At 38.4% G+C, this 57,671-nt stretch carries 44 protein-coding genes (1 of these 44 running past the window's edge); 28 read left to right on the top strand and 16 right to left on the bottom strand.

Translation table 11 applies throughout. From position 1 onward, the window contains the following. The 4 genes in view from MM239_RS10470 to MM239_RS10455 are tightly spaced (at most 26 nt apart) and all read left to right on the top strand, a layout consistent with a single transcriptional unit that may run on beyond the window. Window positions 1–4,534, top strand: the end of a protein-coding gene (locus tag MM239_RS10470) for an Ig-like domain-containing protein (protein ID WP_241348178.1). It extends 5,720 nt beyond the left edge of the window; the window shows 4,534 of its 10,254 coding nt (coding positions 5,721–10,254); the start codon falls outside the window, past its left edge; the stop codon is at window positions 4,532–4,534. Window positions 4,535–4,540: 6 nt separating this feature from the next. Continuing rightward, window positions 4,541–5,509 carry a PorP/SprF family type IX secretion system membrane protein gene (locus tag MM239_RS10465; RefSeq protein WP_241348177.1) on the top strand — a complete coding sequence of 323 codons (969 nt, stop codon included), beginning with the start codon at window positions 4,541–4,543 and terminating at the stop codon, window positions 5,507–5,509. A gap of 11 nt (window positions 5,510–5,520) precedes the next feature. Further along, window positions 5,521–7,482 (top strand): OmpA family protein, encoded by a 1,962-nt coding sequence (locus tag MM239_RS10460; RefSeq protein ID WP_241348175.1) that lies wholly within the window; start codon window positions 5,521–5,523, stop codon window positions 7,480–7,482. A 26-nt stretch (window positions 7,483–7,508) separates the two neighbouring features. Further along, on the top strand, window positions 7,509–8,066 hold the full coding sequence (locus MM239_RS10455) for a Crp/Fnr family transcriptional regulator (protein WP_241348173.1): 558 nt from the start codon (window positions 7,509–7,511) through the stop codon (window positions 8,064–8,066). On the opposite strand, the gene MM239_RS10450 is transcribed toward MM239_RS10455, so the two are convergent. The 6 genes from MM239_RS10450 to MM239_RS10425 are packed head-to-tail and all read right to left on the bottom strand — an operon-like array spanning window position 8,063 to window position 18,582. Continuing rightward, entirely contained in the window at window positions 8,063–9,985 is a 1,923-nt protein-coding gene (locus tag MM239_RS10450) for an OmpA family protein (protein WP_241348170.1), read from the bottom strand. The two genes, MM239_RS10455 and MM239_RS10450, sit on opposite strands and share 4 nt — an antisense overlap. Before the next feature lie 5 nt (window positions 9,986–9,990). Further along, window positions 9,991–10,977 (bottom strand): PorP/SprF family type IX secretion system membrane protein, encoded by a 987-nt coding sequence (locus tag MM239_RS10445; RefSeq protein WP_241348168.1) that lies wholly within the window; start codon window positions 10,975–10,977, stop codon window positions 9,991–9,993. A gap of 2 nt (window positions 10,978–10,979) precedes the next feature. Further along, window positions 10,980–14,876 (bottom strand): T9SS type B sorting domain-containing protein, encoded by a 3,897-nt coding sequence (locus MM239_RS10440; RefSeq protein WP_241348166.1) that lies wholly within the window; start codon window positions 14,874–14,876, stop codon window positions 10,980–10,982. A 26-nt stretch (window positions 14,877–14,902) separates the two neighbouring features. After that, window positions 14,903–17,107 carry a peptidase domain-containing ABC transporter gene (locus tag MM239_RS10435; RefSeq protein WP_241348165.1) on the bottom strand — a complete coding sequence of 735 codons (2,205 nt, stop codon included), beginning with the start codon at window positions 17,105–17,107 and terminating at the stop codon, window positions 14,903–14,905. Window positions 17,108–17,111: 4 nt separating this feature from the next. Next, entirely contained in the window at window positions 17,112–18,293 is a 1,182-nt protein-coding gene (locus MM239_RS10430) for an HlyD family secretion protein (RefSeq protein WP_241348163.1), read from the bottom strand. Window positions 18,294–18,348: 55 nt separating this feature from the next. Beyond that, on the bottom strand, window positions 18,349–18,582 hold the full coding sequence (locus tag MM239_RS10425; protein ID WP_241348161.1) for a bacteriocin: 234 nt from the start codon (window positions 18,580–18,582) through the stop codon (window positions 18,349–18,351). 259 nt (window positions 18,583–18,841) lie between these two features. Between MM239_RS10425 and MM239_RS10420 the strand changes: the two genes are divergently transcribed. From MM239_RS10420 to MM239_RS10405, 4 genes are all read left to right on the top strand, one after another. Then, complete coding sequence (locus MM239_RS10420) at window positions 18,842–20,707, top strand: tetratricopeptide repeat-containing sensor histidine kinase (RefSeq protein ID WP_241348158.1); 1,866 nt, start codon at window positions 18,842–18,844, stop codon at window positions 20,705–20,707. Between the two features lie 205 nt (window positions 20,708–20,912). Next, window positions 20,913–21,860, top strand: a complete 948-nt coding sequence (locus MM239_RS10415) for an NAD(P)-dependent oxidoreductase (RefSeq protein WP_241348156.1) — start codon at window positions 20,913–20,915, stop codon at window positions 21,858–21,860. A gap of 190 nt (window positions 21,861–22,050) precedes the next feature. Further along, window positions 22,051–22,524, top strand: a complete 474-nt coding sequence (greA, locus tag MM239_RS10410) for a transcription elongation factor GreA (protein ID WP_241292667.1) — start codon at window positions 22,051–22,053, stop codon at window positions 22,522–22,524. Between the two features lie 50 nt (window positions 22,525–22,574). Continuing rightward, the gene (locus MM239_RS10405; protein ID WP_241348155.1) at window positions 22,575–22,967 is read left to right on the top strand and encodes an HIT family protein; all 393 of its coding nucleotides are present in this window, start codon (window positions 22,575–22,577) and stop codon (window positions 22,965–22,967) included. A 268-nt stretch (window positions 22,968–23,235) separates the two neighbouring features. Here MM239_RS10405 and MM239_RS10400 read toward each other — a convergent pair whose 3' ends face one another. Further along, the gene (locus MM239_RS10400) at window positions 23,236–24,417 is read right to left on the bottom strand and encodes an IS4 family transposase (protein ID WP_394801502.1); all 1,182 of its coding nucleotides are present in this window, start codon (window positions 24,415–24,417) and stop codon (window positions 23,236–23,238) included. A gap of 308 nt (window positions 24,418–24,725) precedes the next feature. Here MM239_RS10400 and MM239_RS10395 point away from each other — a divergent pair, with 308 nt between their 5' ends. From MM239_RS10395 to MM239_RS21195, 3 genes are read left to right on the top strand one after another with little or no spacing between them, the layout of a single operon-like run. Beyond that, window positions 24,726–24,983, top strand: a complete 258-nt coding sequence (locus tag MM239_RS10395; RefSeq protein WP_241348151.1) for a FeoA family protein — start codon at window positions 24,726–24,728, stop codon at window positions 24,981–24,983. A 54-nt stretch (window positions 24,984–25,037) separates the two neighbouring features. Beyond that, the gene (feoB, locus tag MM239_RS10390; protein ID WP_241348148.1) at window positions 25,038–27,164 is read left to right on the top strand and encodes a ferrous iron transport protein B; all 2,127 of its coding nucleotides are present in this window, start codon (window positions 25,038–25,040) and stop codon (window positions 27,162–27,164) included. Further along, a complete protein-coding gene (locus MM239_RS21195) occupies window positions 27,086–27,286 on the top strand; it encodes a FeoB-associated Cys-rich membrane protein (RefSeq protein ID WP_394801501.1) in 201 nt (66 codons plus the stop codon). The genes feoB and MM239_RS21195 overlap by 79 nt, the downstream gene beginning before the upstream one ends. Before the next feature lie 290 nt (window positions 27,287–27,576). Here the strand turns inward: MM239_RS21195 and MM239_RS10385 are convergent, their stop codons facing one another. Genes MM239_RS10385 through MM239_RS10375 form a run of 3 tightly spaced genes read right to left on the bottom strand, consistent with a single transcriptional unit; the run spans window position 27,577 to window position 30,389 of the window. Beyond that, the gene (locus MM239_RS10385; protein WP_241348147.1) at window positions 27,577–28,533 is read right to left on the bottom strand and encodes a hypothetical protein; all 957 of its coding nucleotides are present in this window, start codon (window positions 28,531–28,533) and stop codon (window positions 27,577–27,579) included. After that, window positions 28,523–29,581 (bottom strand): cytochrome-c peroxidase, encoded by a 1,059-nt coding sequence (locus MM239_RS10380; protein ID WP_241348144.1) that lies wholly within the window; start codon window positions 29,579–29,581, stop codon window positions 28,523–28,525. Before MM239_RS10380 ends, MM239_RS10385 begins: the two co-directional genes overlap by 11 nt. A gap of 13 nt (window positions 29,582–29,594) precedes the next feature. Continuing rightward, window positions 29,595–30,389 carry an MbnP family protein gene (locus MM239_RS10375; RefSeq protein WP_241348143.1) on the bottom strand — a complete coding sequence of 265 codons (795 nt, stop codon included), beginning with the start codon at window positions 30,387–30,389 and terminating at the stop codon, window positions 29,595–29,597. Window positions 30,390–30,557: 168 nt separating this feature from the next. Between MM239_RS10375 and MM239_RS20995 the strand changes: the two genes are divergently transcribed. Together MM239_RS20995 and MM239_RS10370 are read left to right on the top strand one after the other, a co-directional pair. Continuing rightward, on the top strand, window positions 30,558–30,689 hold the full coding sequence (locus MM239_RS20995) for a hypothetical protein (RefSeq protein WP_262918612.1): 132 nt from the start codon (window positions 30,558–30,560) through the stop codon (window positions 30,687–30,689). A 92-nt stretch (window positions 30,690–30,781) separates the two neighbouring features. Then, entirely contained in the window at window positions 30,782–31,042 is a 261-nt protein-coding gene (locus MM239_RS10370; protein ID WP_241348140.1) for a hypothetical protein, read from the top strand. 253 nt (window positions 31,043–31,295) lie between these two features. Here the strand turns inward: MM239_RS10370 and MM239_RS10365 are convergent, their stop codons facing one another. Next, window positions 31,296–31,670 carry a hypothetical protein gene (locus MM239_RS10365; protein ID WP_241348138.1) on the bottom strand — a complete coding sequence of 125 codons (375 nt, stop codon included), beginning with the start codon at window positions 31,668–31,670 and terminating at the stop codon, window positions 31,296–31,298. A 224-nt stretch (window positions 31,671–31,894) separates the two neighbouring features. On the opposite strand from MM239_RS10365, the gene MM239_RS10360 reads away from it, so the two are divergent. Further along, window positions 31,895–33,181 (top strand): metal-dependent hydrolase family protein, encoded by a 1,287-nt coding sequence (locus tag MM239_RS10360; RefSeq protein ID WP_241348136.1) that lies wholly within the window; start codon window positions 31,895–31,897, stop codon window positions 33,179–33,181. Here the strand turns inward: MM239_RS10360 and MM239_RS10355 are convergent. Beyond that, window positions 33,175–33,726, bottom strand: a complete 552-nt coding sequence (locus tag MM239_RS10355; RefSeq protein ID WP_241348134.1) for a hypothetical protein — start codon at window positions 33,724–33,726, stop codon at window positions 33,175–33,177. The two genes, MM239_RS10360 and MM239_RS10355, sit on opposite strands and share 7 nt — an antisense overlap. A 248-nt stretch (window positions 33,727–33,974) precedes the next feature. On the opposite strand from MM239_RS10355, the gene MM239_RS21090 reads away from it, so the two are divergent. Further along, window positions 33,975–37,007, top strand: a complete 3,033-nt coding sequence (locus MM239_RS21090; RefSeq protein ID WP_241348132.1) for a CHAT domain-containing protein — start codon at window positions 33,975–33,977, stop codon at window positions 37,005–37,007. On the opposite strand, the gene MM239_RS10345 is transcribed toward MM239_RS21090, so the two are convergent. Continuing rightward, a complete protein-coding gene (locus tag MM239_RS10345) occupies window positions 36,987–37,715 on the bottom strand; it encodes a tetratricopeptide repeat protein (RefSeq protein WP_241348131.1) in 729 nt (242 codons plus the stop codon). The genes MM239_RS21090 and MM239_RS10345 overlap by 21 nt on opposite strands. Beyond that, window positions 37,696–38,244, bottom strand: coding sequence for an RNA polymerase sigma factor (locus tag MM239_RS10340; protein WP_241348129.1), 549 nt, complete (start codon window positions 38,242–38,244; stop codon window positions 37,696–37,698). The genes MM239_RS10345 and MM239_RS10340 overlap by 20 nt, the downstream gene beginning before the upstream one ends. A gap of 123 nt (window positions 38,245–38,367) precedes the next feature. On the opposite strand from MM239_RS10340, the gene MM239_RS10335 reads away from it, so the two are divergent. From MM239_RS10335 to MM239_RS10325, 3 genes are all read left to right on the top strand, one after another. After that, entirely contained in the window at window positions 38,368–39,699 is a 1,332-nt protein-coding gene (locus tag MM239_RS10335; RefSeq protein WP_241348127.1) for an OmpA family protein, read from the top strand. Window positions 39,700–39,793: 94 nt separating this feature from the next. After that, the gene (locus tag MM239_RS10330; protein ID WP_241348125.1) at window positions 39,794–40,432 is read left to right on the top strand and encodes a hypothetical protein; all 639 of its coding nucleotides are present in this window, start codon (window positions 39,794–39,796) and stop codon (window positions 40,430–40,432) included. Window positions 40,433–40,453: 21 nt separating this feature from the next. Further along, on the top strand, window positions 40,454–41,011 hold the full coding sequence (locus MM239_RS10325; RefSeq protein ID WP_241348124.1) for a hypothetical protein: 558 nt from the start codon (window positions 40,454–40,456) through the stop codon (window positions 41,009–41,011). Window positions 41,012–41,140: 129 nt separating this feature from the next. Here MM239_RS10325 and MM239_RS10320 read toward each other — a convergent pair whose 3' ends face one another. Both MM239_RS10320 and MM239_RS10315 read right to left on the bottom strand, forming a co-directional pair. Next, a complete protein-coding gene (locus MM239_RS10320; protein ID WP_241348122.1) occupies window positions 41,141–41,533 on the bottom strand; it encodes a VOC family protein in 393 nt (130 codons plus the stop codon). A 3-nt stretch (window positions 41,534–41,536) separates the two neighbouring features. Continuing rightward, complete coding sequence (locus tag MM239_RS10315; RefSeq protein WP_241348121.1) at window positions 41,537–41,947, bottom strand: DUF1801 domain-containing protein; 411 nt, start codon at window positions 41,945–41,947, stop codon at window positions 41,537–41,539. A gap of 408 nt (window positions 41,948–42,355) precedes the next feature. Here MM239_RS10315 and MM239_RS10310 point away from each other — a divergent pair, with 408 nt between their 5' ends. The 10 genes from MM239_RS10310 to dinB all read left to right on the top strand — a co-directional run bounded on the left by MM239_RS10310 (window position 42,356) and on the right by dinB (window position 57,237). Then, window positions 42,356–43,060 (top strand): RNA polymerase sigma factor, encoded by a 705-nt coding sequence (locus MM239_RS10310; RefSeq protein ID WP_241348119.1) that lies wholly within the window; start codon window positions 42,356–42,358, stop codon window positions 43,058–43,060. A 118-nt stretch (window positions 43,061–43,178) separates the two neighbouring features. Next, on the top strand, window positions 43,179–44,222 hold the full coding sequence (locus MM239_RS10305; protein WP_241348118.1) for a FecR family protein: 1,044 nt from the start codon (window positions 43,179–43,181) through the stop codon (window positions 44,220–44,222). Between the two features lie 27 nt (window positions 44,223–44,249). Continuing rightward, complete coding sequence (locus tag MM239_RS10300) at window positions 44,250–47,627, top strand: SusC/RagA family TonB-linked outer membrane protein (protein WP_241348117.1); 3,378 nt, start codon at window positions 44,250–44,252, stop codon at window positions 47,625–47,627. 10 nt (window positions 47,628–47,637) lie between these two features. After that, on the top strand, window positions 47,638–49,272 hold the full coding sequence (locus MM239_RS10295) for a RagB/SusD family nutrient uptake outer membrane protein (protein WP_241348115.1): 1,635 nt from the start codon (window positions 47,638–47,640) through the stop codon (window positions 49,270–49,272). A 33-nt stretch (window positions 49,273–49,305) separates the two neighbouring features. Further along, window positions 49,306–50,439, top strand: a complete 1,134-nt coding sequence (locus MM239_RS10290) for a SusE domain-containing protein (RefSeq protein ID WP_241348114.1) — start codon at window positions 49,306–49,308, stop codon at window positions 50,437–50,439. Window positions 50,440–50,493: 54 nt separating this feature from the next. Next, complete coding sequence (locus MM239_RS10285) at window positions 50,494–51,648, top strand: glycoside hydrolase family 76 protein (protein WP_241348113.1); 1,155 nt, start codon at window positions 50,494–50,496, stop codon at window positions 51,646–51,648. After that, complete coding sequence (locus MM239_RS10280) at window positions 51,645–53,804, top strand: GH92 family glycosyl hydrolase (protein WP_241348112.1); 2,160 nt, start codon at window positions 51,645–51,647, stop codon at window positions 53,802–53,804. Before MM239_RS10285 ends, MM239_RS10280 begins: the two co-directional genes overlap by 4 nt. 269 nt (window positions 53,805–54,073) lie before the next feature. Beyond that, window positions 54,074–54,796: a YceI family protein gene (locus MM239_RS10275; protein ID WP_241348110.1), complete on the top strand. Its 723-nt coding sequence runs from the start codon at window positions 54,074–54,076 to the stop codon at window positions 54,794–54,796. 93 nt (window positions 54,797–54,889) lie between these two features. Next, window positions 54,890–56,149, top strand: coding sequence for an anthranilate synthase component I family protein (locus MM239_RS10270; protein ID WP_241348109.1), 1,260 nt, complete (start codon window positions 54,890–54,892; stop codon window positions 56,147–56,149). Between the two features lie 2 nt (window positions 56,150–56,151). Next, the gene (gene dinB / locus MM239_RS10265; protein ID WP_241348108.1) at window positions 56,152–57,237 is read left to right on the top strand and encodes a DNA polymerase IV; all 1,086 of its coding nucleotides are present in this window, start codon (window positions 56,152–56,154) and stop codon (window positions 57,235–57,237) included. The last annotated feature ends 434 nt before the right edge of the window (window positions 57,238–57,671 follow it).

The raw sequence follows: 57,671 nt of genomic DNA, 5'->3' as shown, positions 1-57,671 counted from the left end.
TGTAGTAGTCACAGATGCGATTCCAGGTATGACAGGTTTTGTGTCAGCAAACAATGGGGGAATGTTCGCAGAAGGTGTAGTGACTTGGGATTTGGGTACTATTGGAGCAGGAGAGAATGTGGCCTTGACATTGATTCTTTCAACAATGCCAGATCTGGCATCAGGCACAGTGATCAGCAATGTAGCAATAGTGGATTGCATGACTGATCCAAACTCACCAATAACTTCAGATCCATCATTGGTTACCGTAGAGGCGGATGCCGATTTGATGATTACCAAAATAGCAGCTTCTCCGACAGTTGTTGCCGGAGAGGATATCACCTATACCATTACTGTATCGAATGCAGGTCCAAGTGATGCGCTAAATGTAGTAGTCACAGATGCGATTCCTGCATCTACAGGTTTTGTGTCAGCAGACAATGGAGGCATGTTCGAAGAGGGTGTAGTGAATTGGGATCTGGGTACTATTGCATCAGGGTCTAGTGTAGCATTGACCTTGATACTGTCTACTCCAAGTGAATTGGTTGCAGGCACAATAATCAGCAACATTGCGATAGTAGATAGTCCAACAGATGAGGACGGGCCAAAAGAATCTGATCCAGAGGATGTGGAAGTAGAGACAGAGGCGAGCCTAATGATCACCAAGATGGCTTCATCAAGTACAGTCGTTGCAGGAGAAGATATCACCTACACCATTACCGTATCGAATGCAGGCCCAAGTGATGCACAAGATGTAGTAGTCACAGATGCGATTCCAGGTATGACAGGTTTTGTGTCAGCAGACAATGGGGGCATGTTCTCAGAAGGCGTAGTGACTTGGGATTTGGGTACTATTGCATCAGGGTCTAGTGTAACATTGACCCTGATACTCTCTACCCCAAGTGATCTCACATCAGGAACTACGATCAGCAATATCGCGATAGTAGATAGTCCAACAGATGAAGACGGGCCAAAAGAATCTGATCCAGAGGATGTGGAAGTAGAGACAGCGGCGAGTCTAATGATTACCAAGATGGCAACTTCTGCAACAGTCTTGGCAGGAGAAGATATCACCTATACCATTACCGTATCCAATGCAGGCCCAAGCGATGCGATAGATGTAGTAGTCACAGATGCGATTCCAGGTATGACAGGTTTTGTGTCAGCAAACAATGGAGGCATGTTCTCAGAAGGCGTAGTAACTTGGGATTTGGGTACTATTGGAGCAGGAGAGAATGTAGCCTTGACATTGATTCTTTCAACAATGCCAGATCTGGCATCAGGCACAGTGATCAGCAATGTAGCAATAGTGGATTGCATGACTGATCCAAACTCACCAGTAACTTCAGATCCATCATTGGTTACCGTAGAGGCGGATGCCGATTTGATGATTACCAAAATAGCAGCTTCTCCAACAGTTGTTGCCGGAGAGGATATCACCTATACCATTACTGTATCGAATGCAGGTCCAAGTGATGCGTTAAATGTAGTAGTCACAGATGCGATTCCAGGTATGACAGGTTTTGTGTCAGCAGACAATGGAGGCATGTTCGCAGAAGGTGTAGTGAATTGGGATCTGGGTACAGTGGCATCTGGGGAGAGTATTGCTTTGACTTTGGTGCTTTCTACTCCAAGTGATCTGACAGTAGGAACGACAATCAGCAACATTGCGATAGTAGATAGTCCAACAGATGAGGACGGGCCAAAAGAATCTGATCCAGAGGATGTGGAAGTAGAGACAGCGGCGAGCCTAATGATAACCAAGATGGCTTCATCAAGTACAGTCTTGGCTGGAGAGGATATCACCTACACCATTACCGTATCCAATGCAGGCCCAAGTGATGCACAAGATGTAGTAGTCACAGATGCGATTCCAGGTATGACAGGTTTTGTGTCAGCAGACAATGGGGGCATGTTCTCAGAAGGCGTAGTGACTTGGGATTTAGGAACTATTGCATCAGGGTCTAGTGTAGCATTGACCTTGATACTGTCTACCCCAAGTGATCTCACATCAGGAACTACGATCAGCAATATCGCGATAGTAGATAGTCCAACAGATGAAGACGGGCCAAAAGAATCTGATCCAGAGGATGTGGAAGTAGAGACAGAGGCGAGTCTAATGATTACCAAAGTAGCTACTTCTGCTACAGTCATTGCTGGAGAGGATATCACCTATACCATTACCGTATCGAATGCAGGTCCAAGCGATGCATTGAATGTAGTTGTTACAGATGCGATTCCAGGTATGACAGGTTTTGTGTCAGCAGACAATGGGGGCATGTTCTCAGAAGGCGTAGTAACTTGGGATTTGGGAACTATTGGAGCAGGAGAGAATGTGGCCTTGACATTGATTCTTTCAACAATGCCAGATCTGGCATCAGGCACAGTGATCAGCAATGTAGCAATAGTGGATTGCATAACTGATCCAAACTCACCAATAACTTCAGATCCATCATTGGTTACCGTAGAGGCGAATACCGATTTGATGATTACCAAAATAGCAGCTTCTCCAACAGTTGTTGCCGGAGAGGATATCACCTATACCATTACTGTATCGAATGCAGGTCCAAGTGATGCGTTAAATGTAGTAGTCACAGATGCGATTCCTGCATCTACAGGTTTTGTGTCAGCAGACAATGGGGGCATGTTCGCAGAAGGTGTAGTGAATTGGGATCTGGGTACAGTCACATCTGGGGAGAGTATTGCTTTGACTTTGGTGCTTTCTACTCCAAGTGATCTGACAGTAGGAACGACAATCAGCAACATTGCCATAGTAGATAGTCCAACAGATGAAGACGGGCCAAAAGAGTCTGATCCAGAGGATGTGGAAGTAGAGACAGCGGCGAGCCTAATGATCACCAAGATGGCTTCATCAAGTACAGTCGTTGCAGGAGAAGATATCACCTACACCATTACCGTATCTAATGCAGGCCCAAGTGATGCACAAGATGTAGTAGTCACAGATGCGATTCCAGGTATGACAGGTTTTGTGTCAGCAGACAATGGGGGCATGTTCTCAGAAGGCGTAGTGACTTGGGATTTGGGTACTATTGAATCAGGGTCTAGTGTAGCAGTGACCTTGATACTCTCTACCCCAAGTGATCTCACATCAGGAACTACGATCAGCAATATCGCGATAGTAGATAGTCCAACAGATGAAGACGGGCCAAAAGAGTCTGACCCAGAGGATGTGGATGTAGGGACAGAAGCGAGTCTAATGATTACCAAAGTAGCTACTTCTGCTACAGTCATTGCTGGAGAGGATATCACCTATACCATTACCGTATCGAATGCAGGTCCAAGCGATGCATTGAATGTAGTTGTTACAGATGCGATTCCTGCATCTACAGGTTTTGTGTCTACAAATCAGGGAGGCACATTTGCCAATGGAGTGGTCACTTGGAATCTAGGAACAATTTCTGGAGGAGCTGATGTGGTAATAACTTTAGTATTGTCTACTCCAAGTACAATTCCAATAGGTACAATCATCACTAATGTCGCTGTGGTTAATAGTCCAACGGATGAGGATGGGCCAAAAGAGTCTGATCCAGAGGATGTAGAAGTAGCTGATAATACTACACAACTTAGATTGATAAAAACATCTGATGTGATGACGGTATCTCCAGGAGATATGGTGACTTACAGTATTTCATTACTAAACATTGGAGAATTTGATGCTATGAATTTAGCAGTGGTAGATAGTTTACCGGATGGTTTTGAACCAATAGATGCTAGTCATGGAGGCGTTATGGAAGGCAATACTGTACAATGGCAAATAGATGGCCTCGCCGCAGGAGCTTCTATGACAATGGAGATAACTGGCTTTGTGTCAATCGATGAAGGTCAATTGGTAAACAAAGTAAACGCCTCAAGCCAAAATGCTGATGATGTTGAATTTATAGCTGAAGCGATTTTGATCAATGTAGTAGATCTTGAAATACAGAAAGCTGTAAGCTCAGCGATGGTTAGAATAGGAGCCACATTCCAATACAGGTTGACTGTTAGAAATCTATCACAGATGGATGCATCTGAAATCCTTGTATCTGATTTTATTCCACTTGGAGTAATATACCAAAATGCAACTACACCAGTAGGTGAAGTGACATATGATGTCAATTCCAGAGTATTGACATGGGAGATCGAGAGCCTCGCTCCTGGCGTCGAGCGAACATTGACCATCAATGTAGAAGCACAGAATCATGGTACAATTAGAAATACTGCAACAGTAATTTCTCGAGAATTGGATACAGATGAATCTAATAATGAAGATACCATATCTCATGAGCAGCGATCATTTGAAATTCCAAATGTCTTCACACCAAATGGAGATGGGATCAATGATACTTGGGAATTGGTAGGTGTTGAACACTTCTATACAAGAGCAAAATTGATAGTGGTCAATAGGCTAGGAGTCGAAGTCTATAGAGCTGAAGCCTATGATAATTCTTGGGACGGTGGCAACCTTGCAGAAGGAACTTATTTCTACCAGTTGACTACGGTTGACTTAGATAATAACGAACAAATATTTACTGGCTATGTGACAATTTTAAGATAAGGAAAAATGAGAAAGTTTAAGTTTTTAATATTAATAGGATTGATTTGCTCTTTGAGTATGGAGAGTAAAGGACAGCAAGTCCCACAGTTCAGTCAATATATGTTCAACCCATTGTTTATCAATCCTGCATACACTGGATACAAAGAACAACTCTATGTCCAGTCTTATTATAGAAAGCAATGGGCAGGTGTGGAAGGAAGTCCAGAAACATTTGCACTTGGTGCAGATGGCTTCCTTCCCAATCAAAGATTGGGAGTAGGTTTGGTTGGATTGACGGATCGATTAGGAGCACAGCGGACCAATGCTATCTATGGCAATATAGCATATCACCTTAGGTTAGGAGAGGAGAATTATTTGAGCTTTGGCATGGGGATAGGCTTTGTCAATTCTATGCTAGATGGTGCACAGCTAATTCCTGGAACTGATAATGATCCTTCCGTTCCTGGAGCAAAGAACACTGTAAACTATCCGGATTTGAAGCTGGGGATGTTTTATTATGCTAGTAAGTTTTATGCAGGACTTGCAGTTGATAATGTGACTTCTCCGCTTTTTGACCTGGATAATGGAGAAGTAATTATCGAACCTAGATCACACTTGAATGTAACGGCGGGCTATTGGATTGATTTTAGCTATGCGGTGGCATTCAAGCCTTCGGTAATGTACATGGATGATTTCAAAGCTCCAGCTCGTTTAGATGTCAATGCTTCGTTTATATTTTTTGATAAATTTTGGTTAGGAGCATCTTATAGGACAGCTGTAAATTATAAAGATCAAGCTTTCAATGAAGCCATGCGAAATAATACAGCAGTGGTCGGATTGTTTGAGGTATTTATAGGAGAAGGATTGAGGGTTGGTTATGCTTATGATCATCAGATCAATGGGTTTAACCCAAGAGGGTTTTCAACCCATGATATCTCAATTGGATATCTTTTCCCTCCAAAGCGAATCAAATCAATATCACCACGAAACTTTTAAAACAGGACTCCATGAATAGAATATTATACAACTTTGTTTTGATTTTGATCATTTTGGCAAGTGGTTGTAAGGCACTTTCCAACAAGGATCTCAAATTAGCCAAGCAAAATGAACAAATGCTAAACTATGCCTTAGCAAAAGAAAACTATCAAAGTGCTTGGGATAGAATTGAGAGTGCTGAAGCAGCAAGAGGCTTAGCTTTTACTAACATGAAAACAAGGGATTTTGCAAATGCAGAACCTTGGTTTAGAAAACTTGAGCAGCTAGCCGCTTTATCAGGTGATGATTACTTCTATTTTGCAAAAACTCTTGGTGCAAATGGAAAGTTTGAAGAAGGGAAGCAGTACTTGGAATCTTTTGAATCAGAAAAATATCCTGAAATCCCAACTTTTTTTGTAGAACAGCTGTATGCTTCACTTGATAAAGGAAAGGCGATGGTGAATGCTGAAACAAGGAGTATAATTGAACCTATTAAGGGTGTAAATACTGAATACTCGGAGTTTGGATTGAGTTTTTTTGATGATCAAATTTATTTTGCTTCAGATCGAATTCATAGTGAAAGTACCAAAATCAATCGTTTCAATACTTTTGAAGGAAATACCTATGGTTGGACTGGGAATGGGTTCGTTTCTATATATGGAGCTAAATTTCATGAAGAAGAAAACAAAGTAAATGCAATTCATTTGGTTGATGAATTTAGCTACCCCTTTCATATTGGCCCATTGATGAAGTCTAAGGATATGGTTTTTTATACCAAAGTGCCGAGACCTAAGGAATCCAAGAAGTTTTCTATCAAAAAAATTGATATCACGGTTTTTCCTGGGATATATTACAAAGCAGTAGCTGCTGATAGTGCCATGCGAGAAGAAATGGCGTTACCTTTCAATGATCACAAAACTCACATGCTTTTAGATCCATTTTGGGATCAAGAAACTAGAACACTTTATTTTGCCTCGGACATGTCAGGAGGATATGGAGGTACTGATTTATATAAGGTTCATCTGGGTGATGACGGGGAATGGGGGGATGCTATCAATCTTGGAGATGAGATAAATACTCCGGGAGACGAGAGATCCCCCTTTCTTGATCAATTGAGAGATTTTTACTTTGCTTCAGATGGGCATGTCGGACTGGGTGGATTGGATGTTTTTAAGTTAACAAATTTTGAGTCGGCTGGTGGTAGTTTAGAAAATTTAGGAGTTCCTATAAACTCCAATAGGGATGATTTTTCTTTTATTAGATTGACAGAAGATCATGCATACTTAAGCTCTGATCGAACTGGAGGCAAAGGTTCAGATGATCTTTATAGGGTATTGTACAATTATGAGGAATTTTTCAGTTTGACTGGAAAAGTTCTGAATCGTGATGATGAGAGTCCAATAGCTAATGCCGTAGTGACAGCTATCAGTAAAGAAACTGGACTCAATACAAGATATATCACAGAGGATGACGGGTCTTTCAAATTCAAGCTTCCAGTGCTTCAAGCTCACAACTTGGATGCCTCAGCTTCGGGATTTTTCACTAAACATTTGGAGGATGTTGTTCTAGGAACTCAGGAAGAACGTCTGAAAAAGGAAGAATTTGTTACTGTCTATTTGGAAAAAATGGAAGTCAACAAGACCTATAAAATTGAAAATATATTTTATGATTTTGATAAATGGGACATCAGACCTGATGCGGAAGTTCCACTGTTGGAATTAGTGAAAATCATGGAAGAAAACCCCACAATGGTCATTGAACTTCACTCTCACACGGACTCAAGAGGAAATAAGAAGTACAATCAAAATCTATCTGAAAAGCGAGCACAATCAGCAGTTGACTACATTGTCTCACAGGGGATTGATGCTAGAAGGATTACTGCCAAAGGATTTGGGATGGATAAATTAATCAATCATTGTGGTCCTGGAGTGACGTGTACAGATGAAGAGCATCAGCTCAATAGGAGAACTGAGTTTATTATCACCAAGTTGTAAATTGATCCAATCATAAGTCCCTTTAGATGAGTAAAAATTTTGAATTGTACTTGACCGAAGAAGTATTGGTTAGCATTTCGCATCTTCCAATGCTAATGCAGACCATCTCTACAGATACCAAACAAAAAAATGAAATCATAGTCAGCAAAGATCAAGTAGACCACCATGTTTTCTTTGTAGAAAAGGGTTTGATCAGACTCTTTGATATTGATGAAGAGGGCAATGAACATACGATCCTAATCATTCCAGAGAATCAAATGCTATTCAATGTGGAGAGTTGTTATTTCGGTCGGCCTTCCAAGTACTTCGTAGAAGCAATTGAAGAAACTGAGTTAATCCTCTTGGGGCCTAAGTTCAAGGAGTTAGCCAATAGACTTGGAAATGAATTTAGAAATTACAATGAATTCTTGCTTTATACCAACCTCGAAAAAATTCACGAAAGGATAAACGTACTTATAAGTTTAAATAAGAGTGATAAAGAATCCTACTTCTCCCAAAAGTATAAGGAGATAATAGACCGTATTCCTGATAAAGTAAAAGATTCATTTATGGGGTTTAAGTCACATAACCATCAAGTCATCTAATTTTCTAATACAAACTCAATTTCAATCCTGTCATTTTCTATATGCTCGGAGTCACTGCAGGGTAGTCCAGGTATACAATCATTGAGAAGCTTGGTAGCGCCTAGACCCATGGTAGTTATCCTTGAGGCTTCTATTCCTTTTTCTCTCAAATAGGATTTTACTTCAGCAGCTCTTTTGTCGGATTTTCGCTTATTAGCTGCTGGAGTACCACGGGAATCTGTATGTGCTATGATCTTGACCTTCAGCTTTGGGTTATGGTTCAGTGTCAGAAATAAAACATGTAGCACCTCTTCATTTGCCTCCAAAGATAACTGCTCTTTGGAGGTAAATCCACCATTGAAGAGAAGCTTTGATTCAGCCTTGATTTTGTTCAAGCCCAGATTCAGTTTTGTATTGGTATCAAGGCTATCTGGTAAATCAATTTTTAATACTTCGAAACCTGCAACAAGCAGATAGTTAACTTCAATCGTGTCTTTTAGATCATTTTGTAGCGATAGCTGAAGTTCACCATTACTGTTGGTGAGGATTTCTTTGCTATCAATATTATTAGCAATATTAACTTTCTCATCCCTAATGGGGGTGTTGTACGCCTTGTCAAACAGCCTCACCTGAATGATGTCTTGCTGATTAGAAGCATTCTGAAGGTAGTACAAATCATCATCACCGTTTCTGTTGGAACTGAGTACAGCTATTTCTTCATCTTCCTTCTCATATAATCCATAGAAAAGATCATCCCCATGGGAATTGATTGGTGGAGATAGATTTTCTGGATTGCTGTATTGATTATCAGTGATTTTAGTGCTAAATATATCATATCCACCATACCCACCTTGCCCATTACTCGAAAAATAGAGAACACCTGACTTTACAAAAGGGCTTCGTTCATCTTGTTTACTGTTGATTTTGGATCCCAAGTTTACAGGATCTGACCACTTGAGGCCCCCTAGGTACTGGACACTATACAGGTCCAAACCTCCATGCCCACCTGGCATATCTGAGGAGAAGATGAGCAACTCTCTTTCTTCATCCCAAAACGGATCGATCATTGCGAATTTCCTTTTGGATTTGTTGAAGAGTTTTTTCTCAGGGCCATATGAACCATTTTTTAATTTTTCCCTGAAGAAAATTTCTGGGAATGAGGCATCTTCTTCATTGGAGAGAAGTTTTTTGATACCTGAAGTTTCTTCAAGTTGACTTGCTGCATAGAATACAAATTGATCTGAAAAGCTAAGACTGCCATGTTGGATCTTATCCTTGATAAAAGGGACTTGTTCTACATTGCCATCATTTTGACCTGTTTCTTGTCGGTATGCATTGAAACTTAAGCTTTCATAAGGATTTCCAGTTCCAGCAAAGAATTTGTTAGGTCTATTGGAAACAAAATAGTGGTACCCATCATATATCCTTAATCCAAAATCACGGTATTTAGAATTCAAATTTGTAAACGCACTCAATTCATTACTGATTCCACTATTGACTTGATTGAGGTTATTTTCGATAACCACTTGCATTTTGGTCAGCGCTTGATTTTCTAAAGTTATCCTATTGGTAAATTTCGCAAACTGATATAGCGTCTTAGCCTGCTCAAAATCTCCAAGTCTTACCAATGATTCGAAAAATGGAATGATGTCCTCTGTGGAAAGCTCATAGTTAGACCTGAGGTAGGAGTAGCCTTCTACAGCAGCCTCAAAATTCTTGATTTGGTAGTGAGAAAGGGAAAGACCCTGTATGGCTTCTTTGGTTTCTTTTATCTTCAAAGAAGACTTGAAATGATCAATCGCCAAAAGATAATCGCTATTTTGAAAAGCAATATTTGCTTCAGCAATTTTCCTTTTTTCCTGAGTTTGTAATACCTGGGCATTGACAAATCCTACTGAAAAAAGGAGTATAGTGAGTATGTATATTTGAAAACGTTTCATTTTTATTAGAAGTATTTTGGTGAATAGGTTCTTCTCCTTTTTTCAGGAAAAATAAAACCTATTGATACATCATGGGTAGAGAATGCTCCCACACTTATTCCATTGATCTGGTGATCATAGGCATAGCCGATTCTTAAGCCATTGGTCATCCAAAACTGGGCAATGGCTACCATAGCACTACTGTTTCGGAGATTTTCTGAATCTACTCTATTCGCATAATCTATGGCTCTTCTATAGGTCAGCCCAAGCCACAATTGCTCATAGAATAGGAAAGTTGAGCTCAAATCAACTCTGGCTGGTGTACGAAAATCATCAAGCACAAGTAGGGTGTTTTTCAAGGTAACCTCATTGCTAAGATCAAGCCAAAAACCAGTGTATAGGTTAATATTTGCGTCATTATCTATGAGGAAATCACCTCGGTCAGGGTTGGTGATTAGTGAGCCTATATTTTCAGCACCTAAACTGAAAAAAAATGTCTCATCATAGTAGAATAATCCAGCCCTTAATTCAGGATACAGGAAGTTATTATTGCCCGAAAGACTGGCAGGATCCTCTGGGTCTATTCCGTCAAGTAAAGATTCATCCAATCGGGAATTGATAAGGCCCAAACCTAGCCCAAAGCTTAAGAATTGATCCTCACCGAGTTGAAGGTGATAGGCGATGTTTGATTGGATTGTATTTGTTCTATTTGCACCAATTTGATCACTCATCACATGCATACCTATGCCTAATTGGCTTTTTTCTAGAAATCCATCAGCTGAAAGTGCCATGGTCGTAGGACTTCCTTCTATTCCCGTCCATTGAGTCCTGTAATAACTTTGGATGTAGAGCCTTTCTTTGTAGCCAGCATATGCAGAATTGATGAATATGGGGTTGAACATGTACTGGCTGAACTGAGGGATTTGTTGACCATAGCTATCCACATTGGTCAATATGGAAATAAATCCCGCAGCAATTAGGTATATGAATGGTTTGATCAGTTTACTTGTCATGGTCATTTGATTAATGTAATGTATCCATTCAAAATCACCTCTTGGCCATCAGGCTTTCTCCCTTTGATTTGATAGAAATATGTGCCCGCATTCAATCCATCACCAGCCCAATCATTTTCGTAATTGGCTGATCTGTAGAGTTCAATTCCGTACCTGTTGAAGATCAAAACTTCCCAAGATGCTAGAAAGCTATCTAATCCTTGGGTTTTCCAAGTATCATTTCGGCCATCACCATTTGGCGTGACGATATTTGCTATTTTATATTCTAACTGGTCATGAGCCACACTAGAAGTTGTTATTACCGTAGGAATAGTGCTGCTATTGTCTATCAAAAATGCGGTATTTACAACTGAAGGGGAAGCTTGAGCAGCCCTCACTTCAAATGATATTGAAGTACTTTCTCCACTTGCCAAACTTGGTATACTCCATCGAAGCGTCTGGGTAGCTTGGTCGAATTCTACTTGGGTCGCGCCACTTAGGATTCTCTCAAAAATTACTGCCTCTGGTAAAGTGTCAATTACGATCAAATTTGATTCGGAACCAATATTATCTCCAGTGTTGAGCATCTCTATCTGGTAAGTAAACACTTGATCTATTTGAACGTTGGGCTGGGAGACCGTTTTGAGCATTTCTAAAGACAAGTTGATGTCTCCTTCTCCATCATCACCTACTACAGGTACAGGCTGAGTTTGATCAGATTGTGTGTCAAAATTATCTCCAGACACCTGTGCGGTATTAGAGACTTGGGTAGCACCATCTTGTACCATTGCTTGAATGGTATAGGTTCTAGCATCTCCGGGAGCTAAAGTTTCCAAATTCCAATTGATATTTTGCCCATCAATATCCCCACCCTCACTTGCAGCTATGGCAGTCAACTCTGCTGGAAGAATGTCTAAGATGTTCATGTTCAATGCAGGAGTTTCACCAGTATTGGTTATTGTGATTTCATAATTAAGAATGGAACCAACATTGATTTCTCCTTCATCTGTCAGTAATTTGGAAATGGCTAATGTGGTTTTTTCATCCTCGATGGGATTTTCTCCGTCTCCATCATCACCTACTACAGGCACGGGCGGAGTTTGATCAGATTGTGTGTCAAAATTATCTCCAGACACCTGTGCGGTATTAGAGACTTGTGTTGCACCATCTTGCACCATTGCTTGAATGGTATAGGTTCTAGCATCTCCAGGAGCTAAAGTTTGCAAATTCCAATTGATATTTTGCCCATCAATATCACCACCCTCACTTGCAGCTATGGCAGTCAACTCTGCTGGAAGAATGTCTAAGATGTTCATGTTCAATGCAGGAGTTTCACCATTATTGGTTATTGTGATTTCATAGTTAAGAATGGAACCGACATTGATTTCTCCTTCATCTGTCAGTAATTTGGAAATGGCTAATGTGGTTTTTTCATCCTCGATGGGATTTTCTCCGTCTCCATCATCACCTACTACAGGCACGGGCGGAGTTTGATCAGATTGTGTGTCAAAATTATCTCCAGAGACCTGTGCGGTATTAGAGACTTGTGTAGCACCATCTTGCACCATTGCTTGAATGGTATAGGTTCTAGCGTCTCCAGGAGCTAAAGTTTCCAAATTCCAATTGATATTTTGCCCATCAATATCACCACCCTCACTTGCAGCTATGGCAGTCAACTCTGCTGGAAGAATGTCTAAGATGTTAATGTTCAATGCAGGAGCTTCACCAGTATTGGTTATTGTGATTTCATAGTTAAGAATGGAACCGACATTGATTTCTCCTTCATCTATCAGTAATTTGGAAATGGCTAATGTGGTGTTTTCATTCTCGATAGGATTTTCTCCGTCTCCATCATCATTTCCAATCACAAGAACCTCTACCGTATTTGAACTGATGATTTCTGAATCAGATTGAATTTGACCAGTGGCAGTGTTTGGGATAATGGTGTTCACTGGAATATCATCAGCAAGTCTCACGGTGATGGTCAATGTAATGGATTGCTTTACAGCCAAAGAATTGATATTCCAATTGATAGTATTGTTGCCAAGCAGTTGCACTGTACTTGATGAAGCTATGTAAGTTACCAAATTTGAAAGTACATCTGTGATCACAAGATTTGTGATAGGCAGTGTTCCATCATTTGTAACGCTGATTGAAAAAGTGACTGTCTCGCCAGCTTCAGCTTCGGGTTGATCTACAGTTTTCTCGATAGAGAAACGTGTACAATCGGCGGAAAATGTCAGCTCTGTTGTGAATGTTTGCTGCAAAGATTCGCAATTGTTGTCGATTGTCACCACTAAGTATAGCATTTCTAGGCTTGTACTAGGGTTTATATTACTTATCGTAAGTTCTCCATTCTCTGCAATTGTAAAAATCGCACCGTCAAATGTAGCATTATGATTGATTTCGTTGATTTGGTCTTCATCAAAAAACCAAGAGAAAGAAACTTCTGCCTGATCATCAGGGAAGCCAGATGTAAAAGTAGGAGTGAGGGTTACATCATCTCCGGCACAAATGTTTTGCTCATTTCCAGTGATAGTCAATGTTACTTCATCAAGTGCCTCCTGAACATTGATTTCTATAGGTAATCTTTTCGATTCTAAGTCGCAGACAGGATCATAGGCAGACACATAATATGTTTTTGTATCAGTGATCTCCTCGGTTACAAATGGAACAGCACTTGGGTTTTCGGCTAAAGGAATACCTTCTGTCTCTACTTCATACCATCTAAGGAGCAAGCCGTCTGGTACGTTGGCTGTCAAGGATGCTGTTTCTCTTGTACAAACCAAAATAGGGAGTAGTTCGGGAGAAATTTCGGGTGGGCTGATGCTGAGTACTATATGAGCAAGTTGAAGTGCAGGAAGTTCGACTAGACCAGCATCCCCTCTTGCATAGGAAACAGATAACCTATCTACTGAGTTATTTACTACAAATGGTACTGATGCATATTCTCCATTTTGTAATAAATCAATAGCTTCCTCCGAAATCAAATCAGAAAGGTTTTCTTCATACCTCAAACTGTTCACCTCAAAGCCTCTTATCGAGACTCTTTGAAGGTCAGCCGTTCCAATGTTTTGGTCACTAAATTTAAAGGTTAATTCGAATGTTGTGTTTCCCTCAGAAGTTTTAGATAGGGTTACAAACTGTTCAATTATTGCATCCGAATTGTTGGATGTGAGGTTTAGTTCTGAGTGTGAAGTGGTGCCTATTTGTAAAATATTTTCTACATCAAATGCAGGCTGTACTCCAAGCAAGTTGGAAAGGTTGAAGTTTTGTAAATTGATACCTGTAAAAGCTGATGTGATGCAATCATGGTCTGGAGGGATGATAAACGCACCAAATATATCAGTAGAAGCGGTGTTGCCAAGCCCCAAAAGGGCACTGATTCTGTCCGTCAGCCTAATGCTTTGAAATTCCTGTTGTGGTCGGATTTGTATATAAAAGTTTCTTTCTTGGTCTACAACTATGCGGAGATTGTCCCCTGCAAAGTCTTCTGGGTTTTCAGTCGAACCTGAAAGTACAACTTGATTTCCATTTCTAGCTTGAACTTGCAAAGTGTGATTTCCAAACAACCCATTATCAAGTAGGCTACTTCCCAGTCCCCCAGAAGTACCTCCAAGAAGATTTTCTAATATAATGATATCGAAATCTATTTTTATAAATACCAGTGTATTGGCGGGAAGCACATTTGGGAAACCCAATTCCAGCACTCCAGTACTAGCTCCTATTCCTAGTGCTAGTCCAGTGCTTGAGTTGATTCGAGCAAAGGTGTTTAGGTCTTCATCTATGGCATTTAATATGTTATTTGCACTTTCTTGGACGAGAATGTCTCTAGCAAATTCCCTATCAAATTGAGCATGTGACCACAAAGGAGTGATCAATAGGAAGAACAAGAAAAGGTATTTGGTCAAGTGGTTCATTCTTGAAGTAGTTTAGCATGAGGCAATCAACTGTTGTCTTCCAGTTTATAATCAGGCATTTGTTTTTTCCACATTTCGTGGTATACTCCTTTGTCTTCCATCAGTTGTTCATGGGCTCCTGATTCAATCAGTTGACCTTGATCCATCACAAGAATCTGATCAGCACCTACCACAGATGATAACCTGTGAGCGATCATTATGACTGTTTTTCCTTGATCTTTGAGGTTGTGAAGGGTCCTAAGGGTGAATGCTTCGGATTCAGAGTCCAAGGCTGAAGTAGCTTCATCAAAGATCAAAATGCTTGGGTCTTTATACAATGCTCTAGCAATAGCGAGTCGCTGGCGCTGACCACCAGATAGACTAACACCATTTTCACCTATATATGTTTTGAAGCCTTGTGGTAAAGCTTCAATAAATGTCAAAATTCCTAAATCTTGACAGATGCTAAGCACCCGGTCCATGTCTGGATTGAAATCCCCTACAGCAATATTTTCGACTATATTTCCTGCGAAAAGGTGAATTTGCTGTGGTACTACTCCGATTACCTTTTTGAGTGAACCACTGTGGATGTAATCGAGGTTTTGTTTGCCAATGTACACCCTTCCGGAAGTGATAGGGTATACCTTTTGGATGATAGATGTTAGGGTAGATTTTCCAGATCCTGATTGACCAATGATGGCTGTGAACTTACCAGTTTCTATTTCAAGGTCGAGCCCATTGAATACCTGATTTCTAGATCCATAGCTGAATACTACATCTTTGAAAGTGATATTGCCTATTTGGCTTTCATCCAATTGAACTTTGCCCTCATTATCGTCAGTCTCAATATCCATAATCTCAAATAGCCTGTCAGCAGCAATCAAAGAGTCCTGGATGGTCTTGTTCATACTGATAAATGATGCTACGGGTCCAGTGAAATACCCCATAATGGCATAAAAAGAAAGTAATTCACCAGCTGTCAGTTCATTCTGCAATACAAATGAAGTTCCCATCCAAAGTAAGGCAACGGTGAAGATTGATGTCACAAGTCCACTCAAGTTACCAATCCAAATGGAGTTGGACCCTGACTCATAGATCGATTTTAACAAGTTGATAAACCTACCTTCTGTCTTGATATTGGTATAATCTTCCACCCCAAAGCGCTTGATAGTACTAACAGCATTGAGTGACTCTACCAGTTGCGCTTCCAAGTCTGCGGAATTCTCCATGAGTTCTCTCTGTGTTTTCTTATTGATCTTGTTTGAGAAAATGTAAATAACAATGTACAAAGGGATGACCACTAGCATCAATAGCGCCAGCTTCCAATAGAAGATAAACATCAATGTAAAAGAGAAAATCAATACAAAAATATTAACCACAAAACCTACGATTACATCATTGATAAAAGCCCTGATTTTTACAGCATCATTGATCCTTGAGATAATTTCTCCGGTTCGCATATTATCGAAGAATCGCTGGGGGAGATTGAGCAAATGCTTGTAATAGCCTAAGATCAGTTTGGCATCTATCTTTTGTCCAGTTTGCAGGGTTAATATCCCCTTGAAATGACCAAGGATTGCACTAAATAGAATGATGCAAATCATCAATACACCCATCAAGTTCAGCAAGTTCCCATTATCATTGGGGATGACATTATCGATGATTTTTTGAATGTACAGTGAAGTTGCAAGTCCCAATATTACAGCGAACACTGAACCTATTAGAATTTGTGTGAATATAAATGTGTATGGCTTGAGTAAAAACCAAAACCTTTTGGATACGCTGTATTTTTCATTTTTTTCCTCAAAACTTTCACCAGGCTCAAGGAGCAGAACCACATTAGTCCAAATCGTGAAAAAGCTCTCTACGCTCACTGTTTGTATCTTGCCATGAGCAGGATCCATCATAGTGACTTCTTTTTCTGTTGTTTTGAGTATGACTACATAGTGGTGCAATCTGCCTCTGACAACTACGTGAGCAATGCAAGGTCCAGGCAATTCTGCAATCTGATCATCATTCACCTTTACACCTTTGGCATCAAAACCAAGCTGTTTGGCCGCTTCGATCATACCAAGGAGGTTAGTGCCCTTTTGATCTGTGTAGGCGATTTGCCTGATTTTGGCTATTGGAACCTCTAGTTTGTAATAAGCTGATACTGCAGCTAAACAAGCAGCTCCACAATCCGTCAAATCGTGCTGTTGGATTTCAGTTCTTTTGAAATCTCTATTTTTAAAACTATTGAATAGGAACATAGGCTTACTTGCTGGCTAAATTTGGATTGACCCAATCATCTACTTTATCAAAAAACAAGTTGACGATTCTCCTTCTTGTAAAACTAAATCTTGCTTGTACAGTCATGCCTTTTAGTAGCTGACCAGTATAACCATTTTTCAACTTCATCTCTTCCTTGGGAAGCTCGCACCTGATTTTGAAATATGGCTTTCCGTCAGGTTGGATGAATACATCATTGGAAATGGACTCAATTTTTCCATCTAAAAATCCCCACTCGTTGTAGTTGAAAGCATCTACCTGAAATTTGACAGGGGTATTTGGATTGATAAAACCAATATCCTTTGGTTCGACATAGACTTCCGCTATCAATGCGCCATCGGGTGTGATTTCAGCTAAGGTTTCGCCTGCCGCTACACTTGCCCCTGGATACAACTGCCTGATATCTTGAATGAATCCATCAATCGGTGATTCTACGGTGTAGAATTTGATCTCCTCATCTATCTGCGCATTTTTTGATTGAAGGTCTTGAAGCAAGAGTCTGATTTGATTTAAATTGGCTTGCCAGTATGCCGCTTGCTGAGAGTATGAAGCAAGTACGGTGTTTTTGGCACTCTCGTAGGCTTGTTTATACCTGTCAAACTCTGCTTCTGCTATAGCGCCAGACTCATAAAGGGATTCGGATCGTTTGAACTCTTTTTTTGATAGCTCAAATTGCTCCTTGATATCATTTAGCTTCTGAAAAAAGAAGTTTGCTTCCTGCTGGAAGTTTGGATTAGATAGCCTGGGAATATTTTCCCAGTCGTATTTATTAGTTTTGGAGATCAGAAAACTCAAATCATTCATTTGAGACTGATACTCAGCAACAAGTTTTTTAGTGTTTCCGGACTGTTCATCCAAAATATTGGTTTTTACTGAGAAGATTTTTTGTCCCTTTTTTATCCGAGAGTTTTCTGAGACAAATACAGAATCTATGTTACCTGTTACAATTGACCGTAATTGATTTCTGTTTTCTATTGATTTGATCATTCCGACACCTTGGACATTGACATCAACTTTGATAATGAATATGCCAATGAATATGGAAATCAATAGTACAAGAACTACCTGATACAAGATAATGGATTTTGAATCATACCTTTTGAAGTAGTAGCTTGTAGTACCCTCAAGTATTTCTGGAGGAAATATGTCGTTGTGGTTCTTTTTCATAGGTTTAAAAATTTTAGCTAGCGGTATTCACTGCTAGCTATGGGTGAATGGGTGATTACTTGCTGCTTGTACTTCCAAACATACCGATGTCGCTTAGGTTCAGTCCTAAGTTTAAAGATGATTGCTCACCGTCTCTTGAAGTAGAAGATAAGCTGAGGTTGATACCTACATTTCCAATAAGCGAAGATTGTGAAGAAGAAGATCCACGGCTATTTAGTCCCAAAAGGCCACCTAATAATCCTCCATTTACTGATTTCAATTCTTCTGAAGTTAATTCTTGGAATTTCATGATGATTAGATTTAGTTGGTTTTTCCTACTCTATTTCAGGTTTTCGGATCGCCCTGTTAGTTTGTGGTTAATGGGATTTACGAAGTTGATTGCCTGATTGGATTACAGTCCATAAAAATGAGCGGGCATAAACATATCGATTATGATTTCTTGTGACAATAATCGTTTGTTTTTGAGTGGATTTTGACTCAAATGTTTTACTTTAGCTTACTGATTCCCAATTTCATTACCCAGTTTCATCACCCACCCGCACATGTTCTTGCTTCCTATAATGGTAATCTGTTCGTTTACATTTTATCAACAAACCCTAAATCTCAAGGAACCAGAGATTTCTAATATTCAAAAATCGCCTAAGACCGTAGCAGAGATTGATGCACTTCATGACCATGCTTTTGAGATAAGAGGAAGCTATCCAGATTCATTATATATCTATGCAAATGTCAACTTAAAGACAAGTCAAGATTTGAATTATCCAAATGGTATTGCAAAGAGTTATACACATCTAGGTGTTTATCATTATCAGAAATCGATTCACGGAAAGGCGATTGAGTATTACCTCAAAGCCAAAGAGATCTTTGATCGTGAAAAACTATTAAGCTCTTCGGCAAGTACCAGCAACAATATTGGATTGGTTTATTATAGAGAGAGGGATTATCAACTAGCACTCAAGTACCACCAAGAAGCTATTGATATTGCCAAAGACTTGGGTGATAATGTCCAAATGGCTAATTATAAATTGAACAAAGCATTGGCTATCAATATGATAAATTCATTCGAGGAAGCGCTTCCAATTTTTTATGATGCTATCCATGACCTAGAGCAGACCGAGGAGTACGAATATCTCTCCAATGCATATCTGAATTTAGGGAATAATTTTGGTGCTAATGGACAACTAGATTCTGTCAAAAAGTACTTTGATAAGGGACTTGAAGTAGCAGAAAAAACCTCAGATTTCGAATCACTTTCATATGCTTACACGAGTCAAATCAAATATTATGTGGTTACTGGAAACCCTCATAAAGCACTCGGGTATGCTGAAAAGTCTCTTTCTAATGCAGTTAAATCTGGTTCGATCCATAACATGTCAGATGCTTATAGGACAATCTCATCTCTTCAAGAGGATATAGGAGACATTGAAAGTGCCTTGTATAATTTTAAAATGCATCATGAATATAGAGATTCTTTGAGGAAAAATGAGCAAACATTAGAAATAGCCCGATTGGAAGGTAGCAAAATCATAGAGCGTGAAAAGGAGCTTTTTGATCTTGAATTGAGAAACAAGGAGAAAAGCAATCAGCAAAAGCTATTCATCATCCTACTCCTTGCTATTCTTATCACTACACTTGTGTTGCTGTATGTGGTCGTGTCCAAAAGCTTGAAAAGCTCAAAGAAAAGGAATCAAATTTTACTTCAGAAAAACAAGGAAGTAAAAAAGCTTGCTAAAAATTTGAAGAAAATGAATGCACATCAGCATCAAATCTTCAGTATCATAGGACATGATTTGAGTGGTCCTGTGAATTCATTGGTTACTGTGGCAGAGTTGATCAATGAAAAACAATTGAGTGAAGAGGATTTGATAGAAATCATGCCGCAATTAAGCTCTGAGATCAAAAGGGCAAAAATCACCTTAGAAAATTTGCTCCACTGGGCATTGAGCCAAAAAGAAGGAGAATCGCTCAATTTGGTAAAGTTTAGACTCGATGAGTTATTCAAAGAAGTAGTAAACTCACTTCAGTATGCTGTAGATAGAAAAGATCAGCAGATTAAGGTTCAAGTTGAAAAAGATCTTTTTCTTTTAGCTGATAGGCAAATGATTCAAATCTCCATCAGAAACTTGCTGTCAAATGCCATAAAATTCACACCTGAAGGAGGCGTTATTTCCTGTAAGGCATTTACTGAAAATAGTAAAGCCTGTATTCAGATTACAGATTCTGGTGTAGGAATGGATAGCCTTACACTTTCCAAATTACAAAACAACGATCTTATCTCTAGCTTTGGGACAAATAATGAAAGAGGAACAGGCCTTGGTTTAGCACTTTGTAGAGGTTATGTTGCAAAGAACGGAGGAGAAATGAATATTCAAAGTGAAATAGGTACTGGTACCAAAATCACATTGGTATTTTAAAATTCTTCTATTTGTGAATCAAATCAACTTGATCAGCAGTAAGTGAATTGTAAGACAAATTATTTGTCTTCTGATTAGATTTGGGAAAGCTCTTGAAATACCAGTGCTTGGATTAGTGATATGTTGATAAAGCTTTATTTTAGTGGTTGGTTGTTCTAAAAGTGCTATTTTTAACATTTAGAAATACATTAATTAGAAAATATCAATGCAAAAGAGAGTTTTGATCATCGATGAAATGCATCCTTCAATCATCCCTTTGTTAACCCAAGAAGGATTTTTGGTGGATTATAATCCGAAGATTACCAGAAGTGAGATTATGGATATGGTAGATCAATATGCAGGACTGATCATCCGGTCAAAAACTCCCATGGATAGAGAGCTTCTCGAAAAGGCAAGTTGCCTTGAATTTATAGGCAGGGCAGGAGCAGGGTTGGATCAGATAGATTTAGAATATTTAGAAGAAAGAGGTATTCAGTTATTCAATGCACCAGAAGGCAATCGTGATGCAGTAGGAGAGCATGCAATCGGTAGCTTACTGGCATTGTTCAACCATGTCACAAAGGCTGATAGTGAAGTCCGAAGGGGTATATGGGATAGAGAAGGAAATAGGGGGGAAGAGCTTTCTGGTAAGACAGTTGGAATTTTTGGTTTTGGCTTTATGGGGCAAGCATTTGCTAGGAAGCTCCAGGGTTTTGATGTCAAAATACTGGCATATGACAAATATAAAACTGGGTTTGGTAATAACTTGGTAAATGAAGCAAGTTTTGAAATGATACAAGAAGAGGCAGATGTATTGAGTATTCACGTACCGCTGACAAAAGAGACTAGGAACTATTTTACCCTTGATATATTGAGGAAATTTTCGAAGCCAATATACCTTATCAATACTGCCAGAGGAGAAGTGATCAGTTTCGATGTGCTCAACGAAGCCTTAGAAGAAGGTGTTTTAAAAGGAGCTGTTCTGGATGTCCTAGAAAATGAAAAGTTTAAGGCATTTTCTCCAAATCAAAAAGAAACCTTTATGCAACTCTCCAAAAGAGAGAATGTCTTGTTCAGTCCTCATGTAGCTGGATGGACATTTCAATCTTATGAAAAAATAAATCAAGTATTATTACACAAGATCAAGCTTGGTATTTTCAAACAAGAGTATTAAGGTTTCAGTTAAGAGCACACACGAACAGGTGCAAAGCGTAAAGCGAAAGTATGATTTGTTGAATAAAATTGCATTCTCACTTCAATCTTTATATCTTTGCATCCAACATATCGCAATAGCATAAGAGAAACGGTTTCAGTTTTGAGACCGTTCTTTTGTTTTTCATAGCCATAGATAAAAAATAAAAAGCATGGGAAAAGTACAATATTATACAGAAGAAGGACTAAAAAAATTGAAGGATGAACTTCAAGACCTTAAGACCAGAGGTCGTCAAGATATTGCCAAGCAAATTGCTGAAGCAAGAGACAAAGGTGACTTGAGTGAAAATGCAGAGTATGATGCAGCAAAAGATGCACAAGGCCTTTTGGAATTGAAAATAGCAAAACTTGAAGCTGTAGTTGGAAATGCTAGGGTAATGGATAGTGCCATGATGGATGCATCCAAAGTAGGTATCCTGTCTACCGTGAAGATCAAAAATGTCAAAAATGGCATGACCGTGACCTACACACTTGTATCTGAAGAAGAAGCAGATCTTAAAGCTGGTAAAATATCCCTAGCTTCTCCTTTTGGAAAAGGATTGAATGGAAAATCGGTGGGTGAGATTGCACAGATCAATGCGCCTGCAGGTGTGTTGGAATTTGAAGTATTGGAAATCACTTATTAATAATTTTACTTTCCCGATGGTTTACCTTCGGGATTTTTTATTTTTGAACTATGGCATCAATATTCACAAAAATCATCAACAGGGAAATACCCGCAGAGATCATCGCAGAAGATGATCAATATATCGCTTTTTTAGATATCATGCCTTTGGTCAAAGGCCATGTCCTTGTAGTACCGAAGCAGGAGGTAGATTATATTTTTAACTTAGAAGACAATGTCTTGGCAGGATTACATGTTTTTGCAAAAAAAGTAGCCAATGCTATAGACAAAACCATCAAATGCACCCGTGTAGGTGTCGCAGTCATAGGACTTGAAGTACCTCATGTACATGTTCACTTGGTACCTCTAAGAACTATGGATGATATCAATTTTACTCGTCCCAAACTGAAACTAAGTTCAGAAGAACTCAAAGAGATCGCTGATCAGATAAGGAAAGGATTTTGATTAGACGAGTGAATGTATAATGTGCCAAGAAAGTTGTGCCATATAACAAGTATGTTCAACTATAATTTTAGGTATAGACAAGAAGTGGATTTCTTTCTTGTATCTTGAGTCTTGCATCTTACTTTAGTGCCTTCGTGGCAAACAAAATATCAGAAATACCTAGTGTAGTTCAAAGTATTGAGAAAGAACAATATATTAAGTACCAATGCTGTCCTAAATAATTTTTTCTTCTTTAAGAATTTTAGGTTAGAGGCAATTGTGAAGTGATTTATTTATAATCTGGAAAAAGAATCCCCTGTGGGTTATATTTTGGGGGTTTGTCATGATCTTCAAAAGGTCTGTCCAGCCAATTTTGTAATTCAATTTTGACGAAAATATTCAGTCTGATAAATGCTACCAGGTTTGATAGATGCCATCCGTATTTTGCAGTTGCTTTCATTGCTTTTAACAATAAAATTGTAATCAAGGCAGTCCATATCTGTATCATTACTGCGTTTTTTGAAGTACCAATGAATGTCTTAATGTGGAGTAGCTGCTTAATATCTCTGAAAAATACTTCAATTTCCCACCTTGATTTATAAAGGTCTCCGATTGTCTGTGCTGCCCAATTGAAGTTGTTGGTAATGATTTCTATGGTCTGTTTGTTTTTCTCGTCCCAGACTGCCACTCTTCTGAGTTTTTTAGGGTACTTGGTCTTGGATTGTGGGTTTGTCAGTTCTATTTCTTGGTCAATTAGAACATGCTGTGCCATTTTTTCCGGCAGTTCCCGTTCGCTGATCACGGTGTAAGCCAAGTTGTCCTTATGCCTTATGACAAAGAATACCCCTTTGCTGTCCCAAACGTTTAGCATCGGAAAGTCATTGTAGTATCTGTCTGCGACGATAACCGAACCTTTTTCCAAAGGTATATTGTAAGCACCTTTATTATCCGCTACGCTTCCTTCTGTAATATTCACATAAACAGGGAGTTTCCCATCATAATCTAACAGGGTATGCATTTTGACAGCGCCCTTTTTAGTGCGGAAAGTGGCCCAGTCAAAGACAGAAAGGCATAGGCTTATGACCGTTGCATCCAAAAGATATACTGGAACCTTGATTTTAAGTTTGACACGCCTGAGTGATGCCTGCTGTCCTAAACTTCCTATAAGAGAATAATATAGGTCTTTAAAAAGATCAGCATCTCTCCGATTGTTCTGATAGCTGATACTTGACTTGGAAGGAGCCTTTGAAATCCCAAGATGGTTTAGGTTCCCCGTAGCTGAACGAAGACCATTGGATATATCTCTTACCGATGTGCTTTTTGCAAAATGACAGAAAAGCATTGATACTAGATGTGTCCAGCTATCAAAACCTTTACAACCCTTATCTGTCTGCTTATCTTTAACCAGTTTTTTGAAAATTGAACGGTCAATCTTTTTTATAATCTGAGAAAACAATGTAATATTACACATGAGAGGTCTTTGTTTTTGGTGCAAACCCAAAATACACATTTTGGGCAAAAATTCAGACCTCTCATATTTTATTTAGGACGCTATTGATTAAGTACCAAGTATGTTCAATCTTTAATCTTTAGTATTAACAAGAAGGAGGGGTGTCTTGCATCTTACTTTTAGTGTCTTCGTGACATCTTTCTTGATTTCAAGATTTTTTAGCTTCCTTTAGGCTTTTATTTTAAATTGATCTAAATAAAATTGCTATATACCGAATAACTTATCATTTTTGTGTTTCAGAATAATGTTTCGATAAAAAGGACAGGTATATGAGTTTAAGCGCATCAAACATGCCCGCAGATATAGCGCATAAGATTATCAAATTGGATGATTCAAATATTCAGATCAATATGATGGAAATGGGGCTTGGAATTGGAAAGACGATTGTCCGTTGCCACAAGGCACCTTTTGGAGGAGCAATAGCATTTGAGATTGAAGGAAATATGGTTTGCATGAGGCCTTCCGAAGCGTTTTTGGTGAAAGTGGAGGAAATTGCATGTGATTTCAAATCAGAAATCGATTTTTGATTTCCTGATACCACAACCTAAAAAGTCTCCCCAAAACGCTGAAAGGCAAAAGACATGAACGATACAATAAAAAGTAAGAAGGATATATTTAGCATTGCCTTAATAGGGAATCCAAATGTTGGTAAGTCGAGTATTTTTAATCAGTTGACTGGTTTAAATCAAAAAATCGGCAATTATCCAGGGCTTACGGTAGACAAGGCAACAGGCTTTTTGAAGGATTCTCAAAGAAAGTACGAGTTGGTGGATTTGCCAGGGACTTACAGTCTTTATCCCAAGTCTGAAGATGAATTGATTGCTTATAAAATACTTACGGGGAAGCAAAAATCAGTTGATGCTGTGATTGTAGTGCTTGATGCATGCAATTTGGAAAGGAGCCTACTTCTTGGAACACAAATTATGGATTTTGGACTTCCAGTAGCCTTTGTTTTAAATATGAAGGATTTGGCTGAGAAGCAAGGATTGGTAATCAAGACACATGAATTGTACAAAAGTCTTGGTGTACCTCTGGCACTTACTGATGCACGAAAAGTCGAAGGACTTGAGGCTGTAAAGACTTTGATGAAGGATGAAAGGTTTGCAATCACAAGCCCATTTATAGAAGTGCAAGAGGTTGTGTCTGTTGAGGTGTTGGATAAGGTCAGAGCTAAGTTTGATCTTGTTTCTGATTACCAAGCATTTCAAATGTTGGTGTTTTTTGAACAAGATAGGGGGTTGATTACCGAAGACAAGGAATGGCTGCGATCGCTCTGTAAAGCAAGTGGTCTAGATACATCTAAAGCACAATTGGAGGAAGCTAATTTGAGAATTGCTAAGATTCAAAAGCTTGTGAATAAGACCATAGTGAAGCAAAAAGAAAAGACCAATTCTTTTTCAAGGAAGTTGGATGGCTTTTTACTTCATCCTATATTCGGTTATGTCTTCTTTCTAGCTATCTTATTATTGATTTTCCAAGCCATATTTGCTTGGGCGGAGATGCCCATGGATTGGATAGACGAGGGATTTGCACTAGCTTCTGGATGGATATCTTCATCACTCCCAGAGGGAGTTTTTACAGATTTCTTGGCCGAAGGTTTAGTTCCAGGTATAGGTGGTATTGTGATTTTTATACCGCAGATAGCTTTGTTATTTGGCTTTTTGGCCTTTTTGGAAGATACGGGTTATTTGTCAAGAGTTGTATTCTTGATGGACAGGTTTATGAAACCTTTGGGCTTGCATGGCAAAAGTGTAGTTCCTTTGATCTCTGGACTAGCATGTGCCATTCCAGCGGTGATGGCTTCACGAACGATAAGTAATAATAAGGAAAGACTGATTACAATTCTGGTAGCACCTTGGATGAGTTGTTCTGCCAGATTGCCGATTTACATAATTATAATAGGTATTGTTATACCTGATCAAGCTATTTTTGGAATCAATGCACAAGCCTTAGCACTGTTGGGAATGTACCTACTTGGTACTTTTGCCACATTGGCAGGGGCATTTGTACTGAACTTGCTCTTCAAACAAAATCAGGCTAGTTTTCTACTTGCAGAGATGCCCATATACAGGTGGCCAAGGTGGAAAGCGGTTGGATTGACAATGTTTTCTAAATCAAAAGTTTTTGTACTAGAAGCTGGTAAAGTAATCTTAATGATCTCAATCGTCTTGTGGGTGCTGTCAAGCTATGGGCCTTCGAGTAGGATGGATCCATTGGACGATGAAGAAGAAGCATTGATGACAACAGCACAGTCAGAAGAAGAGCAAGAGGAAATTGCAGAGCTATTTGCATCCAAGAGATTGGAGGCTTCTTACATGGGGATTATGGGAAAGGCAATCGAGCCGGTCATAGCACCCTTGGGGTATGATTGGAAAATTGGGATCGCATTAATCACATCATTTGCAGCACGAGAGGTTTTCGTGGGTACGATCGCTACGATATATAGTATAGGAGGTGATGTTGAAAATGAGCTGACGATTAGAGAAAAATTGGCAAGTGAGACTAGACCTGATTCGGGTGAAAAAGTTTTCAATTTGGCTACTGGACTATCATTGATGGTTTTCTATGCATTTGCCATGCAGTGTATGAGTACTTTGGCAGTAGTGAAGCGGGAGACCAAAAGTTGGAAATGGCCCGTGATTCAGACCGTCGCCATGACGGCAATTGCCTATTTGGCAGCATTGATCACTTATCAGACTTTGGTATAGTTATGTGGCAAGAATTGATTGTCTTTGGATTGTTTGTTTCCGTGATAGGCTATGTGGGTTATGCGACATTTCTCAAAAAAAAGAAGAATAAAAACGGATGTGGCTGTGATGGTTGCGGGTGATGAGTTTCTTTTGAGTTATGGGTATTGATGATTTTATCAGTAGCTAGATGAAGTGGCAAAGTAGAATTTTGATATCATGTAAATCACTTCGCCAATTTGGAAGCAAAGATTTTGATTTGGAGGTGTTTAATTTGTTTTAATATACATTTAGCAAATAATCTGTCGATAAGTATGGCATATCCCACTACCCTCTCTATTTGAGAGTAGTGGGATTTTAATTGATATAGAGTTTGAATTAATTTTTTTCAAAAATCTGATTAATAATGATTTAATACCTCGAGGATGTTATTTTAATCAAAGTTGAAGACATTCTTTTTGTTTGATTTCCCTATAAATGCAATCATGGTCACAGAAAATCGCCCTTTGGACTCTATGTGAACATGATCATCACTGTTGAAGCTTTGACTTATGGGAAGTAGGTAGTTGGCATGAAGCATCATCTTGCTAAACTGAACCTGTACTCCTGCTTGGGCAAAGGTCGCTGATCCGCCACTGTTGACTTGATAGAATCCTTCAAAGGTGTGTGTACCAGCTGATTCATGGTATATCCCAAGCATTGGAATAGGAAGCACTTTTTCAGCTTTTGGTTTATAGAAGATACTGCCTTGGACATTGTATTGATTACCAAATCGGTAATCAATAGCATTGGCTGTATTGATCTTGTACACTCCTTCTATGTTGAGTCCCCAGCGGTTTTTCATCGTGGTGTAATTCCCCATAGTGATGAAATCCCAAGACCCACTACCTAGCTGAAAGTTTGGGTTGATCAACTGGGTTGTTTGAGAGAATTCAAAATCTGCCAAAGGTGCTTTGATACCACCGCCAACCCATAAGTTGTGAAGCCAAGACTCCATAGGGTTTCCTTTTTGATCTAATACCTTATAATTCAGCATTATAATAGGGTCGCCAAGACCTCTCAAGGTTTCATCTTCATGACTTCCTACCATATCATTATACAAGTATGGAAGCACAATATTGAGCTGAAGTCGCTCTCTGATTGCTATTCTTCCCATGATATCTAATCTTTGGTATCGATCATTAGAGTATTCGAACTGTCCAGCATGCATCATCTCTGCGTAGAAATGAGCTTGTGAATATTTGATACCTATGAAGTGTGCTTCGTTTTGAGGAATAATCCCAAAATTGAACCCACCTAAAGCACAGCCGCAAGCTTCACAAGCATGTGTTTCGATACTTGAAATCAATAAGAAGATGCCCAGGAGGATGTATTTTGCTTTATCTATCATTAGAATTGAAGAATATAGGATTTGAAAGGAAATTATTGTCTGTCAAAGACTTGAGAAAAGCAATGATTTTGGTCTTTTCATCTTCTGAAAGCTGGATCATTGGCTTCCCATCTTTGAAAATAAGCGGATCTATGTTCTCCTGATCTTGTACACCTTGCGTGTAGTGATTGAGTACTTGCAGTAAGCCTTCAAACCTTGCATTGTGCATGTATGGGCTAGTCACTTCAATGTTTCTCAAGGATGGCACTTTGAATTTTGCCCTATCCTCAGAGACTTCAGTGATAGTCTCTCTTCCCAGATCGCTGATTTGTCTTTGTACTCCATTATTTCTGTAGCTCAGGTCAGTGAAAAGAGGTTCTCTATGACAGCTTTCGCAATGCTGCCGAAAGAGTACTAGGCCTTCGAGCTCTACTGACGAAAGGGCTTGCTGATCTCCCAAGATATACTGATCATACCTAGAATCTGCGGATACCATCATAAGCATAAACTGACTCAGAGCATGCAATACATAAGGGCCAGTAACTTCTTCTATGCCAAAGGCTTCCCTGAATAATGCCTTGTAAGCATCATTTCTTTGGATTCTACCTACTACATCTTCGAAGCTGATATCCATTTCTATCTCAGACTCAAAGGCAAGAATAGGAGCGAAGTCCAAATGTGTGACCCCTCCATCCCAGAAGAACTCTTTATGGAAAGCTAAGTTGAAGAGTGGAGGAGCATTTCTCACTCCCTGCCTATCTTCTACTCCGAAGCTGAATGGATGAAGCCAAGTGTCTGCAAATGCATGACTTTGAACATGACAAGAGGAGCAAGCGATAGACCCATCTCTGGATAAAGACGGGTCAAAGAATAGCATCTTGCCAAGGTTGAACCCCTTTTCATTGACTTCATTGTTTCGAAAGGTGTAAGTTGGTTCTGGGAAATGTGCAGGTTTCTCGAATTGAAAGATAGAGACCATAGGCTTTTCAGATCCTTGATCACAGCCCATCCAAACCACCAAAATGGCTACCAAACTTGGCCAAACCACTTTGTTATGCAATGATTTCATGCTAAATATAAGCTTACTGATGGGTATGATCGACTATAAATGCATCTGCAAGTTTTGGCGCAAATGCTTTACCAGCTGCTGGAGAGTGGATATTGTTTTCAGTAGATAGGTCAGTATCTCCGATCACTTTGAGCAAATCCATCATAATATGCGGAGATGGTCTAAGCGTATTGCTTACTGTCACTGTAGCGTCAAATGGAAGTGAAACAGCTACATTGTTGTCAAAGAAACGCTGAGGAGTCTCATCTCCTGAAGGAATATTCTTCCAGCCTCCGATGTGGATTTGAACCCTATTCTCATCTCTTAGAGAAGCATCAGAATGACCCTCTATGATGTAATTGATAAAACCTGAATTCCAATTCCAAAACCAGCCACCTGCTGCTCTGTCCAGAATTCCACCTACTGCTCCTTCTTGTATTCCGTCTTCTTTTACACCTAGATTGAAAGTTATTTTGTTATACTGTCCATGAGGAATTCCCTTCAAATGAATGTTGTAAGTTTCTGAATTACCTTGAACGACCTGATAGTAGCCTTTTATTTGATTGGCATCAGCTGCGGCGTTCATTTCGTCGATGAAGACCTCTCCATTTGGGCCTTCTAACTTGATATGGCTGATGTAGTATCCAAATCTGGTTAAGTTGAATTTCTGTCCAGAGTTATTGGAGTACCTGTAATTGGTACTACCTACTTCATCTATGACCATGGTTTGATTGCCCACATAATTGTCAAATTTGACAATCATTTCACCTGAATCTTCAAGTGTTGGATTTTCATTTTCTTGACAAGAAAAGGTTGCAATTGATAGCATTGCAAATGCTAGAATTGTTAAAGTTTGCCTAATAAATTGCATAATTTTATATTTTATCAGAAGACAAGTAATTGACCTCTGTATGCTTTACATTTTGTTATTTGAAATTTTTAAACACCATGCACTGTTAGAGAACCTTTTAATAATAGGTCCTTCAGTCTGGACAAAATGAAATCTTACTGTGACCTTTTACAGTCAGAGATTTCTTTTGTACACCAATACCAGTATGGTGAAGATGTGAGAAAATGGATAGGAGATCAGCTTTTGGGAGGCTTATCTAGGTCTGGTATATCTGTATGATATGGTTTTTGTAGAAAAAAATCTTGTACAATGATGTAAGGCTCAAAGATGAGATTTACGGAATTGAATGTGTTTTCTGAAATTGTAAATATATGAAAATCAGCACGTACTTCTATCAAGTCTGCGTCTTGGTTCTGGCTAGCATGATCAAGTTGCTTGTTCAAATAGCACTGACCATTACATTCAGACATGATGATATCTTTATTTTCACAGAACATTTCAGCTATAATGGATCTGTTCAATTGAAAATTGATGCAAATGACCGAATAGACCATGCTATTCAGCACAATCAGCCAAGACATAAATATAATGCAAAGTACTCGAAGCATGTGCTTAAGCATCCGTCAGCATGAGTTGACGGTTTTTTACTTTTTAATGATTAGAAATAATTTAAGCCTCATGAAAATGGCATGAGGAGGCTTTACCAAGTTTGAGAATAAGTCGTCTCAAGATTTGACTAGAACAGCATGCTGTAATCTGTTGATTTAGATCACATTGAATTTTTCTTTGTAGATGTTGAAGGCATGTTGCATAGTAGGCAATTTGTATTTCCACTATAGCGCAATCACCTGATTCAAGTCAAATCAAGTAAAATCTTAAATAATATTAAGCTTGTGGAGGAGTATATGGACTTTCAAAAAATAGCGTCGATAAGCTTTCAGTTTTTGATACTGGATAAATAGTCTTTGGATTGGAGGAAATCCCAACAATTGATATTCTAAATTCCGTAAATATAAACTGACCAAAATCAACAGAAAATGAATATTGATCATTTTGCTCTTGTTTCTCTTTTTCGGAATTCAATTGCTGCGAAAGGAAACATTTACCATCACATTTTAACTCTGGCTGAGCTTTGTTGATACAAAAGTTTTCAATAATAAAGTCCTTATTCAATTCATAACTACCTTGAATCAAAGAGTAAACCATTCCATTCATCAGAATGAGTAATCCAAGAGTGATATGTATAAGGCTTCTCAACACGGATGCAAAGGTAAATTAGAAAATTGAAATAGGCTAAGAAATTTGCTGTTTCTTAGTCTTCTGTATGTTGATTAAGGGTTATCTGAATTAAAAACCAAAGAGATTTTTCAACTAGTCTAATGGTAAAGTTTGCCAAATGAAGGGGGATTCAATATTCTTGAATTGTACAATTATTTTTAAGATTTTTTGTAGCTTGGAGAGTCAACCAAAACAAACCCCACTATATGAAGAGAGCTATATACACCTTGCTAGCTATATTGATGGCAGTACCATTTTGCTATGGCCAAAAATCCTACATTCATGCAGGAAAAATGATTGATGTCAAAAGTAAAAAGACACTTTCAGGAATGACCATAATCATAGAAGACGACATGATCGTCGCTGTAGAAAAAGGTTACATCAACCCAGGTCAAGGAGATCAATTGATAGACCTCAAAGGCAAGACAGTCATGCCTGGCTTGATGGATATGCATGTGCATTTAGAAAATGAAACCAGTCCAAAGCGCTACTTGGATAAGTTTGTGGATAATGATGCAGATATAGCCTTCAATGCAATGGTTTTTGCAAAGACTACATTGATGGCAGGCTTCACAACTGTTCGTGACTTGGGTGGTTCGGGAGTGAATATCTCTTTGCGAAATGCAATCAATGCTGGAAAGGTAGATGGTCCAAGGGTAATCACTTCAGGAAAGTCTATAGCTCCTACAGGTGGTCACGCAGATCCGACAAATGGTATGCGTAGAGACTTGATGGGAGACCCTGGTCCTGAAGTAGGAGTAATTAATGGAGTAGCTGATGCAAGAAAGGCTGTTCGCCAACAAGTCAAAAATGGATCAGACGTCATCAAAATCACTGCTACAGGTGGGGTGCTAAGTGTGGCCAAGGATGGAAATGCACCACAATTCCAACAAGATGAAATCAATGCAGTGATCCAGACAGCTACAGACTTTGGAATTCATGTCGCAGCACATGCTCATGGTGATGAAGGGATGAAGCGAGCAGTCAAAGGAGGTATCCACTCTATAGAACATGGTACATATATGTCTGATGAGACCATGGACATGATGATCAAGGCGGGTACTTGGTATGTTCCAACAATCACAGCTGGGAAATCTGTGGCTGAATATGCAAGAATTCCAGGGTATTATCCTGCAGCAGTCAAAACCAAAGCGGAGACTATAGGGCCATTGATACAAAGTACTTTTGGTAAAGCATATAAGAGAGGAGTGAAGATCGCTTTTGGTACAGATGCAGGGGTGTTTCCTCATGGAGAAAACTACCGAGAATTCATATACATGACAGAAGAAGGAATGCCCAATCTGGAGGCTATCCAAACAGCAACTTTGAGGGCAGCGGAGCTTTTAGGTATGCAAGATAAACTTGGAGTTATTGAAAAAAATATGTTTGCAGATATCATCGCTGTGGATGGAAATCCTGAGTCAGACATTCATGTGATGAAAGATGTCGCATTCGTTATGAAAGGAGGTAAGGTTTACAAGCATGATCAATAATCAATTTCGTCGATTATCCGAATGATTTCCTTTTCTGTCCAAATAATGTCGTCTATCAATACTAATAGGATCTCTTTGGTCTCTTTGTCAGTTGCATGAAAATTGGCATAGAGAAAATTCATCAGGTAATTGCTCTTGAATGTCAAGATCTCCTTCTGTTCTACTACATTGGACAAAGAGTTAATTATGTTATAATCGATCAAGTCAATTTTAGAAGTTGAAACTGCATTCCATGCGTTGAGTTTTATTGAAGCTACATAGATTCCTCCATTGTTTACGACTAGGTCTAATAGCCTGTGCTCTTCGTTTTCGAGGTGGATATTTATAGCGTCTTTAAAAGAATCTAATCTAGGAAGATTTAGGTTCAGGTCTTGACGGGATTCATTTAGTTCACTTTTGATGGTAGTGAATATTTGCTTGATGTAAGCTCGATCTTTGCTTTCATTGTACCAATTGTTTATGAATAGCGCTATCAAAATACCCGCTATGACTGGGATTATTTCTTTGGTGAATTTTAGAGAATAGGATTTAATTCTTTGTTTCATGCTGGCTGTGGATGTTGAGAATAGGGCTACAAATTACATGGAATTTAGTTTTGAGCAAAATTTCAAATTTCACCCCACACCGATAAAAAAAAAGCTTAAAATTATTGAATCAACAATTTCAACCTAAAACCAAGATAGAAATTTAAAATAGATTTTAATTTGTTATATTTCCTTGGAAAAAAGCCTGTATGCCAAATATTTGATTGTTGTATTATTTGAGTTGTATTATGCTAAAAGTACTTTTTATAGTGAATTTAATATTATCAGTTTCTAATTTAGAAATTCAGAAATTGAATTCTCTAGAAAATAGCTATCGCGACAGGGTGTTTTTTGGCACAAAGTCCCTTCCTGATAGTGTACTTATACCTCATTATGAGTATTGGGTTTCGAATGTTACCAGAACTTTAAATACTCAGGAAGAATCTTCTTTATTTTTATTTTTAGCCACTTGCCATTTAGAGAAAAAAAATACTTGGTCACAAGAAATTATTGCTTTGATGAAGATCACCAAAAAACCATTCTTCCAAAATGAGGATTGGCGAAATTCAGTAGTAGATTATTTAGAGTATCTAAATCAGGGCTCAAAATTGGGGAAGTACGACATTGATTCACTCAAGAATAAATTACAAGTGATCAAATTAACCAACTCAAGCAATCATGAATGGATTGCTTTGGCTACCGATAGGCTGGGAAGAACCTACTATGATCATAATCAATACGACTCAGCCATATTTCATTTAGAAAAAGCTGGTGAAATGTTTCAAGCTAATGGTTTTAAATTGTATATGGTCAATAACCTCACCATGCAAGGTGTACTTTGGGATGCGAAAGAGCAATTTGGAAAAGCTGCCTCAAAGTATGAAGCATCCATCGAGGTATTAGAAACTTTAGAGAATCCTCCTTTAGGAACTTTGGGTGCGAATGCATACAATATTGGGTTGATATATGATGACAGATATGGCAATAGTACCAAAGGAATTCCATATTATCTCAAAGCGCTCGACTATGATAGCAAAGGGGGTATAGGAAACTATGGTATTGTTTCAGAGGACTATGCAGCTTTGTCAAGGTGCTACATAAAGTTAGGGGATTTGCTGAAAGCTGAAAAATATGCGAGGTTATCAGCAGAATATGCCAAGCAAATCGAAGAATCTAATGGCTTTGAATATGCCAAAGCTTTGCTAGTTAATGCGGAGGTGTATTTGGCAAAAAATCAAGTCAATCAAGGAATATCAAATGTCACTGAAGGGTTAGAAATTTTTGAAAATATAGAAAAGGTAAATAAACTTGATTTACGGAGACAAAGAACTTTATCAAACAATTTATTAGGGAAAATTTACCTTAAAGCAGCTGATTTATCTAATAGCAAATTACATTATCTCCAAGCTATGAATTTAGCTAAAGAGATAAAAAGAGAGATTTATTTGTTGGAGTCCTATTCAGGTCTGATTCAGGTGGCGATTGAAGAGTCGGATTGGGATACCGCTGGTAGGTTTTGGAAAGCATGGGGTGAAATTATACACGCAAAGTTTTATGATGCAAAATACCATGTACAGTTGCATCAATTGAAAGGAATGGAAATCAGGCTGAAAAGTGGTGCATCCCTTGAGGATGTTCAGTTTTTGAAAAAAGTTGATGAGTTTATAAATAATTCCGAGACTATGACTATGCATCAATTGCATGCGCTCAATTTGAAAACAATTTATTTGAATAAATTAAGTAAAAGAGACTATGATGCAGTAACTCACCTGGGGATTGTAGTAGAGAGATTATTTGATTACCTCAATTATCAACATCATGTTCAAAACACTGCGCTGCAACATTCAGAGCTTAAACTTTTAATCAAAAATGCACTTGATTTAGGCCTTATTTTGAAGGTGGAGGGAAAAGAAGATTTGAATTTGATACTTTTTAACTTGGTTAGTTTTAATAAGAGTCTTGGGAATATTCCTAAAAAAAATAATGCGACTGGTGTAGCAAAGAGCTCTCAATTGGTGAAGCGTGAAGCCATTCTTTCAGAGCGTTATGCTGAAGTTTTGTTTATGATATATGCTCATGAAGCAGCGCAAAATACCATAAAAGCCATAAATGTTTTGTCTCTCTATGAAGAAGAGCAAAAGTTGGAGAAGGAGTTGTTTGACATTAGAAGTCAGTTGCTGCAAAGTTCTGAAAGGGATTACTATGCCCAGTTTGTGTCACCATTGACATCAATATCACAACTACACAATCGAGTGGAAGCGGAAGAACTTTGGATAGAGACATTTGTGTATGATCAAGATATTTATAGCGCGTTTATAAGTAAAACCGATTTTGAAATAAAACATGTAGCACTTTCTAAAAAGCAAGTCGAGCAATGGCGGAATGCTTATAAATCCTCGACCAAAAAAATATTATCCGGATCATTGCCAAGTTGGGATTCAGTCTTTGGAAAGGATTTGAAGATGTACACAAAGATTATTTATGTGCCTGATTCATGGCTAGCTTTAATGCCTATAGAATCATTTCTAATTAATGAAGATTACATGATCCGTTCAAAGAAAATAGTCTATGATGTAAGTTTACTTGACAGGTTGAGGAGGGTTGATCAAGAATCGATCGAAAAGCAAGTGTTTTGGATGGGCTTTGCTCCAGTATATGAGTCTAGAAAATTGAAGTATGCGGCAGAAGAAATCACTAAAATTGGAAAATTAACTCAAGGTATAAGTTTCATAGGTGATAAAGTGAATAAAGATTTGTTTAAAACAGAATCGGCTAAATCTTCCGTGTTTCACTTAGCAGCTCATGGTCAAATAGCCTCACTGAATCCAGGCTACAACGCATTGATTTTTGGAGATGATTTGGAAGATTACCTGACAGTGAATGAAATCTATGATTGGAAGATAGAATCTGATTTAGGCGTTTTGAGCGCTTGTAGTTCAGGAGTGATCAATGAAAATGAAGGCGCTGGATTGTTGAGCTTGGGCAGAGCTTTTCATTTTGCTGGAGTACAATCACTCGTGATCAGTCTTTGGGAAATCCCTGATAAACAATCTGCAATCATTATGGAATTATTTTACCAAAATTTACTCAAAGGTATGAATAGCTCAACCTCACTGAGAGAAGCAAAAATTCAATATCTAGAACAAACCGATGATGATGTCTTTAAACACCCTTATTATTGGGCAGGGCTGGTCTTAATTGGAGAGGATAATGAGCTAGAAAGTCCTAAATCGTATTGGTGGTTTATTTTGATATTGATTCTCCCTTTTTTGTATCTGGGTTTAAGGAAGTTTAGAGAGTAATGATTCCGCAGCATTTACTTTATAATCTCCATTTTCTATTAAGTCCTCAAGCAATTTTCTTGCATCGCTGACATTGTCAGCTTGCAAATATGCCAATGCAAGATACCACTGAAACCTGTACTTGAATTCGTAAGAAACATTGGGTTTTTGATTCAGTTGCGCTATGGCATCAGCAGTTTGATTCAAGGCTAAATGAGCTGACCCAATGTATAAGCTGATATCAGCTGATCCAGTTTCTTCTTGCAGCTGTTTCAAATAAGGAATAGCACCTTCGTAATCTCCTTCTTCATAAGTCGAAAATGCCAAATTGATAAGATCATCTTGATCTCCACGGGTGAGTGGATAGCTTATATTCTCCGCTGGAGTATAAAAAGCCTGATATAACTTCATAGTGGAATTGTCCCTGTATATCACCCACATTATAGAGATCACAAGTCCAACCAATAAGCCTACGATAGCGGCATATCTGATCAAAGGGAATTCTTTCTCTTTTACAGATGTGAATTCTTTTTCGTATTCAGTGAATTTCTTTCTCCATGCCATATCATCTTCTTCCTGCATGGTTTTTTTTAAGGCTACTTGAAATTGCAATGCTTCCCTTACAGTTGCATCTTCTTTGAGTAGGTTTTTGAGTTCCTGCTCTTCTTCAGAGCTGATTGTTCCATCAAAAAACTTTTCTATTAGCTTTTCACTTTTTATTTCTTCCATTTATGATCAATGTTTTGAGTTGTTTAAGACATCGGCTTTTCTGAGCTCTGACTGTATTCTCATTCTCATAGTTTTCACTTTCTGTAATTTCTTTTATACTTAGTCCTTCAAGATAGAAGGATGTTAACAGTTTACGGCAAGACTTTCCAAGTTCTTGAAATTTTATCTTAATGGTTTGTATCAATTCTGACTGGTCTTCATCCTCAATTAGAGGGATTTTTGGATCCATGATTTCTTCTTGGAATACCAAAATTTCTTTTTTTTGGATTTTGATCAGGTCGTAAGCTTTGTATTTGCCTATGGCATAGAAAAAAGTTTTGAGGCTGACGGATACATCTTTTAGTGAATTTGCTTTTGCCTTTTTTCTCAACACCAGTAAGCTTTCATGAAAAACAACAATTGCTTCCTCTTTGTTAAGACCAATTTTCATTATATACCTCACAAAATCTTCTCGATGTTCGAGATAAAACATTTTATAAAAAAAATCATTGTCGCTTTGAAGGTTTGAAATGATTTGAGGGTCAATCATAATTTTTTCAAAAAGATGTTAATGCTTAATAGGATTTGGCTACTAATGTAGTGACTAAAACTATGAATTATGAAAAACATTTTTCACAAAACAATTTTAATATTCCTAATGATTGGCTTTTGCATGAGCTCGAGAGCACAAGATATCAAAGAGAAAATCAATCGCAGAGCCGACAGGGCTTCTGAAAGAGCATTAGATAATCTGGAGGAAAAGGTATTCAGTACAAAAATTAAGTTTCCAAAGAAAAAGGATAAATCACCACAAAATGAGACAACTACCAGAGAGGATTCTTGGAGTGATTTCCCTGTGTCTCAAGAAGAAAAAATTGAGGAAAAGGGGAATAGTTTAAGTCTTCAAAGCAAGGATTTGAAAGCTTATTCAAATTATGATTTTATCCTAGGAAGTAAAATATTATATGCAGAGGATTTTGCTACAACTGCTTTAGGGGATCTACCTGGCGGCTGGAATACCTCTAGCAGTCTTGAAGTGGTTGAGTTAAGTGCTTATCCTGACCGATGGATAAGATTAGATAAAGGCCAAAACGGATTCACTCCTCTGAATTTAGGAGAGTTACCATTAAGTTTTACACTTGAATTTGATCTTGTCCTTGACGTCGACCCGAAAAAATTTGCTCCTAACACCCGATTTTTTGGTGTTGTCCTGAATGATTTGCCTGATGCCAGTATGCAGCTAGGGAGTTGGCGGGCTGGAAACCACAGGATTTTTCTTGGAATCAGTAAAGATGAAAGATACATGCAAAAAGTGTGGAAGCAAAGTGAGTATAATGAGTTGACAAAAAATCCTATAGCCCTTTTGAATAAAGAAAAATTACAAAGAGGGGAAAAAGTGAGGGTTTCAATGTGGAAGCAAAATCGCAGGATCAGGTTTTACCTAAATGAAGAAAAAGTGTTTGACATCTTACAGTCTCATCCAGAAGAATTTCCTTTTCGATCATTGAAATTATATTCAGACAACGCCAATGATGGAGAGTTTTTCTATATCTCAAATTTTAGAATGGCTAATGAACCACCACTGATCAAAAGTCAACTGGAAGAAGAAGGGGTTTTTGAAGCTACTGGGATTTATTTTGAAAGTGGAAGTGCAGAAATCAAGCCTGAATCATATCCAAGTTTACATCAGATAGCTGAATATATGAAGGCTCATGGTGGTAGTTTTAGTATTGCGGGACACACAGACAATATTGGGAACCGAGAATCTAATAGGTTGCTATCAGAGCAAAGAGCTAGTGCTGTACGAAATACACTTATAAAATCTTTTGGTGTTCACACCAATCAGCTGGCTTCTATTGGTTTTGGGATGAATTATCCACTTTATGACAATAATTCACCAGCCGGAAGATCTCAAAATAGGAGAGTGGATATCATCAACCTTTCTATAGTACCAAACTATGAAGAGAGACTTTCCATAGCTGTGTATGGAGACGCTAGGAGATAGAAGTGGATTTTACATAAAAATATCCGTTTGCCAAAAAAATCAATAATGCATTTAGAATAATATATCAACTCTCGAAAAACAAAATAAAACTAAAATGAAAAGTCAAATTATCTTATTTCTATTGTGTTGGTCAAGCTATAGCATTGCCTGTGCTCAAGAATCATCATTTACACCAGCCAAACAAAGAATTCAGATTTCTTCAAAAGATGGAGATTATGAAACCATTTTGAAACTTATTTCTGAAAATGTACCAAAACTAAATATGGATGAGGACTCTAGCAAAAAAAGAGATGGTAGAGATTTGGATGTGAAAATTGTTTATACGATCAGCGAAAAAGGTAAAACTCTTTACAGATCAGAGGCAATTCCTGCAAAAATATCAGCAAAAGCAGATGACCTTGAGCTATTTTCTAATGGACTTGAAGAAAGCATGATCAATACTTGGGAAAAGCAAGGCTTCATCAGAAGGCAAGTAGGAAGGGTAGAAAATCCAGATAAACCCACTGGAACCCTTCCAAAGCCCGCAACTCCAGGTGCAGGTAAAACCATCATTTCACAAGATGGAAAGACTGGTGGATTGTCTCAACCAGGTGGCAAAGTGGAGCAGCAAGGTTTCATTAGGAGACAGGTTGGTAGAATTCCTAAAACCTCCTATGAAGTCAATGTACAAATCCAAACACCAAAAGACAGAGGTAATTCCCAGCCTTCAAATTTTCTAATTGTTATCATTTAAAATATTGTAATCCAAGTAAATATGAAAAAAATCGCATTTCCTATATTATTTAATTTGCTTGTTTTCTGTCTTTTTGCGTGTGGCCAAAGTCAAAGTAGCCAAAATGAGGATGGAACAGAACAAGCCACGAAGAATTCTAAATCTCAAAATTTCAACGCTTGTGAGGGGATTAAAGAATCCGACTTTCGAAAAATATTCAAGGTGCCTGAGGATTATCAATTAGGTGATGTTTCTGCTTTTAATATAATGCCAGAGTCGTCTTGTGTGATGGCAGTAGGTAAAGAAGGACAACAGCTAGCCGTGATGGTTTCCATTATGGCTAATCCTAGTACTTTTGATATGATAGCAAACAGGGTAATTGAAGAATTTAAAACAGCTCCGGAAGAAGATCATGTTTCGGGATTGGGAGAATTTGCCGTATTCAAAGAAAATAGAACGCGAAAAGAATCAGCACTTGTGGTAGTGGATCAAAAGCACATAGTTTCTGTTGCATTTGATCATTCCAAGACATACCCAAGAGATCAGGTCAAAGGAATGCTGCAAGACTTCTATAAGCAATGGAGAAAGCTACAAAAATAAATTTGCCTTGAAGAGATGTGCAAAGCCTAGAATTGTAAAAAAGTAACTGGCTCAAGTGATATCCAATCTTTATGATTATTCAGTTTAGGGTTTTACTTGAGCCAGTATGGGTTTATAAAATTTTTGAACTTATTGATTTGAATGAAATCCTATGGTATTGCCCTCGGTATCCATTGCCAGTGCGACAAATCCATGTTCGCTGATGGAGAATTTTTCTTGAATAACCTTTCCTCCAGCAGCTTCTACTCGAGCTAGCTCAGTAGTACAGTCTTTCGAGGCGAAATAAACTAATGTACCGCCAGTTCCTGGTTTAAAATCACTTGTTTTGCAAAGCGCTCCACTAATGTTTAACTCACCCTCAGCCCAAGGGAAACAAAGCATCTCTAGGTCACCAAAATCCCCTGGAGTTTCCATAGGTGTTAATTGTATGTTCAATACAGATTCGTAGAATTTTTGAGCTCTACTCATATCTTCTACATAGATTTCTACCCATGTAAATGGGTTTTTTGGATTTTGAGACATGTTTTATGTGTTTTTAAGGTGGAAAGATATAGTTGAATGACACATTGTTTCTAATACATTTAGATTGATATCCGATAGTTTATTGAAATATATACAAGCTTTTCCCATTTTGAATTTACCGAGTTTGGAAAGTGCTTCTTCATTTTGAGGAGTAGGGACGTATGTGTACAGGGAAAATGCAGATTTTCTTGGAGAAAAACCAATAAGCATTGAATCACCCTCATGACCGCTCTCATACTTATAATGATAAGAACCAAAGCCAATAATTGAAGGTCCCCACATCTTTGGCTCAAATCCAGACCAATTTTTCATCAATTCGATCAACTGATAGCTTTCTTGTCGCTTTGAATCACTTTCTACAAAAGTGCTTAAGAATTGGTGAATATCAGTGTCTAATTCTTTCGTTTTACTCATTCGGAAGCTATGTTTAAGATGTGTTTAATACTTATGAAATTTAGTGATTTTTAGCTTCTATTTTAACAAAGAATATTAAGATATTTAAATAGCCTAATAACCCCAAATGTCCAAATGTTTAAAAATTTAGATTTCAAATTAAATTTATTAAGCTTATTTTTTTAAAGTGATTATGACTTAATTCAAAAGGAGGTTCGAAGAATTGGGGAATCCTATTAGACCCCACGAGTTTTTCAATCTTCTATTTTTAAAATCGCGCTATAAAGAAGCTGAATAAGATTAGAATGTGGAATATTTTTTTGCTGAAATGTCAAAAATAAATACATTTATATGCTTACTAAATTGATTTATCAAATTAATTTGGTAATTTGATTTGAGTTGTGAAATCAGCTATAACACTTACCCAAAATGCCATTTAGTAAGAATCCCAAAATTAGGCAGCTCGACGTAGATGCCGAAATCAAACAGCAGTTAGAACTTGCCCAAAAAGAGGAGTTGGGCAGGGGTGGAAGTCAATGTGAAGAAGAGAAATTGTGGAAATCATTTTTGAGAGGAAGTGAAGCCGCACTAGCAGAGATATTTTTATTGTACGCAGACAAGCTGTATAACTATGGTCGACAATTTACTGCAGACCGAGAGCTTGTCAACGACGTTGTTCAAGATGTTTTTTTCACATTGATCAAGAGCAGGGAGAAAATTGGTGTTGCTGTTTCCATAAAATTCTATCTATATAGTAGTTTTAGGAGAAGGCTTTTAAGGTTGCTCAAAAAAAATAGAAAAACTGTCTGTCAAGATGAAGTTAATCTGGATCACTATTTCCAAATAGGTATGAATCCACATTTTTTTCACTCTGAGGAGTCTTTGTCGCAGGATCAAGTTAAGCTCATCGATCAGGCAATCAATAAACTTCCTATTCGACAGAAGGAGATTTTATTATTATATTTTTTTGAGGATTTATCTTACAAGGAGATTGCAGCAATAATGGAGTTTTCTCAAGTAAAATCAGCTCGTAAGCTATTGTATAGGTCTTTAGACAGTTTGTATGGTCACCTTGCTGAGCACAAGGAAGTGTTTCGGTTGTTTTATGTTTTTGCGCTACATAAAATGATCTAAGTCCTTGGCCTCGAATTATTTTTTCAAATTTAGAAAAATAAATTTCGGGTAGTGGGGTCATTTTTTGGAGTCGTGTCTCTTAGCTACTGAACCCAGCCAAAATGACCAGGAAGCACTTATGAAATTTGAACCAAAAAATGTCGCTGATTTTTTAAAACACCCCTTGTTTCTCAAGTGGATTACGACAAGCAATACTGATTTGGAGAAGTATTGGAAAGACTGGTGTATTGAGAGACCTGAAAAGGTAGTCTTGTTTCGGCAAGCAGAGCAGACTTTAAGATCCATACAATGGAAACAAAATCACCATATGGAATATGATGATAAAGAAAGAATTCTTAACAATATCATACAATTCAATCGCTCATGGGAATCCAAAGTAGACTCAAGAAAAAGAGTTTACACCGGTGTCAAGCAAATATTGCGTTGGGGTACTTCGGTGGCTGCTGTATTTATACTTATTGGTTTTTTGTTAGTCAATGTTTTCGATCTACAGCTTTTTGAAGCTTCTCAAGAACAAGAGATTGAGTGGATTGTCAAAAATGTACCTCGTGGTGTGAAAAAGACTTTTATGCTTCCAGATGGATCTAAAGTCACGCTCAATTCCGCCAGTGAGATTAAGTATCCATCAATTTTTGAAATCTCTAGGGAGGTTGAGCTTTCTGGGCAAGCGTTTTTTGAAGTTATGGAAAACCCAAAAATGCCCTTTGTTGTCACTACGAATGGTATAAAGACGACTGTCCTGGGAACCAGTTTTGATGTTAATGCCTATCCAAATCAGTCTTATCACAAAGTCTCGGTCGTTACGGGTAAAGTAGGTGTAGAAACACCAAGTCAGATTTCGGCAATCTTAACAAAGGAAGAAGCAACCTTGTACCATTCCGAAACAGGTTCCCTACAAAGGACAGCTTATGATTACGATTTACTTGTAGGATGGAAGGAGAAGAAATTGAAGTTTCAAAATGAAGATTATGACAGTGTTTTTCAAAGGTTGTCTAATTGGTTTGATGTAGAATTTAATATAAAAGCTGGAGACTACCCAGCCAGCAAATACACAGGTTACTTTTTCGACCAAAGCCTGGAATACATTCTTGAAGGTATGAAACATACTTCGGGGCTGGAATACAGCATTGAAGGTAAAAAAGTGAGTTTGAAATTTCCTTAATATAAAATACAACTAACCCAAAATAATATGAAAGAAAAAATTCTACCTACCCAAAAAATTCTAAAAATGCCACGATCCTTTTGGATCTATTGCTTGATAGGCTTTCAATTATTATACTTTCCAACTATTGCTAGAGAGCAAGACAAAAACCTAGAGCAGACATTTGTTAGCCTTAATTTAAAAAAGGCTACGATTCAAGAGTTTTTTGAAAGTATAGAAAGCAAAACTGATTTTCGGTTTGCCTTTGATCACAGAGCCATGCAGAGTGTGACAACTTTGGATATTCAAGCAAAAGACCGCTCACTTTTATCTGTTTTAGAAGAGATTTCAGGGAAAGCTTCTTTGAACTTTAAGCAGATTCAGCAGACACTTCATGTATCTAAAGTAAACAATCCAACAAAGAAGATTCCAACCAAACCTGTGCAAGCAGAAATCAAAATCACTGGTACCATTCTCAATGACATAGGAGAGCCTTTGCCAGGAGCCACTGTGATACTAGAAGGAAATACTTCAGTCGGTACAGTGACAGATATTGATGGAGCGTTTAGCCTTGAAGTGCCTGAGGATGGAGTGCTTGTAGTGTCATACATTGGATTTCAGACTCAACGCGTTCCTGTGATGAACAGGTCAGTGATCCATGTTAGTCTTGAAAGTGATGTGTCAGCCTTAGAGGAATTTATCGTTGTAGGATATGGTACACAGCAGCGATTGAGCGTGGTGGGTGCGGTGGATCAAGTTGGTCAGGAGGTTTTTGAGGGAAGACCAAGTGCCACAGTATCACAAGCGCTTCAAGGTGTTTCTTCTAACCTGATCATACAGCAAACTAATTCTGAGCCAGGTGCTGGAGTAAACTTGAATATTCGTGGTGTAAGTACTTTAGGGGATAATTCTCCATTGATTGTAATTGATGGGATCATAGGTGGTGATATAAACCTTCTCAATCCCCTGGATATAGAGAGCGTTACAGTGCTAAAGGATGCTGGAAGTGCAGCTATCTACGGATCTAGAGCCAATAATGGTGTCGTATTAATCACTACCAAAAAAGGTAAGAAGAACATGAAGCCTACAGTGACTTATAATGGGTTGCTTGGTGTTAATGAACCACATTTTTTTACAAGTCCAGTAAGCGGGTATCAGAATGCTATGCTTCGTAATGAGTCTGCATTCAACTCTGGACAAAATGAAGCGGTATTTACACCTGAGCAAATCCGCCAGTTTCAGGCGAATGGTGATGAGCAATGGTTTGCAAATGAAATTTTTCAATCAGCAATGCAGCAAAACCACAATTTCTCAGTAGCAGGAGGGGGAGAAAATTCCACCTACTTAGTTTCGGTAGGGTTTCTGGATCAGCAAAATAACTACGTTGGGCCGGCTAAGGGATACAAAAGGTACAATTACAGGCTCAACATGACCAATGAGTATGGTAAGTTCAAATTAACATCCATGCTGACTTATGCTAGGCGTGAGATCATGGATCACTCTTCTTCGAGCTCGACATTGATGGCGGATGCTTTCCGTGTACCATTGTATTACAGGCAAAGAGATGATCAAGGGAGGTTTTTGACCAATGATATTTTGCAGGAGTTTAACTCTCTTGGCATACTTGAAGAAGGTGGCTTCAGAAGAAATCAAGACGACAATGTATTTGGAACGATCATGGGAGAGCTTGAAGTGACAGACTTTCTGAAAATCAAAGGAGTTTTTGGTGCCAATATGTTCTCAAATCACCAATATGCACGTACCAAGCAGGTTGATTTCTACCCAAGAGGAGTATATGGCGCTACAAGAAATACCAATGACATATCTAGAAAAGGGCTCGATTTGAATACGCAATTGATGGCAGAGTTCAATAAGCAGTTTGCAGATGTCCATAATGTTAACTTCCTAGTAGGAGTATCAAATGAAAACCATACCAGTAGAGGGTTTTCATTATATAAGACATTTACTGATCCTGATTTGGGTACACCGATCACAGAGACGGTTATCCAGCCCAATTCTAATAATTCGAATATTGGAGCTGCTGAAAATAGCTTGAACTCTCTATTTGGAAGAACCTCTTATTCATATCAAGATAAATATTTTGCAGAAGCGAGTTTCAGGTATGATGGCTCATCCAGGTTTAGTCAGCAAGCGAGGTGGGGATTTTTTCCTTCTATGTCTGTAGGGTATAGGCTTACAGAAGAAGCTTTTCTTGCAGGATATCAGCAAAAGTACGGAGATATTAAATTCAGATCTTCTTACGGCGTGCTAGGCAATCAGAACGTAGGAAATTACCAATATCAAACTACCTTCTTTACTTTCCAAAATGCTTATGGGTTTAACGACCTTCCCGTGGGAGGTACGGGGTACAATTATGCAAACCCAGACATTCGCTGGGAAAGAGCAGCTACATTCAATGTAGGTGTAGATTTAGATTTTTTTGACGGTGCACTCAATCTCTCCTTGGATTACTTCGATAAAGTCACTTCTGATATTCTCATACCACCAGCAGTTCCAGGAGTTTTTGGTACAGGGTTGCCAGATTTCAACAGTGGAAAAGTGGGAAATAGGGGTTGGGAAATCACGGCAGGATACCAGCATCAAGGTAGGGTACTAGGACATGCAGTTACATTCAACCTTGGAGATACAAGAAATGTAGTACTCGATTTCCAAGGAGAGCAAAGGTTGACGGGGTTAGAGGAATTACAAGTATTGCTTCGTGAAGGATATCCATTCAATTCCTATGTAGGACTCAAAAGAGATGGTTTTTTTCAAACTATTGAAGAATTAGAAGCAGGACCAAGACCAGTAGGACTCAATCCTCAAATCGGTGACAATAGGTATGTTGATGTAGATGGCGATGGTGTTATTGATGACAACGATTTGTATGTTTTTGGAAACCCATTTCCAAGACTAACTTTTGGATTCACTTATAATTTGAGCTACAAAGGATTCGATTTGAACATCTTTGCTCAAGGAGTAGGAAGAAGGACCATGATGATCAGGGGAGAGTTGGTTGAGCCTTTTCACTTCAATTATGGTATGACAATGTACAGCCACCAAATGGATTTTTGGACTCCTCAAAACCCAGATGCTTACTATCCAAGGTTAGCCAACAATGGTACCCAGTCTAATGACAATAATTTTAGAAGAGGTTCTGATATGTACTTGTTTGATGGTTCTTACTTGAGATTGAAAAACTTGCAGATAGGCTATACACTACCCAAAGCGATTTCGCAAAAGGCTGGAATGCAGGTGTGCAGAGCGTATGTGTCTGGCCAAAACCTATTTACTTTGGCAAGAGTCAATTTTGTGGATCCAGAACTTTCAGAGTTTAATAGTAACCTGCAGTCTGGTGGAGCCAATAGTGGTAGGGCATATCCTACATTGGTGTATTATGGATTTGGTCTAGATATCACCTTCTAAAAATCACAGTATGAAAAACAATATCAAAAATATAGCAATACTGATGGTTATGTTGATGACCATCTTCAACTACGGGTGTAAGGAGCTTGATCTAGCACCTGAAGATAGTTTTACTGATCTGACTTATTGGTCTTCAGAGGAAAAGGCACTAAGTGTTTTGAATACAGCCTATTCACAGCTTTTCAATAGTAACTATTTCTTTTTCAATGAAGCATTGTCAGATAATGCCTTCAACGGGAGGGGGGATGTAGCTGGCTCAGCTTCACTTGGAGCAGGGACATATGATCCATCACTTGGTAGGCTGAATGAAGAATGGAATTTACATTATCAAGGAATAAAAACTTGTAATATCCTTTTAGAAAACATCGATAGGGTGCCTCAAATGAATGAGAATAATAGAGACAGGTTCAAGGCAGAAGCTAGGTTTATTAGAGCATTTCTACATTTTCAATTGATGACTTGGTTTGGTGATATTCCACTTCTTGCATCAGACCCTAGTTTAGAAGAGGCATTGACGATCACTAGGACTCCAAGAGATCAAGTCAAGTCTTTTATAATTTCAGAACTTCAATCTTCATTAGCGTTTTTACCTACAAATGTAAGCCTTTCTACTAATCAGCGTGGAAGAATTACGCAAGGTGCAGTAATAGGATTGTTGGCTAGGGTACATCTTTATGATGGAGACTGGCAAGAAGTTGTGAATTATACTAATGAATTGATAGGAAGTAATGATTATGGTAATTATGGTTTAGTTCCTAGCTATGAAGGTTTGTTTTTGCCAGAAAATCAAAACAGCCAAGAAGATATACTTAGTCTTCAATTTGTACCACAGCTTAGGACATGGGGACAGTTTTTTGATATGGCTCCTTTATCTGCCGGTGCTAGACTCAATGCATTAGCTCCTACCAGGTCCTTGGTGGATAGTTATGTGATGACTAATGGAAGACCGATAGATGATCCTCAATCTGGATATGATGAAAACAATCCATATGCTAACAGAGATCCAAGGTTGACCTATACGGTTGTGTATCACTTATACCAATGGAGAAACCCAGACGGAAGCACAAGGACTATCTACATAGCGCCAGGGTCTGCGCCGGGTGATGGACCAGATGTATATGCTCCAGGTTCTTCTTCCACCACCACGGGATATTATACCAGAAAGTATTATGACCCCACTCACCTTCCTCAATTTGCTTCTGGCCTGAATTTAATGCTAATCAGGTATGCTGATATCCTCTTGATGCATGCTGAAGCACAAAATGAACTAGGTCAATTGAGCGAATCTACATGGGATCTAACGATAAGAGCGTTAAGACAACGTGCAGGGTTTACTGATTCCAATGCGCTGATTTTCAATGCCTCACTTGGTCAGGTTGCATTTCGAGAAATAATCAGAAACGAGAGAAGGGCTGAGCTTGCCATGGAAGGTTTAAGAATATTTGATATAAGAAGATGGAGAATAGCTGAAGAAGTACTCAATGGCTGGGTGGAAGGAGCAAGGTTTGGTCCTCCTTCTGAGAACAATGGATACCTAAGGGTAAATCAAAGATCCTTTGATCCCAATAGACACTACTTATGGCCTATTCCTCGTGCTGAAAGGAATCTAAACTCAAATCTAAGCCAAAATCCAGGCTGGAATTAATAAAGAAAATCAATAACCCAAAAGTTAATTTATATGAAAAAATTTATATATCAAGCCTTTCTAATGGCTTTGGCAATGATGACATTGGTCGTGAGTTGTACAGAAGATGATGGTATGATTCATACCCAAGTGACACCTGTTCAGGCTTTGTATTCACCTGATAATAATGCGTTCTTTAATCTGGGAGCTCAAAGCAGTGTTGCGTTTGAATGGCAAGCAGCATTGGCGGCTGATAATGGCGTGGTACTATATGAGGTAGTATTTGACCTTGAAGATGGAGATTTTAGTGAACCTGTATACGTGATGCCAGCTGATGGTAGAGGTTTACAGCGTAGACTTAGCCTGCCTTTTGCTGAGCTCAATAGCATCGCTCAACTGGCTGGGATAGGTCCAGAAGAAAGAGGTAGATTAAAGTGGACTGTTAGGTCTTCCAAAGGTATTAATGTGCAGCCTTCAGAGGTTTCGAGAGTTATTGAAGTGTTGCGTCCTGCAGGATTCCCAGCTCCAGATGAGTTGTATCTCACAGGTACAGCTACCGAAGCAGGGGATAGTGTGGACGAAGCTATTTTGATGAAAAGAATAGGGACGAATTCTTTTGAAGTATTTACTAGACTAAACTCTGGGACTTACCAATTTATCGACAGAAAGTCTGAGAATGCATTTTCATTTTATGTAGAAGGAGATAGGCTACGGTCTGAAGGAATAACAGAATTTCAGGGAGAGGAAGGCATTTATCGTATTAGACTTAATTTCTCAGGTGGTACAGTTCAGATGCATACTATCGAAAAAATGGAGTTATGGTTTGCTCCAGACGGGGTTTTCCTTTTCGAACTACCTTATGATCAAGCTGGAGTTTGGTTAGAAGAAAACCGGACGATTGCGTTTAAGCAAGAAAGCTGGGGAAGAGATGAAAGGTATAAGTTCAGGTTGTCAGTGAGGGATTCAAATGGTCAACCTCAAGAGGAATGGTTTGGTAGTTCCAATGCGGATAACCAGAGGCCTACGGCTGATACTAATGCTTCTTATTGGTACATGCTGCCTACCAGTGATGATCGTTGGAATCATAGTTTCAAATTCCAAACTGAGGTAGATAATAGCCCAGTGGATATACGTGTTATTTTCAATGCAGAAGTATCCAATTATACACACCAAATCACCATAAGATAAAAAAACACGGTACTCCTAACTAACAGTTGGGAGTACTTTTAACCATATGATGCGATGTTCAAAAAGCAAATTCAAGTGCTAACAATAGTCCTTATGGCCTTCCTCAGTTCTTGTGTGGATGGTGATTTAGGGCCCCTTAACAGGTTTGATGATCAACCTGATGCCATTGTGTATGACTGGTCTGGTGTATCAGACTCACTTCAAAACGCTACTTATAATACCTATTTGACAAGTGGAGGTACCTATAGAGAAAATAATACTGGAAATGAAAGATTCCATTATTGGTGGAATGCTCACATGCTTGATGTACTCGTCGATGGGTATATTAGGACAAACGATGAATCTTATCTTCCTAAGATGAAGGCATTGCTCCAAGGAATCCGAAGTAAAAATGGTAATACTTACGTCAATGTCTTCAATGATGACATGCAGTGGTTGGGTATTTCGGCACTGAGAGCTTATCAAGCCACTGGTGATGAAGAATACCGGACAGTGGGTCGATTTCTCTGGGAAGAAAATAAGAAAAGTTGGAGTGATGTACTTGGTGGCGGGATTACTTGGAAATCAGATGAACCATTAGGGAAAAATGCATGCTCCAATGGTCCAGCAGCGATTTTAGCTTGTTTGATGTACCAGGTCGATGGTCAGCAAGATGATTTGGATTGGGCAATTCAGATCTTCAATTGGCTCAAAAACACCCTTGTAGATCCACAAACAGGCTTAGTATGGGACAATGTAGAATTAGTCAACAACGAACCAGTATTCAATAGAGATTGGATATTTACCTATAATCAGGGTAGTTTCATTGGCGCTGCGACGTTATTGTATCAGTTGACTGGAGAGAATACTTACTTACAGGATGCTATCAGAACGGCTAATACTTCGTCCACTAGCTCTCAAGTAACCACCCAAGGATTGCTGAGAGATGAAGGGCAAGGTGATGGAGGTTTGTTCAAAGGGATTTTTGTAAGGTATTATTCTTGGCTGATTCTCACAGAGGGTTTATCCGAATCTGATAGAAACAGGTATGTAGCCTTTATGAAGTTTAATGCAGAGACGTTTTCTTCACTAGGCTTGAAAAGGCCAGAAATGATCGCAAGTCCAAATTGGAGGCAGCAACCAGGAGAGGTGATTGATTTGGCTACCCAGTTGAGCGGGGTAATGTTAGTGGAAACAGCAAGTGTACTACAAAAAGAAGAATTATTATGAAAATATTGAAAGGGTTAGGTTTAGTTTTTACAGCATTTCTTTTATGGAATTGTACCCAAGTGGACGGGCAGTCAGATGACCTTACCCAACATGTGAATCCATTTATAGGCACAGCACCTCTGCTAGATCCTGACTTTATAGGATATACTCCTCCAGAAGGTTGGAGGGTATGGGCAGGTTTGGTTTACCCTGGTGCTTCTCTACCCAATGCGATGGTTCAGCTAAGCCCAATGACTGAATACGGTACTGGGTCAGGCTATGAATATGAGGCGCCAGAGATCATAAGCTTTACACATACCAACAAAGGACATTGGAATCTTTGTAACATTCCTGTATTGCCAATTCATGGCGATGCTCAGTATCCTTTCAGCTCGAGCTTCTCTCACGATAGAGAAGATGCATCTCCAGCATTTTACCAAGTATACTTAGAAGATTATGGTATTGACGTCAGGTTGAGTACAACGCTTCGTACAGGAATTCATGAATATACATTTGATGATGATACTGAAAGAAAAGTTTTGTTTGATTTAGGTATGGCAAACAATAAAGTTTCCGACTGGGATATAGTACAGGATACAGAAAGAGAACTTTCAGGGTTTCAAAGGGTAGGTAGGGATTTGGTTCATTTTTATGTGCGATTGGATCATGATATCACTAAGGTAGATAAGACAAATTCAGGAGAGGAAAAAGGTTATGCTGTAATATCTTTGAGTGATAAGAAGCGTGGTCCTGTGACTTTGCGAATAGGTCTATCTTATGTCAGTGTGGCCAATGCCAAAGAGAATCTAGGGTCTGAAAGTGGGGATTTGAGTTTTGATGAAATTCATCAAGCTGGGAAATCGAAGTGGAATGACCTGTTGTCAAAAATCAAAGTTAAAGGAGGAAGTCCGAAAGAAACCGAATTGTTTTATACTTCCCTTTATAGGTCTTTTTTGTGGCCTGCTTTGAGAAGTGATGTGAATCAAGAGTTCAAAGATGAAAAAGGAGTAATTCAAAAAACATCATTTAATTACTATACAATCCCTTCATTTTGGGATACTTATAGAAATAAATTGGTGCTTTTGGGCATGATTTCTCCTCAACTTACCAATGATGTGATTAAGTCTTTGATCCATAGAGGAGATCTCACAGGTTTTATCCCCACATTCTTTCATGGAGATCATGCCGCACCATTTATCACAGGGAGTTATTTAAGAGGAATCAAGGATTTTGATGTGCAAAAGGCATTTGAATATTTGATGAACAATGCACACAAAGAAGGAGGAATCAGGCCACACATTAGTGAATACATTGAAAAAGGATTTATTTCAGATCCAGACATTGAGAATCCTCATGTGGAGACGGTAGCAAAAGCAGGGGTTTCGAAAACATTAGAATATGCCTACGATGATTATTCCTTGGCTTTGCTTGCCAAGGAACTTGGAGAGCAAGACGCTTATCAAAGCCTAATCAAAAGATCACAGAATTATAAAAATGTATTTGACAAAGATACGAGGTTTATGAGAGGGCGGTTAGATAATGGCGAGTGGATAAGTCCTTTTGATCCACAATACCCATACTATGAATACATGTATCGAGAAGCAAATGCGTGGCATCTTTCATTCTATGTGCCTCATGATATGGCAGGATTGGTTGAGTTATATGGTGGAAATGCAGCTTTTGAAGAAAAGTTGGATTCACTATTTACTTTTCCGTGGAATCCTAAGCATATAGCCAGAAATGTTTCAAGTTTCATAGGTCAATATTGTCACGGAAATCAACCAGATCATGAGGCGCCGTTTAGCTATCACTTCATAGGAAAGCCAGAAAAATCCCAAGAGATTATCGACAATATCTTAGCCAATTACTATGGAGTAGGAGATGAGGGACTTGCACTGTCGGGAATGGATGATGCTGGTGAGATGTCTTCTTGGTATGTTTTTGCTGCTTTGGGGATATACCCATTGTCACCAGCAGATCCTGAGTATATTGTAACTGTGCCTATATTTGATGAGGTGATATGGAATCTTGATGATAAAAGCCCCTTGAAAATCAAGACAGAAGGAACTTCAAGGAAAATTTCAGAGATCAAATTCAATGATAAGCATGTCGATGGTTATTTTGTTCCTCACGAGATTTTCGAAAAAGGTGGTGAATTGATTATTAAAACAAAATAGCTAATTGCACTGTATCAAATTACTGTTTTGACAAAAGTAGCTGAAGAATTTTCTATTATTTTCTTCAGCTATTTTTTTTACAACTTTTATCGAGTTAAATATCAATTTATCAGGATGTTATATCGGTTTTGGTACAGATGTAGGTCACTCGTACACAAAATCCTGCCTTTTATTTTTAAAAAAATTATTGTGCTTCTGTGAACTTTTTTTTTCAAAATCAGTTTTCGTGTATATACATTTAAAATCAGACAAAAATCAAACACTCAATTATGAAATTAGTTAAAAAAACAGGTTTTTTCATTGCTGCGGCAATGATTGCGGTATCATGTGGTAAATCAGGTGAAACTGTTGAGGCTACTGATGCAGTAGAGGTAGGTGAATCTACAGGTACAACTTTGACTATCGATCCAGCTACTTCCAAAGTTGACTGGAGAGGTTACAAGCCAGCAGGTGAGCATTACGGTTATATCCCAGTTACTTCTGGTGAACTAACAGTAGATGGTGATGCTATCACTGGAGGGAAATTCGTGTTCGATATCACTGGATTGAAAATCGAAGATATTGAAGAATCTGATGAAAATTATGGTAAGCTTTATGGTCACTTACAGTCAGCTGATTTCTTTGATGCTGAAAACCACCCTGAAGCTGAATTCGAAATCACTGGCGTTGAAAAATTCGGTAGCAACGATTCAATCGAGGACAAAGATGAATTCAAAACAGACAATACACCAAAGAAAGACTCTGAATTGATCCAAGGAAATCCAACGCATTGGGTATCTGGTAACTTGAAAATGAGAGGTAAAAACAAAAACATCAAATTTCCTGCTGTAGTTTCTGTAGCTAATGGTACCGTATCTGCAAAAGCTGGTTTCAACATTAATAGAACTGACTGGGGTCTTTCTTACGGAGATGAAAGCAGTGCTGCTGACAAAGCTAAAGATCAGTTCATTTACAACTCTGTAAGTGTGAAATTCGATATCAAAGCAAACTAAACCAACTTCATTTTGTGTTGAAAAACACAAATAGATCCAAAAGGGAAGCCATTAGGTTTCCCTTTTTTCATTTTCTATCTTTACTTTTGTCTCATGGTTCGAACCTATGAAATTTCTAAAAGTGAGCAGCTTTATCTAAAGAAGCTTTTTGTCCAATGGGCCCGTAAGAATTTTTCTCATTTTGTGCTTTTTGAAAATCACCAGGTACCTTACCCTCATGGAGGTTTTCCAGATGTTCTGTATGCTGCATCTAAGTCCATTTCTATAGAAGATTTAGCACTTGAAAAACAGGAAGAAATTGTAGTTGGATTGGTTTCATATGATTTTAAAAATAAAATTGAGAAGCTTAGCAGTGATAATCTAGCTTTAGTCGATTTGCCTGATGATGTATTCTTTGTACCAGAAGTTTCGATCTGTTTTGAACCAAATCAGCTTAGTATCACGTCTTCAGATCCTGACAAGTTATATGAAGAGGTTAGATCCTTGACGCCTTTTTCTATCAAAAACCAAGATGTCAAACTTAGGAATCTCACTTCAAAAGCGGGTTATAGAGACAATGTAAACGCAATCAAAAATCACATCTTAGAAGGAGATATTTATGAGATGAATTACTGTATGGCATTTGAGTTTGAAGCTAATTGGAATCCTATTCAAGGATATTTTGACCTTGTCAGACACTCTGCCATGCCTTTTTCTGCATTGTTTCAAGCTTCTGGAAAATATATTGTATGTGCCTCACCTGAGCGATTTTTGAAAATTGAAAACACTCAAATCATCGCTCAGCCAATCAAAGGTACAATCAAAAGAAGCAGAGACAAGGCAACTGATGACATACTGGCAAATCAACTTCTGGCGAGCGAAAAGGAAAGAGCTGAAAACCTCATGATTGTGGACTTGATGCGCAACGACCTCTCTAAAATTGCAAAAACAGGTACTGTAGATGTTGAGGAGCTTTTTGGGGTGTATCCATTTCCAAAAGTCCACCAAATGATCTCTACAGTCACGGCATCGTTGAAAAAGGAACTCAGCTTCAGCCAAATTTTAGAAGCTACATTTCCTATGGGAAGTATGACTGGAGCACCCAAAATCAAGTGTATGGAACTTATCGAAAAGTATGAGAACTTCAAAAGAGGCTGGTTTTCTGGTAGCTTAGGATATATTATGCCAAATGGTGAAATTGACTGGAATGTGATCATCAGGAGTATTATCTATGATGAAGAAGGTAAAAAGGGATACTTTGCTGTAGGAAGTGCAATTACGAGTGATGCAGATGCAGATTACGAATATGAAGAATGCATGCTGAAAGCTAGTGCGATATTGGATACTTTGAGTTCAAAGCCAAATTTTGATTGATTATGAACCCTGTCAGAAAGATTATTCATGTAGACATGGATGCTTTTTTTGCATCTGTTGAACAACTGGATAATCCTGACCTAAGAGGAAAGCCAGTAGCTGTAGGTGGAAGCGAGGTAAGGGGAGTAGTAGCTGCAGCATCCTATGAAGCTAGGAAGTTTGGTGTGCGTTCAGCCATGTCTGGGAAAATGGCAGCATTGAAATGCCCACATCTGATCTTTGTCAAGCCACGTTTTGAAAGGTATAAAGAAGTTTCAAATCAGATCAGAGAAATATTTTTTGAGTACACAGATTTGGTCGAGCCTTTGTCTTTAGATGAAGCTTTTCTGGATGTGACAGAGAATAAATTCGGGAATCCTTCCGCTTCAATTCTTGCTCAAGAGATTAGAGACAAAATCAAATCAGCAACAGGGTTAAACGCATCAGCAGGTATCTCTTTCAATAAGTTTCTCGCGAAAACGGCTTCTGATATCAATAAACCTAATGGTCAGGCCGTGATTTTGCCAAAAGAAGCTGAAGCTTTCTTGGAGAAGATGCCAATTGAAAAATTCTTCGGCATCGGAGTAGTTACTGCTGAAAAAATGAAAAAACTAGGGATACACCAAGGGAAGGATTTGAAAGCATATAGCTTGCAGTTTTTGACCAAAAGATTTGGAAAGTCAGGCCTACATTTTTACAATATCGTCCGAGGTATCCATAATAGTCAAGTACAGCCTCATAGGGAAAGAAAATCACTAAGTGCAGAAAGTACATTTGAAACTGACCTGGCCATCCATAAGGATTTCTTAGATGCTTTGCATCGAATTTTTGAGGAATTGATCAAGAGAATGGAGAGAACCAAGATCCAAGGAAGAACAGTAACTTTAAAAATAAAATATAAAAACTTCAGTCAACAAACCAGAAGTAAGAGCTTTGATCAATATCCGAGTCAAGAAAAAATATGGGAAACAGTTCTTGAACTTTTGAACCAATCACCTCTTAGCTACCCAGTTCGCCTATTTGGAATAGGAGTATCAAACCTCAATGTCCTAGAGGATCGAGGGCTTTATGGCAAGCAATTGTGGTTAGATTTTGAAGGAGAAAATTGAGGCAAACTTAAGCGTACAAAGTACGAAGCACCAAATACCAAGATGGGATTTGATAGCTTAAATGGTATTTTGAATATGTTTTTATATCTCAGTTGTGAAAATTGAAGTTCGTTAATTTAAAGATGTGTGGAAACTGCGATACAAAATGTAAAAAGGTGTGAGAAGCAAAGTTTAATGGTTTCCTTAAATCCGCAAGTGAATAATTAAAAAAGCCAAAAAAGTGGCTGAATTAATTGTATTCAGGCTTTTTTGGCTCGTTTTTTTTCACTTATTTAGGTGTTACCACACATCCTTAATAAGATTTATGAAAATTACGAATTCATCTGAAAAAATCACACCTTTTGGAGGTTTTAATTTTGTTATTGAGTCATTTAAAAACTCAGGTCTTTCGATGCTTATCGATAATCATCTGGGAAGCAGGGTGAAAACTGTTG

It is taken from the genome of Belliella filtrata, assembly GCF_022549775.1.
GTDB lineage: Bacteria > Bacteroidota > Bacteroidia > Cytophagales > Cyclobacteriaceae > Belliella > Belliella filtrata.
The sequence above is the reverse complement of the archived record's forward strand: the minus strand, read 5'-3'. Positions and strand labels throughout refer to the sequence as shown.

Excerpts from the sequence above, each read along its gene's own strand:
- MM239_RS10465 (WP_241348177.1), top strand. The coding sequence starts at position 4,541 with ATGAGAAAGTTTAAGTTTTTAATATTAATAGGATTGATTTGCTCTTTG.
- MM239_RS10460 (WP_241348175.1), top strand. The coding sequence starts at position 5,521 with ATGAATAGAATATTATACAACTTTGTTTTGATTTTGATCATTTTGGCA.
- MM239_RS10455 (WP_241348173.1), top strand. The coding sequence starts at position 7,509 with ATGAGTAAAAATTTTGAATTGTACTTGACCGAAGAAGTATTGGTTAGC.
- MM239_RS10450 (WP_241348170.1), bottom strand. The coding sequence starts at position 9,985 with ATGAAACGTTTTCAAATATACATACTCACTATACTCCTTTTTTCAGTA.
- MM239_RS10445 (WP_241348168.1), bottom strand. The coding sequence starts at position 10,977 with ATGACAAGTAAACTGATCAAACCATTCATATACCTAATTGCTGCGGGA.
- MM239_RS10440 (WP_241348166.1), bottom strand. The coding sequence starts at position 14,876 with ATGAACCACTTGACCAAATACCTTTTCTTGTTCTTCCTATTGATCACT.
- MM239_RS10435 (WP_241348165.1), bottom strand. The coding sequence starts at position 17,107 with ATGTTCCTATTCAATAGTTTTAAAAATAGAGATTTCAAAAGAACTGAA.
- MM239_RS10430 (WP_241348163.1), bottom strand. The coding sequence starts at position 18,293 with ATGAAAAAGAACCACAACGACATATTTCCTCCAGAAATACTTGAGGGT.
- MM239_RS10425 (WP_241348161.1), bottom strand. The coding sequence starts at position 18,582 with ATGAAATTCCAAGAATTAACTTCAGAAGAATTGAAATCAGTAAATGGA.
- MM239_RS10415 (WP_241348156.1), top strand. The coding sequence starts at position 20,913 with ATGCAAAAGAGAGTTTTGATCATCGATGAAATGCATCCTTCAATCATC.
- greA (WP_241292667.1), top strand. The coding sequence starts at position 22,051 with ATGGGAAAAGTACAATATTATACAGAAGAAGGACTAAAAAAATTGAAG.
- MM239_RS10405 (WP_241348155.1), top strand. The coding sequence starts at position 22,575 with ATGGCATCAATATTCACAAAAATCATCAACAGGGAAATACCCGCAGAG.
- MM239_RS10400 (WP_394801502.1), bottom strand. The coding sequence starts at position 24,417 with ATGTGTAATATTACATTGTTTTCTCAGATTATAAAAAAGATTGACCGT.
- MM239_RS10395 (WP_241348151.1), top strand. The coding sequence starts at position 24,726 with ATGAGTTTAAGCGCATCAAACATGCCCGCAGATATAGCGCATAAGATT.
- feoB (WP_241348148.1), top strand. The coding sequence starts at position 25,038 with ATGAACGATACAATAAAAAGTAAGAAGGATATATTTAGCATTGCCTTA.
- MM239_RS21195 (WP_394801501.1), top strand. The coding sequence starts at position 27,086 with ATGGCCCGTGATTCAGACCGTCGCCATGACGGCAATTGCCTATTTGGC.
- MM239_RS10385 (WP_241348147.1), bottom strand. The coding sequence starts at position 28,533 with ATGATAGATAAAGCAAAATACATCCTCCTGGGCATCTTCTTATTGATT.
- MM239_RS10380 (WP_241348144.1), bottom strand. The coding sequence starts at position 29,581 with ATGAAATCATTGCATAACAAAGTGGTTTGGCCAAGTTTGGTAGCCATT.
- MM239_RS10375 (WP_241348143.1), bottom strand. The coding sequence starts at position 30,389 with ATGCTATCAATTGCAACCTTTTCTTGTCAAGAAAATGAAAATCCAACA.
- MM239_RS20995 (WP_262918612.1), top strand. The coding sequence starts at position 30,558 with ATGAAATCTTACTGTGACCTTTTACAGTCAGAGATTTCTTTTGTACAC.
- MM239_RS10370 (WP_241348140.1), top strand. The coding sequence starts at position 30,782 with ATGAAAATCAGCACGTACTTCTATCAAGTCTGCGTCTTGGTTCTGGCT.
- MM239_RS10360 (WP_241348136.1), top strand. The coding sequence starts at position 31,895 with ATGAAGAGAGCTATATACACCTTGCTAGCTATATTGATGGCAGTACCA.
- MM239_RS10355 (WP_241348134.1), bottom strand. The coding sequence starts at position 33,726 with ATGAAACAAAGAATTAAATCCTATTCTCTAAAATTCACCAAAGAAATA.
- MM239_RS10345 (WP_241348131.1), bottom strand. The coding sequence starts at position 37,715 with ATGGAAGAAATAAAAAGTGAAAAGCTAATAGAAAAGTTTTTTGATGGA.
- MM239_RS10340 (WP_241348129.1), bottom strand. The coding sequence starts at position 38,244 with ATGATTGACCCTCAAATCATTTCAAACCTTCAAAGCGACAATGATTTT.
- MM239_RS10335 (WP_241348127.1), top strand. The coding sequence starts at position 38,368 with ATGAGCTCGAGAGCACAAGATATCAAAGAGAAAATCAATCGCAGAGCC.
- MM239_RS10330 (WP_241348125.1), top strand. The coding sequence starts at position 39,794 with ATGAAAAGTCAAATTATCTTATTTCTATTGTGTTGGTCAAGCTATAGC.
- MM239_RS10325 (WP_241348124.1), top strand. The coding sequence starts at position 40,454 with ATGAAAAAAATCGCATTTCCTATATTATTTAATTTGCTTGTTTTCTGT.
- MM239_RS10320 (WP_241348122.1), bottom strand. The coding sequence starts at position 41,533 with ATGTCTCAAAATCCAAAAAACCCATTTACATGGGTAGAAATCTATGTA.
- MM239_RS10315 (WP_241348121.1), bottom strand. The coding sequence starts at position 41,947 with ATGAGTAAAACGAAAGAATTAGACACTGATATTCACCAATTCTTAAGC.
- MM239_RS10310 (WP_241348119.1), top strand. The coding sequence starts at position 42,356 with ATGCCATTTAGTAAGAATCCCAAAATTAGGCAGCTCGACGTAGATGCC.
- MM239_RS10305 (WP_241348118.1), top strand. The coding sequence starts at position 43,179 with ATGAAATTTGAACCAAAAAATGTCGCTGATTTTTTAAAACACCCCTTG.
- MM239_RS10300 (WP_241348117.1), top strand. The coding sequence starts at position 44,250 with ATGAAAGAAAAAATTCTACCTACCCAAAAAATTCTAAAAATGCCACGA.
- MM239_RS10295 (WP_241348115.1), top strand. The coding sequence starts at position 47,638 with ATGAAAAACAATATCAAAAATATAGCAATACTGATGGTTATGTTGATG.
- MM239_RS10290 (WP_241348114.1), top strand. The coding sequence starts at position 49,306 with ATGAAAAAATTTATATATCAAGCCTTTCTAATGGCTTTGGCAATGATG.
- MM239_RS10285 (WP_241348113.1), top strand. The coding sequence starts at position 50,494 with ATGTTCAAAAAGCAAATTCAAGTGCTAACAATAGTCCTTATGGCCTTC.
- MM239_RS10280 (WP_241348112.1), top strand. The coding sequence starts at position 51,645 with ATGAAAATATTGAAAGGGTTAGGTTTAGTTTTTACAGCATTTCTTTTA.
- MM239_RS10275 (WP_241348110.1), top strand. The coding sequence starts at position 54,074 with ATGAAATTAGTTAAAAAAACAGGTTTTTTCATTGCTGCGGCAATGATT.
- MM239_RS10270 (WP_241348109.1), top strand. The coding sequence starts at position 54,890 with ATGGTTCGAACCTATGAAATTTCTAAAAGTGAGCAGCTTTATCTAAAG.
- dinB (WP_241348108.1), top strand. The coding sequence starts at position 56,152 with ATGAACCCTGTCAGAAAGATTATTCATGTAGACATGGATGCTTTTTTT.